At 44.2% G+C, this 57499-nt stretch carries 60 protein-coding genes (2 of these 60 only partly in view); 41 read left to right on the top strand and 19 right to left on the bottom strand.

From position 1 onward, the window contains the following. The 6 genes in view from AB9H30_RS09200 to AB9H30_RS09175 are tightly spaced (at most 18 nt apart) and all read left to right on the top strand, a layout consistent with a single transcriptional unit that may run on beyond the window. Positions 1-1378 carry the 3' portion of a chemotaxis protein CheA gene (locus tag AB9H30_RS09200; RefSeq protein WP_371194369.1) on the top strand. It extends 590 nt beyond the left edge of the window, so 1378 of the gene's 1968 nt are visible here — the last part of the coding sequence; the start codon falls outside the window, past its left edge; its stop codon occupies positions 1376-1378. Beyond that, the gene (locus AB9H30_RS09195; RefSeq protein WP_371194368.1) at positions 1368-1874 is read left to right on the top strand and encodes a chemotaxis protein CheW; all 507 of its coding nucleotides are present in this window, start codon (positions 1368-1370) and stop codon (positions 1872-1874) included. The genes AB9H30_RS09200 and AB9H30_RS09195 overlap by 11 nt, the downstream gene beginning before the upstream one ends. Position 1875: 1 nt before the next feature. Next, complete coding sequence (locus tag AB9H30_RS09190) at positions 1876-4992, top strand: methyl-accepting chemotaxis protein (protein WP_371194367.1); 3117 nt, start codon at positions 1876-1878, stop codon at positions 4990-4992. Positions 4993-4995: 3 nt separating this feature from the next. Next, the gene (locus AB9H30_RS09185; RefSeq protein ID WP_371194366.1) at positions 4996-5829 is read left to right on the top strand and encodes a CheR family methyltransferase; all 834 of its coding nucleotides are present in this window, start codon (positions 4996-4998) and stop codon (positions 5827-5829) included. After that, entirely contained in the window at positions 5826-6431 is a 606-nt protein-coding gene (cheD, locus tag AB9H30_RS09180) for a chemoreceptor glutamine deamidase CheD (RefSeq protein ID WP_371194365.1), read from the top strand. Before AB9H30_RS09185 ends, cheD begins: the two co-directional genes overlap by 4 nt. An 18-nt stretch (positions 6432-6449) precedes the next feature. Further along, positions 6450-7499, top strand: coding sequence for a chemotaxis response regulator protein-glutamate methylesterase (locus AB9H30_RS09175; RefSeq protein ID WP_371194364.1), 1050 nt, complete (start codon positions 6450-6452; stop codon positions 7497-7499). A 133-nt stretch (positions 7500-7632) separates the two neighbouring features. Here the strand turns inward: AB9H30_RS09175 and AB9H30_RS09170 are convergent, their stop codons facing one another. Then, positions 7633-9282, bottom strand: coding sequence for a diguanylate cyclase (locus AB9H30_RS09170; protein ID WP_371194363.1), 1650 nt, complete (start codon positions 9280-9282; stop codon positions 7633-7635). A gap of 475 nt (positions 9283-9757) precedes the next feature. Here AB9H30_RS09170 and aroQ point away from each other — a divergent pair, with 475 nt between their 5' ends. The 10 genes from aroQ to purD all read left to right on the top strand — a co-directional run bounded on the left by aroQ (position 9758) and on the right by purD (position 18314). Continuing rightward, on the top strand, positions 9758-10183 hold the full coding sequence (gene aroQ, locus AB9H30_RS09165; RefSeq protein WP_371194362.1) for a type II 3-dehydroquinate dehydratase: 426 nt from the start codon (positions 9758-9760) through the stop codon (positions 10181-10183). 39 nt (positions 10184-10222) lie between these two features. Next, positions 10223-10675: an acetyl-CoA carboxylase biotin carboxyl carrier protein gene (accB, locus tag AB9H30_RS09160; protein WP_371194361.1), complete on the top strand. Its 453-nt coding sequence runs from the start codon at positions 10223-10225 to the stop codon at positions 10673-10675. A 15-nt stretch (positions 10676-10690) separates the two neighbouring features. Beyond that, the gene (accC, locus tag AB9H30_RS09155; protein ID WP_371194360.1) at positions 10691-12040 is read left to right on the top strand and encodes an acetyl-CoA carboxylase biotin carboxylase subunit; all 1350 of its coding nucleotides are present in this window, start codon (positions 10691-10693) and stop codon (positions 12038-12040) included. Between the two features lie 329 nt (positions 12041-12369). After that, entirely contained in the window at positions 12370-12681 is a 312-nt protein-coding gene (locus tag AB9H30_RS09150) for a hypothetical protein (RefSeq protein ID WP_371194359.1), read from the top strand. An 11-nt stretch (positions 12682-12692) separates the two neighbouring features. After that, positions 12693-12872 carry a DUF6435 family protein gene (locus AB9H30_RS09145; RefSeq protein WP_371194358.1) on the top strand — a complete coding sequence of 60 codons (180 nt, stop codon included), beginning with the start codon at positions 12693-12695 and terminating at the stop codon, positions 12870-12872. Position 12873: 1 nt separating this feature from the next. Then, positions 12874-13758, top strand: a complete 885-nt coding sequence (gene prmA, locus AB9H30_RS09140; protein WP_371194357.1) for a 50S ribosomal protein L11 methyltransferase — start codon at positions 12874-12876, stop codon at positions 13756-13758. Between the two features lie 129 nt (positions 13759-13887). Beyond that, positions 13888-14883 carry a tRNA dihydrouridine synthase DusB gene (gene dusB, locus AB9H30_RS09135; protein ID WP_371194458.1) on the top strand — a complete coding sequence of 332 codons (996 nt, stop codon included), beginning with the start codon at positions 13888-13890 and terminating at the stop codon, positions 14881-14883. Positions 14884-14916: 33 nt separating this feature from the next. Continuing rightward, a complete protein-coding gene (fis, locus tag AB9H30_RS09130; RefSeq protein ID WP_371194355.1) occupies positions 14917-15210 on the top strand; it encodes a DNA-binding transcriptional regulator Fis in 294 nt (97 codons plus the stop codon). Positions 15211-15398: 188 nt separating this feature from the next. Next, positions 15399-17003: a bifunctional phosphoribosylaminoimidazolecarboxamide formyltransferase/IMP cyclohydrolase gene (gene purH / locus AB9H30_RS09125; RefSeq protein ID WP_371194354.1), complete on the top strand. Its 1605-nt coding sequence runs from the start codon at positions 15399-15401 to the stop codon at positions 17001-17003. A 21-nt stretch (positions 17004-17024) separates the two neighbouring features. After that, positions 17025-18314: a phosphoribosylamine--glycine ligase gene (gene purD, locus AB9H30_RS09120; protein ID WP_371194353.1), complete on the top strand. Its 1290-nt coding sequence runs from the start codon at positions 17025-17027 to the stop codon at positions 18312-18314. Here the strand turns inward: purD and AB9H30_RS09115 are convergent. Further along, positions 18311-18832, bottom strand: coding sequence for a hypothetical protein (locus AB9H30_RS09115; RefSeq protein ID WP_371194352.1), 522 nt, complete (start codon positions 18830-18832; stop codon positions 18311-18313). The two genes, purD and AB9H30_RS09115, sit on opposite strands and share 4 nt — an antisense overlap. Before the next feature lie 826 nt (positions 18833-19658). Between AB9H30_RS09115 and AB9H30_RS09110 the strand changes: the two genes are divergently transcribed. The 3 genes from AB9H30_RS09110 to envZ all read left to right on the top strand — a co-directional run bounded on the left by AB9H30_RS09110 (position 19659) and on the right by envZ (position 22701). Next, the gene (locus AB9H30_RS09110; protein WP_371194351.1) at positions 19659-20561 is read left to right on the top strand and encodes a phosphoribulokinase; all 903 of its coding nucleotides are present in this window, start codon (positions 19659-19661) and stop codon (positions 20559-20561) included. A gap of 92 nt (positions 20562-20653) precedes the next feature. After that, positions 20654-21376, top strand: a complete 723-nt coding sequence (gene ompR, locus AB9H30_RS09105) for a two-component system response regulator OmpR (RefSeq protein WP_371194350.1) — start codon at positions 20654-20656, stop codon at positions 21374-21376. An 11-nt stretch (positions 21377-21387) separates the two neighbouring features. Continuing rightward, entirely contained in the window at positions 21388-22701 is a 1314-nt protein-coding gene (gene envZ, locus AB9H30_RS09100) for a two-component system sensor histidine kinase EnvZ (protein ID WP_371194349.1), read from the top strand. A 156-nt stretch (positions 22702-22857) separates the two neighbouring features. Here envZ and hslO read toward each other — a convergent pair whose 3' ends face one another. Continuing rightward, positions 22858-23760, bottom strand: coding sequence for an Hsp33 family molecular chaperone HslO (gene hslO / locus AB9H30_RS09095; RefSeq protein WP_371194348.1), 903 nt, complete (start codon positions 23758-23760; stop codon positions 22858-22860). A gap of 14 nt (positions 23761-23774) precedes the next feature. After that, a complete protein-coding gene (hslR, locus tag AB9H30_RS09090) occupies positions 23775-24212 on the bottom strand; it encodes a ribosome-associated heat shock protein Hsp15 (RefSeq protein WP_371194347.1) in 438 nt (145 codons plus the stop codon). Between the two features lie 141 nt (positions 24213-24353). Between hslR and gspC the strand changes: the two genes are divergently transcribed. The 12 genes from gspC to AB9H30_RS09030 all read left to right on the top strand — a co-directional run bounded on the left by gspC (position 24354) and on the right by AB9H30_RS09030 (position 35958). Beyond that, complete coding sequence (gspC, locus tag AB9H30_RS09085) at positions 24354-25313, top strand: type II secretion system protein GspC (protein WP_371194346.1); 960 nt, start codon at positions 24354-24356, stop codon at positions 25311-25313. A 59-nt stretch (positions 25314-25372) separates the two neighbouring features. Further along, positions 25373-27382: a type II secretion system secretin GspD gene (gspD, locus tag AB9H30_RS09080; RefSeq protein ID WP_371194457.1), complete on the top strand. Its 2010-nt coding sequence runs from the start codon at positions 25373-25375 to the stop codon at positions 27380-27382. Positions 27383-27471: 89 nt separating this feature from the next. Continuing rightward, positions 27472-28980 carry a type II secretion system ATPase GspE gene (gene gspE, locus AB9H30_RS09075; RefSeq protein WP_371194456.1) on the top strand — a complete coding sequence of 503 codons (1509 nt, stop codon included), beginning with the start codon at positions 27472-27474 and terminating at the stop codon, positions 28978-28980. Next, positions 28980-30197, top strand: coding sequence for a type II secretion system inner membrane protein GspF (gene gspF, locus AB9H30_RS09070; protein ID WP_371194345.1), 1218 nt, complete (start codon positions 28980-28982; stop codon positions 30195-30197). The genes gspE and gspF overlap by 1 nt, the downstream gene beginning before the upstream one ends. Before the next feature lie 14 nt (positions 30198-30211). Beyond that, positions 30212-30667, top strand: coding sequence for a type II secretion system major pseudopilin GspG (gene gspG, locus AB9H30_RS09065; RefSeq protein ID WP_371194344.1), 456 nt, complete (start codon positions 30212-30214; stop codon positions 30665-30667). Positions 30668-30737: 70 nt separating this feature from the next. Next, positions 30738-31349, top strand: coding sequence for a type II secretion system minor pseudopilin GspH (gene gspH / locus AB9H30_RS09060; protein ID WP_371194343.1), 612 nt, complete (start codon positions 30738-30740; stop codon positions 31347-31349). After that, entirely contained in the window at positions 31346-31750 is a 405-nt protein-coding gene (gene gspI, locus AB9H30_RS09055) for a type II secretion system minor pseudopilin GspI (protein WP_371194342.1), read from the top strand. The genes gspH and gspI overlap by 4 nt, the downstream gene beginning before the upstream one ends. Positions 31751-31758: 8 nt before the next feature. After that, complete coding sequence (gspJ, locus tag AB9H30_RS09050; RefSeq protein WP_371194341.1) at positions 31759-32397, top strand: type II secretion system minor pseudopilin GspJ; 639 nt, start codon at positions 31759-31761, stop codon at positions 32395-32397. Further along, complete coding sequence (gene gspK / locus AB9H30_RS09045) at positions 32394-33476, top strand: type II secretion system minor pseudopilin GspK (protein ID WP_371194340.1); 1083 nt, start codon at positions 32394-32396, stop codon at positions 33474-33476. The genes gspJ and gspK overlap by 4 nt, the downstream gene beginning before the upstream one ends. A 3-nt stretch (positions 33477-33479) precedes the next feature. Beyond that, positions 33480-34670 (top strand): type II secretion system protein GspL, encoded by a 1191-nt coding sequence (gene gspL, locus AB9H30_RS09040; RefSeq protein ID WP_371194339.1) that lies wholly within the window; start codon positions 33480-33482, stop codon positions 34668-34670. 42 nt (positions 34671-34712) lie between these two features. After that, a complete protein-coding gene (gspM, locus tag AB9H30_RS09035) occupies positions 34713-35189 on the top strand; it encodes a type II secretion system protein GspM (protein WP_371194338.1) in 477 nt (158 codons plus the stop codon). A 1-nt stretch (position 35190) separates the two neighbouring features. Next, positions 35191-35958, top strand: a complete 768-nt coding sequence (locus AB9H30_RS09030; RefSeq protein WP_371194337.1) for a type II secretion system protein N — start codon at positions 35191-35193, stop codon at positions 35956-35958. Here AB9H30_RS09030 and yjjX read toward each other — a convergent pair. After that, on the bottom strand, positions 35953-36486 hold the full coding sequence (gene yjjX, locus AB9H30_RS09025; RefSeq protein ID WP_371194336.1) for an inosine/xanthosine triphosphatase: 534 nt from the start codon (positions 36484-36486) through the stop codon (positions 35953-35955). The two genes, AB9H30_RS09030 and yjjX, sit on opposite strands and share 6 nt — an antisense overlap. A 57-nt stretch (positions 36487-36543) precedes the next feature. Continuing rightward, positions 36544-37239: a GMP/IMP nucleotidase gene (yrfG, locus tag AB9H30_RS09020; RefSeq protein WP_371194335.1), complete on the bottom strand. Its 696-nt coding sequence runs from the start codon at positions 37237-37239 to the stop codon at positions 36544-36546. 61 nt (positions 37240-37300) lie between these two features. Between yrfG and nudE the strand changes: the two genes are divergently transcribed. The 3 genes from nudE (at position 37301) to AB9H30_RS09005 (ending at position 38975) form a co-directional block, all read left to right on the top strand. Next, positions 37301-37864 (top strand): ADP compounds hydrolase NudE, encoded by a 564-nt coding sequence (gene nudE / locus AB9H30_RS09015; RefSeq protein ID WP_371194334.1) that lies wholly within the window; start codon positions 37301-37303, stop codon positions 37862-37864. Beyond that, positions 37861-38682 carry a 3'(2'),5'-bisphosphate nucleotidase CysQ gene (cysQ, locus tag AB9H30_RS09010; protein ID WP_371194333.1) on the top strand — a complete coding sequence of 274 codons (822 nt, stop codon included), beginning with the start codon at positions 37861-37863 and terminating at the stop codon, positions 38680-38682. Before nudE ends, cysQ begins: the two co-directional genes overlap by 4 nt. Before the next feature lie 110 nt (positions 38683-38792). After that, on the top strand, positions 38793-38975 hold the full coding sequence (locus tag AB9H30_RS09005; RefSeq protein WP_371194332.1) for a YceI family protein: 183 nt from the start codon (positions 38793-38795) through the stop codon (positions 38973-38975). Between the two features lie 85 nt (positions 38976-39060). Here the strand turns inward: AB9H30_RS09005 and AB9H30_RS09000 are convergent, their stop codons facing one another. Genes AB9H30_RS09000 through AB9H30_RS08985 form a run of 4 tightly spaced genes read right to left on the bottom strand, consistent with a single transcriptional unit; the run spans position 39061 to position 42792 of the window. Beyond that, the gene (locus AB9H30_RS09000) at positions 39061-39282 is read right to left on the bottom strand and encodes a YheU family protein (RefSeq protein WP_371194331.1); all 222 of its coding nucleotides are present in this window, start codon (positions 39280-39282) and stop codon (positions 39061-39063) included. Beyond that, positions 39279-40274 carry a hydrolase gene (locus AB9H30_RS08995; RefSeq protein WP_371194330.1) on the bottom strand — a complete coding sequence of 332 codons (996 nt, stop codon included), beginning with the start codon at positions 40272-40274 and terminating at the stop codon, positions 39279-39281. Before AB9H30_RS08995 ends, AB9H30_RS09000 begins: the two co-directional genes overlap by 4 nt. Positions 40275-40310: 36 nt before the next feature. Further along, complete coding sequence (locus AB9H30_RS08990) at positions 40311-40820, bottom strand: TIGR02444 family protein (RefSeq protein WP_371194329.1); 510 nt, start codon at positions 40818-40820, stop codon at positions 40311-40313. Beyond that, positions 40813-42792: an ATP-binding cassette domain-containing protein gene (locus AB9H30_RS08985; RefSeq protein ID WP_371194328.1), complete on the bottom strand. Its 1980-nt coding sequence runs from the start codon at positions 42790-42792 to the stop codon at positions 40813-40815. The genes AB9H30_RS08990 and AB9H30_RS08985 overlap by 8 nt, the downstream gene beginning before the upstream one ends. A gap of 107 nt (positions 42793-42899) precedes the next feature. On the opposite strand from AB9H30_RS08985, the gene AB9H30_RS08980 reads away from it, so the two are divergent. Continuing rightward, positions 42900-43103, top strand: coding sequence for a YheV family putative zinc ribbon protein (locus AB9H30_RS08980; protein ID WP_371194327.1), 204 nt, complete (start codon positions 42900-42902; stop codon positions 43101-43103). A 143-nt stretch (positions 43104-43246) separates the two neighbouring features. Here AB9H30_RS08980 and AB9H30_RS08975 read toward each other — a convergent pair whose 3' ends face one another. Both AB9H30_RS08975 and AB9H30_RS08970 read right to left on the bottom strand, forming a co-directional pair. Further along, positions 43247-43471, bottom strand: coding sequence for a SlyX family protein (locus AB9H30_RS08975; RefSeq protein WP_371194326.1), 225 nt, complete (start codon positions 43469-43471; stop codon positions 43247-43249). Between the two features lie 2 nt (positions 43472-43473). Further along, on the bottom strand, positions 43474-44448 hold the full coding sequence (locus AB9H30_RS08970) for a WD40 repeat domain-containing protein (RefSeq protein WP_371194325.1): 975 nt from the start codon (positions 44446-44448) through the stop codon (positions 43474-43476). 106 nt (positions 44449-44554) lie between these two features. Between AB9H30_RS08970 and fkpA the strand changes: the two genes are divergently transcribed. Next, positions 44555-45304 (top strand): FKBP-type peptidyl-prolyl cis-trans isomerase, encoded by a 750-nt coding sequence (gene fkpA / locus AB9H30_RS08965; protein ID WP_371194324.1) that lies wholly within the window; start codon positions 44555-44557, stop codon positions 45302-45304. A gap of 72 nt (positions 45305-45376) precedes the next feature. Here the strand turns inward: fkpA and AB9H30_RS08960 are convergent, their stop codons facing one another. Further along, positions 45377-45625, bottom strand: a complete 249-nt coding sequence (locus tag AB9H30_RS08960) for a hypothetical protein (RefSeq protein WP_371194323.1) — start codon at positions 45623-45625, stop codon at positions 45377-45379. 109 nt (positions 45626-45734) lie between these two features. Between AB9H30_RS08960 and greB the strand changes: the two genes are divergently transcribed. Both greB and AB9H30_RS08950 read left to right on the top strand, forming a co-directional pair. Next, complete coding sequence (gene greB, locus AB9H30_RS08955; RefSeq protein ID WP_371194322.1) at positions 45735-46208, top strand: transcription elongation factor GreB; 474 nt, start codon at positions 45735-45737, stop codon at positions 46206-46208. Between the two features lie 126 nt (positions 46209-46334). After that, a complete protein-coding gene (locus tag AB9H30_RS08950; RefSeq protein WP_371194321.1) occupies positions 46335-48656 on the top strand; it encodes a Tex family protein in 2322 nt (773 codons plus the stop codon). Between the two features lie 28 nt (positions 48657-48684). On the opposite strand, the gene AB9H30_RS08945 is transcribed toward AB9H30_RS08950, so the two are convergent. Both AB9H30_RS08945 and AB9H30_RS08940 read right to left on the bottom strand, forming a co-directional pair. Continuing rightward, positions 48685-49404 carry a putative metalloprotease CJM1_0395 family protein gene (locus tag AB9H30_RS08945; RefSeq protein ID WP_371194320.1) on the bottom strand — a complete coding sequence of 240 codons (720 nt, stop codon included), beginning with the start codon at positions 49402-49404 and terminating at the stop codon, positions 48685-48687. A 17-nt stretch (positions 49405-49421) separates the two neighbouring features. Next, a complete protein-coding gene (locus AB9H30_RS08940) occupies positions 49422-49652 on the bottom strand; it encodes a hypothetical protein (protein WP_371194319.1) in 231 nt (76 codons plus the stop codon). Positions 49653-49856: 204 nt separating this feature from the next. Between AB9H30_RS08940 and AB9H30_RS08935 the strand changes: the two genes are divergently transcribed. Next, positions 49857-50570: a ComF family protein gene (locus AB9H30_RS08935; protein WP_371194318.1), complete on the top strand. Its 714-nt coding sequence runs from the start codon at positions 49857-49859 to the stop codon at positions 50568-50570. On the opposite strand, the gene AB9H30_RS08930 is transcribed toward AB9H30_RS08935, so the two are convergent. Then, positions 50567-53209 (bottom strand): M14 family metallopeptidase, encoded by a 2643-nt coding sequence (locus AB9H30_RS08930; RefSeq protein WP_371194317.1) that lies wholly within the window; start codon positions 53207-53209, stop codon positions 50567-50569. The genes AB9H30_RS08935 and AB9H30_RS08930 overlap by 4 nt on opposite strands. 184 nt (positions 53210-53393) lie before the next feature. Here AB9H30_RS08930 and nfuA point away from each other — a divergent pair, with 184 nt between their 5' ends. Then, on the top strand, positions 53394-53972 hold the full coding sequence (gene nfuA, locus AB9H30_RS08925; RefSeq protein WP_371194316.1) for a Fe-S biogenesis protein NfuA: 579 nt from the start codon (positions 53394-53396) through the stop codon (positions 53970-53972). A gap of 125 nt (positions 53973-54097) precedes the next feature. Here the strand turns inward: nfuA and AB9H30_RS08920 are convergent, their stop codons facing one another. After that, complete coding sequence (locus tag AB9H30_RS08920) at positions 54098-55474, bottom strand: MATE family efflux transporter (RefSeq protein ID WP_371194315.1); 1377 nt, start codon at positions 55472-55474, stop codon at positions 54098-54100. A 31-nt stretch (positions 55475-55505) separates the two neighbouring features. Between AB9H30_RS08920 and AB9H30_RS08915 the strand changes: the two genes are divergently transcribed. Continuing rightward, a complete protein-coding gene (locus tag AB9H30_RS08915; protein ID WP_371194314.1) occupies positions 55506-56576 on the top strand; it encodes a polysaccharide deacetylase family protein in 1071 nt (356 codons plus the stop codon). Between the two features lie 38 nt (positions 56577-56614). Here the strand turns inward: AB9H30_RS08915 and AB9H30_RS08910 are convergent, their stop codons facing one another. Then, positions 56615-57214 (bottom strand): GNAT family N-acetyltransferase, encoded by a 600-nt coding sequence (locus AB9H30_RS08910; protein WP_371194313.1) that lies wholly within the window; start codon positions 57212-57214, stop codon positions 56615-56617. An 11-nt stretch (positions 57215-57225) separates the two neighbouring features. After that, positions 57226-57499 carry the end of an SCO family protein gene (locus tag AB9H30_RS08905; protein ID WP_371194312.1) on the bottom strand. Its footprint extends 392 nt past the window's final position, so the window shows 274 of its 666 coding nt (coding positions 393-666); its start codon lies beyond the right edge, outside the window; it ends in the stop codon at positions 57226-57228.

Below are 57499 nucleotides of genomic sequence, written 5' to 3'. Positions count from 1 at the left end.
GACATCTCCAGATACTATTGACGGCTTTGGCTTCTTTGATGACCAACCAAGTGCAGATAAAGTAGCGCAATCCGCTTCCGATGCAAACGCAAAAAGCACAGCAGAAACACCGGCTAAGGTTAGCACTATAGGCGCTAAAACCGCCTTGAAAAAAGCCACTCCAAACAAAACCAAGAGTGAGGGTAAGGAATCTAGTTCGATTCGTGTAGACACCCTGAAAATTGATTCTTTGGTTAACCTAGTGGGTGAATTAGTGATCACTCAATCGATGATAAAAATCGTCGGCAAAGAGGTGCAAGGCGAAACCGAAGAGAAACTTGAGGGCGCGATCGGCGAACTATCTCGGAACATTCGAGAAATACAAGAAGCCGTCATGTCAATGCGTATGTTGCCTATGTCGTTTGCCTTCAATCGCTTTCCACGCGTCGTCAGAGACCTTGCAGATAAGCTGGGTAAAGACGTCAACCTAGTCATTGAAGGTGGTGCCACAGAAATCGACAAGGGTATGATCGAAAAGTTAGTAGACCCACTCACTCACCTTATTCGCAACAGTGTCGACCACGGTATCGAAATGCCCGACAAGCGCAGCGCAGCCGGTAAAACGCCAAACGGCACCGTGATTTTAAGCGCAGAGCAGCGCGGCGGCAGCATCATCATTAGCATCACCGATGATGGAGCCGGTCTTAATCGTGACAAAATTTTAGAAAAAGCCATTGCCAACGGACTCGATGTATCACCAGACATATCCGATACCAAAGTCTGGAGCCTCATTTTTGAACCCGGATTTTCGACTGCTGATGCGGTTACTGACGTATCTGGTCGCGGCGTAGGTATGGATGTGGTGCGCAGAAACATCGAATCTATCGGCGGCTCAGTCGAAATTGAAAGTCATCAAGGCGTAGGTTCGGTTTTCAAAATCCGACTACCACTGACCTTGGCGATTGTTGACGGTATGTGTGTATCGGTGGGCAATCAAACATACGTGATCCCCCTAACCAACATCATTGAATCGATGCAGCCTAAACAAGAACAGCTTAAAACGCTCGCCAATGACCAAGTACTCTGGGTGCGCGGAGAATATTGGCCATTGGTACAGATGCACCAGTTGATGGGAATTGAAGGTGCAAAAGAACAATTAACTGATGGCATTGTGGTACTCGTAGAAACCAGCCGCAAACGCTTCGGCATTTTAGTCGACGATTTAGAGGGCCAACAGCAAGTCGTAATTAAAAGCTTAGAACAACATTACAAGCGAGTGCCCGGTGTTGCGGGCGCAACCATAATGGGCGACGGAAGCGTTGCCATGATTTTAGATATTGAATCCATTGCATCTGGGGTAAGTACCCCTAGCAAACAGGAGGTGCCAATTGCCAGCTAATGCACAAGTAATAGAAACGAACGTGAATGAAGAACAACAAGAGTTTTTAACTTTTGTGTTGGGTGATGAAAACTATGCACTGGACATCATGACGGTAAAAGAAATACGCGGTTACGAGAACGTCACCAAGATTGCCAATGCCCCAGACTATATTAAAGGCGTACTCAATTTGCGCGGCGACATTGTGCCGATTATTGATTTACGCATTAAGTTTCAAGTCGGGAAGGTGACCTACGATGAGTTCACCATTGTGATCATGCTCATGATTGGTGACAGAGTGGTCGGTATTGTGGTTGACGAAGTTAGCGACGTAATTAAAGTTAACGAAAATGACATTAAACCACCGCCTGAGTTTGGCATCGCCTTTGACAGCGCCTACCTGCATGGCTTAACCACCATCAGTGATCAAATGATTATTTTAGTAAATATCCAGAAGCTGATCTCAAGCGATGAGTTAGGCCTTTATGACAAAAACATTACTGCGGAGAGTAAGTAACATGAAAATTTTAACTTGGTTCGATAATATAAAATTACCCGTAAAAATGGGTATTATCGCCATACTCGCCGTTGCTGGGCTAGGTCTGCCGACCTATTACTATAGCCAGTTGTCATTTGACACGCAGTCGTCTTCTGAAATCGAACTTAAAGGCATTGCTCCTGTAAGTGCCGTAGTTAAATTAAAAAAAGCCGTAGCAGAGCATCGCGGGATTTCTGCAGCATTGTTTGGTGGAGATACAAGCGTTTCTGCATCGTTAAGCGCTAAGGCAAACGAAATTGACCAAGCTATGCGAAATGTTCGCTCAGCGCTCACTGCAGCTACAGATAGCAGCGGTATTTTGCAAAGCCTAACAGGGGTAGAGCAAGATTGGGCAAATGTAAAATCTAGCGTTTCGTCTCGACAGCTCAGCGCACTCGACTCCTTTGCAATCCATTCAGCGCTGATGTCTGACGCCGATCTTTTGATATCTGAACTATCCAAACACTTTTTACTAAGTTATGACCCAGCAGCGGCCAGTTACCACTTAATAATCGCCAATTTTCAAAACCTTCCACGTTTGGCCGACAACCTCGGCAAAATTAGAGGTGCTGGCGCCGGTATACTGTCGGGAGATGCTATAACAGAAAGCCAAAAAAGCAGCATTAGGGCCTATTTAAATAATATTCAGTCACCGCTGACTGACTTTGAATATAACATGCTGTCAGCATCAGAAGCTGATCCACGTTTTCAAAGTGCTTATCAAAAGGCAACCACACTAAAAGGTAAAGTGGAAGAGTTAGAACGCTTAACCGATCAACAAATCATATCTCGCACAGACTCAGCCTATTCTGGAACCGAATATTTTAATCAGTATTCAGCCGTTATTAACGAGCTATATGGCCTGTTTGACCAAAACGTTCTCTCCTTAACTACCGTTATTGAAGAGCGCACCGAAAGCATCGCCGACGAGCGGCTCACAACCCTAACGATTATTGTTAGCCTACTAGCACTTAGTTTAACGACAGGCGCTATTATCGTTCGTTCGGTAGTTAGTTCTGCTCGCACCTTGATATCTGCTTTTAAACATATATCCGAGGGCGACTATAAGGTTGAGCTGAATCAGTCACGCAAAGATGAAATGGGCGTGCTTGAGCAAGAACTCACTGTCCTAGCTCAGCAACTGGAAGGTGCTGCTTTAGTAGCCGTTGAAGCCAGTAAAGTGAAGCAAGCGCTCGACAGCAGCACCATGGCATTTATGATGTCTGATTCTGATCGCACTATCGTGTATATGAATGAAGCATCTCGCAAACTGTTAAAAGACTGCGAAGCTGAAATACGCCGGGATTTACCTCAATTTAATGCTGATAAGTTAATTGGCAGCAGTATCGACAGCTTCCATAAAAAACCGGCGCATCAGCACGCCGTCTTAGATAAATTAAAGACTGTGCATGAGGCCAAACTCGACTTAGGCGATTACTCATTCAAACTAATGATTAATCCTATTCGTGACGAAAATGGCAAAGACCTAGGTAACAGCGTGGAATGGCATGATATGACCGCCATTTACGAGGAAGAACGACGCGTTGCCCGCATATTGGAATCATTAGACTGCTGCAGCACCAGCGTGATGATAGCCGATGCCGATCATAACATTATTTATATGAACCGTTCAGTATCGACAATGCTCAAAGAAGCAGAGTCTGACTTACGCAAAGTCATGCCACACTTTTCTGCCGACGACATTGTGGGCGGCAGTATGGATCGCTTCCACAAAGACCCGAATCATCAAAGGAGTATGTTAGAGCGTTTAAAAGACAAGCACCCTAGTGAAATTACCGTAGGACGCCGCAGCTTCCGTTTAACCGCGAGTCCAATTTTAGGCAAAACCGGAGAGCGCATTGGCACAGTTGTCGAATGGTTAGATCGCACGAAAGAAATTAAAGCTGAAAAAGAAGTGTCTGCATTAGTTGAGGCAAGTTTACAAGGAGACTTTACGCAACGCGTAGATGAGAGTGATAAAGAGGGCTTCTTGTTAACCATGACAGAGGGCCTAAATCAATTGATGAAAACCACTGAAAGTGGTCTCAATGAAGTCAGCAATGTGCTACTCGCCATTTCTGAAGGCGATTTAACTAAGCGTATTGAGACCCAGTATCAAGGCACTTTTGAAGATCTTAAAAACTACTGTAATACCACCTCTGAAAACCTGGTCAGTGTGATAAGCCAAATTAGAGGGGCCAGTGACACAATTAGCAACGCTTCATCAGAAATTGCGCAAGGCAACGCCGACTTATCGACGCGCACCGAGCAGCAGGCTTCTAGTTTAGAAGAAACCGCTTCTAGCATGGAAGAGTTAACCAGCACGGTACGCCTCAACGCTGAGAATGCCAGTCAAGCGAATAGTTTGGCCTCGCAAGCATCAGCGGTTGCGGGTAACGGCGGCAAATTAATCGGTGAAGTGGTGACCACTATGGCGTCTATCAATGAGTCAGCCCAGAAAATTGCCGATATCATTGGTGTGATTGATGGCATTGCATTCCAAACTAATATCTTGGCATTGAATGCCGCGGTTGAAGCAGCAAGAGCCGGAGAGCAAGGCAGAGGCTTTGCAGTAGTTGCTTCAGAAGTTCGCACTCTTGCCCAACGTAGCGCGAACGCTGCAAAGGATATCAAAGACCTCATTTCTGACTCCGTGACCAAAGTGGCAAGCGGCAATGAGCTAGTCAATCAGTCGGGTAACACTATGCAAGAAATAGTAGTTGCCATACAACGCGTAAACGACATTATGTCTGAAATTGCGGCAGCCTCAGCTGAACAAGCAAGCGGTATTGACGAAGTCAGTAAAGCGGTCACGCAAATGGATGAAATGACGCAGCAAAATGCCGCGTTAGTTGAAGAAGCCGCCGCCGCCGCTGAGAGCATGCGTTCGCAGGCCTCTGATTTGAATCAGCGCGTAGGCACCTTTAAGTTGAGCAATTCGGATGTGCAAACCAAAGTCCCTCAAAGACAGCCAGACTTGCTGTCTAAACAGTTTGACGAATTACCATCTGTAAGCGCAGCAGCGAAGCCTGCAAAACCTATTAAATCAGCAGCTCCGGTCACCACTAACGATGACGATGAATGGGAAAGCTTTTAGTCGATGACAACGTCGACCCGAGAAGCAGGGGAGTTTGGGTATCAGCGCGCCGATTTTGATATTGTGCGCGCTAAACTCAAGCAATTAGCTGGGATTAACTTAGCTGACAGCAAAGATTCGATGGTGTATAGCCGTTTGTCCCGACGGATTCGTGCCTTAAACTTGAGAGACTTTGCGTCTTATCTGCGTTATTTGGATGCGAATGCTGCGGAGCAGGAAGAATTCATTAATGCTTTGACCACTAATCTCACGTCGTTTTTTCGTGAGCGTCATCACTTTGAGCATCTGCGAAACTATATTCGCCAAAATAGACGTCCATTAAAAATTTGGTGTGCGGCTTCGTCAACGGGAGAAGAGCCCTACTCTATTGCGATGACAGCAGTGGAGGCGTTTGGCGCCTTTGATATACCTGTTAGCATAACCGCCTCTGATATCGACAGTAAAGTACTCACAACTGCCAGTGCAGGTGTTTATAAAATAGAACAACTCGACGGTATGCAAAGCGACTTTAAAAAGCGGTTTTTTCATCGAGGTAAAGGCAGCAATAATGGTAGCGTCAGAGTCGTTCCAGAACTGCGCAAACTATTAAGTTTTCAGAAGGTAAACTTGATGGATAGTAAATGGGCATTGCCAAAGGATTTTGACATTGTTTTTTGCCGCAACGTTATGATTTACTTTGACAAAACAACACAGCTTCAGATTCTTGAAAAGATACTGGGGCATATGGACAACAATGGTTTGTATTACGCTGGTCATTCAGAAAATTTTTCACATGTAAGTTCGCTTCTGAAACCACTGGGCCAAACCGTTTATCAACCTAGAGTAGCCGACAGATGAGCGCCTATTTTACTGAGCATTTAGCCTCTAATCGGTATTTTGATAAGCACTTTAATACCGACGCGGTAAAGATTTTACCCGGTGAATATTTTGCAACCGACGGCAACTCAATGATTGTCACCGTGTTGGGCTCTTGCGTATCCGTTTGTTTGCGCGACCCTATCACTCGTATATCGGGCATGAATCACTTTTTGCTACCGGCTAACAAAGACACTATCAACTTTAACTCGGAGTCTGCACGATATGGCGTTTACGCTATGGAAGTTTTAGTCAATCACTTAATCAAACTTGGCGCCTCCAAGGGGCGTATGGAAGCCAAAGTGTTTGGCGGCGGTAACGTTCTAAAACAGCTGAGACAAAACAGCGTTGGTGAACAAAATGTGGCTTTTGTTGAAAATTACCTCGCAACCGAGAATTTCAAAGTGGTTGCTAAAGATTTACTAGGCGAGTTTCCACGCAAACTTTATTTTTTCCCGCTCACCGGCGAAGTCAAAGTCCGTAAACTCAAGTCCTTACACAATACCACCATCGTTGACCGGGAGAGTGAATACCGAGTCAAGGTCAATCAAACACCAGCTTCTGGTGATATTGATTTCTTTTAGCCCTGTTGGAGATAGTGCATGGCAATACGAGTATTAGTGGTCGATGACTCTGCACTCATTCGCAGTTTACTCAGTGAGATTATTCGCCAAGACCCCGATCTTGAATTAGTGGGGGCAGCGCCTGATGCCTTTGTTGCCAAAGAGATGGTAATGAAGTTTAATCCTGATGTGATCACCCTTGACATCGAAATGCCGAAAGTTGATGGTTTGACCTTTTTAGACCGCTTGATGAAAGCTCGGCCAACACCTGTGTTAATGATTTCAACGCTAACCGAAAAGGGAGCAGAAGCGACCATCCGCTCTCTCGAAATTGGCGCAATTGATTTTATTGCAAAACCGAAGCTTAATGTCGCCCACGGTATTGCTCAATATCAGCACGAAATCGTCCAAAAAATAAAAATAGCCGCCGCGTCAAAGCCTCGCGCAAGAACGCCCTCAGTCGCCAAAAGCGCAGCGATCCCAATCAGCTATCGCGGCACTGAAACTATTGTTGGTATCGGTGCATCTACTGGCGGCACAGAAGCCATAAGGCATGTGCTAGAGCGTCTTTCACCGGCTTTCCCGGCAACGGTTATCACGCAACATATGCCGCCGAATTTTACACGCTCTTTTGCACAAAGACTGGATGGATTATGTAAAATCAATGTACATGAAGCAAAAGATGGTGAGCGGCTTTTACCAGGCAACGCCTACATCGCGCCAGGAGATAGACATCTTGAAGTGGTGCGCCATGGCGCAGACTACCGGATTCGCTTGATAGATGGCCCTTTAGTCAGCGGACATAAGCCTTCTGTAGACGTTATGTTTGCATCGTTGGCGAAAGTTGCTGGGAATAACACTATAGCTACCGTACTGACTGGTATGGGTAAGGACGGTGCGAAAGGTTTGTTGGCGCTTAGTCAAGCTGGTGCAATAACTATGGCGCAAGATGAAGACAGCTGTGTGGTATATGGCATGCCCAAAGCCGCTGTTGAAATAGGCGCAACGACAAATGTCGTTTCTTTGGATAATATGAGTATGACGCTTACAAAAGCCGTTGAACAAAAAGGCACTGGGATGCGTCTGTAGTTTGTAGGATAGACATTGCAGGTTGTTGGTAATTGCAAATGTGTTTGTGTAGCTATGCTCACTTTACTCACCAATCCACACATAGTGGAGCGCGGCTTAGCAAGCTTTTATAGACTAACTCGCCGCGCCGCTGCTATTTTTCATCCATCTTAACTTGATTTCGGCCCGCCTCTTTTGCCAGATACAATAGTCTGTCAGCTTCGCTAATGGCCTTTGGCAGGGATTTATGGTCTTCTAGCGACACCAAGCCGCCTGAAAACGTAATGGCTATATCTGGGTTGTCCTGTACAAAACGCATTTGCGAGCACTTTTCCCGAATAAGGTTTATTTTATGTATCGCCTGCTCTGCGTCACAGTCGACAAAGAGGATAATAAACTCTTCCCCACCATAGCGCCCTACGTAATCAGTCTCGCGAACGGAGGACTTCAACAATTGACCTAGACCGTTTAGCACCATATCGCCTGCTGAGTGACCATAGTTATCATTTACGTCTTTAAAGAAGTCCACATCAACCATCGCTAGCGCACAATGGTTTGCATGGCGTTTATTTAAGCGCAGTTGATGGTTAGCCGCTTCGACTATTTGGCCATGATTTAATACCCCGGTAAGCGGGTCTTTAGAAACAAAAGATTTTATAAATGCAGAACGCTCTAAGCGCGCCAAAACCTGTTCAAGTACCAGAGGCGCGGGCGTTACTTTGGCAATCAGGTCATCTCCGCCGTGAGCAAGCACTTTTAATTTGGTATCTAACTGCTCATCTGCGGTTAAAAATACAATCGGTGCAAAGTCGAACTTCGCATCTTGACGAATCATCTCAGCAACCTCCAGGCCGTTTACACTAGGCATTACTCGGTCCAGCAAAAATAAATCCGGTTGCAAATACTCTAAAGCAGCAATTAAGCGTTCAGCCGTGTTGAAAAAATGAAAATCGACATGAACTTGCGAAAAAACCGCTTGATAAAACTCTCCCATCGACTCTTGATCGTCAAGCAACACAATCTGATAGGCATTGTTGATATTACGTTTTAGTGCTCGACTTATTTTTTCAACCAATACATAAGGATTGAGGGGCTTTACTGCGTAATCACTTACTCCTGCTCTAACCGCCTGTAAACGCGTTTCGAAATTGAACAGACTGCTGCAAGTAATTACTTTGATACCCCGCAGACTAAGCTGTCTCGCAAAATCAAACACTTCGCTTTGCGTCGTTTTAGGCATGCAAATGTCGAGCAACACTAAATCCGGCTCGCCATCCGTTAAAGCCATTTCAAACTCATTGATTGACTCAAACAAAGTTGTTTCATATGCAAACTGTTCCAGCATTAAACGCATTGCACCGCCAACGGACGGCTCATCATCAATGATCGCCACTTTGATTGCCTTATGAACATTCGCGGCCATTGGTTTGGAACTTTTTGGAAGATACTCATCTAATGAGTTCGCTTCACTTAAGAAGGGATCTGGACTAATTTGATTGGAACGAATTAATTGGTTCATTAACCAATCCATATCTGCAGACGTTTTTGCAATTGTATTTTTCCCTTCTAACCCATTGTCGCAACTGCGCTGCATAGTTTGCAGTATCTGGTGCAAGGCATTTAGATCTAAACTGTCGTATTCTTTCGAGGTCTGATCCAACTGCTGTTGAAATGTCGCTAGCTCAGATTTAGTTTTGCTCACGCGCGCTTTTGACCAAGCGCGTACAAGCACCTTTAGGTCTGCTTTGTATTGTTGTTGAACAGCTTCTGGGATATTGCCGTCGCGTGCGTTGAGTTCAGTCATTTTGTATTGTTAAATCTTGCCATGCTTTGATATCGGCAGTGTTGTCAATAGACTTGAATGTTAGTGCATTAGCAGTACTTTTAGAGAGTATTGTAGAGGGAGTTTTAGCCTAAAAGGCATGTTTCTTAGTCAACCAATACATATAAACGCGAAACCAAGATTAGGCTCTTCGCGGTAAATTAAGCAATTGATTACGTACTGATATGCTAAGTATTATTGGTCAAATGGAAAAAATAAACAGACCCTAAATTAAAAATAGTGAATATCAATCGCTCATCTACTCGACTATTTTCGTAAACTTCGCTGATTAGACCAGTAATTTGCTGAAAACATACAACAAAGTATGGTATTTTCACAAAACTTTCGAAATTAAATGAATTGTTAGCGTTGTGTTGAAGAAAAAATAGTCCACAAAGATATTTACTTCAAAAGATGCACAATACCAACTCGTTCATAGCAAATAAGCGCATTTTAAATGAATTTATTGTTAATAAATGGTCCAAACCTAAACTTATTAGGCACGCGTGAGCCTGAAGTATATGGCTCACAATCGCTTGCAGATATAGAAGGGACCTTAGTTACTTATGCCGGTGTTCGTGATGCGCATTTGACATGTTTTCAATCGAATGCAGAGCATGAGCTTATAGACTGTGTGCATCGACATATGGGAAAGGTAGACGGGATCGTTATTAATCCCGGCGCATATACGCATACCAGTATTGCGCTTCGCGATGCATTCTTGGGCACTAACATTCCATTCATAGAGGTGCATCTATCGAATGTCTATCGGCGCGAGAGCTTTCGGCACACTTCCTACTTATCAGACATCGCGCAGGGCGTTATTGTTGGCCTAGGGACGATAGGCTATCAATTTGCACTTGATGCATTTTTAAAAAAATAATACATATACCGCACAACTAACAAAGAATAGGGCGACAACATGGATATTAGAAAAATTAAGAAGCTTATCGAATTGGTTGAAGAATCAGGGATAGCAGAATTAGAAATTACGGAAGGTGAAGAGTCGGTTCGTATTCATCGCGGCGCTACTGCGCAATCTGTTCAATATATGCCTCAGCAACAAATGCATGCTGCTCCTATGCAGGCTGCTCCTGCGGCTGCACCCGCTCCAGCGGCTGTCGAAGCACCAGCCATTTCTGGGCATGTGGTTACGTCGCCAATGGTTGGTACTTTCTATCGTTCCTCTTCTCCTGAGTCAAAAGCCTTTGTAGAAGTTGGCCAAACGGTTAAAAAAGGTGATGTATTGTGCATTGTTGAAGCCATGAAAATGATGAACCAAATCGAAGCAGAAGTTGAAGGCGTGGTGAGAGAGATCTTAGTCGGTAATCAAGAAGCCATTGAATTTGACCAGCCGTTATTTGTTATTGAATAAAAAAAGGGCATTGTTATGTTAGATAAAGTGCTTATCGCCAATCGCGGCGAAATTGCCCTGAGAATACTGCGCGCTTGTAAAGAGCTTGGTATTAAGACAGTGGCAGCGCATTCTACCGCTGACCGAAACCTTAAACACGTTTTGTTAGCCGATGAATCAATTTGTATTGGTAAGGCACCCGCGTCTGAGAGTTACTTAAACATACCGCGCATCATTGCAGCGGCTGAAGTGACTAACTCAATTGCGATACATCCTGGCTATGGTTTCTTATCTGAAAACGCAGATTTTGCAGAAGCAGTGGAAAAAAGCGGATTTGTGTTTATCGGTCCTACCGCAGCGACGATTAATTTAATGGGTGACAAAGTGTCAGCCATCGCCGCTATGCGAAAAGCGGGCGTGCCATGTGTCCCTGGATCAGATGGACCGCTCGGCGATGATATGGAAAAAAATCGGACCATTGCCAAACGCATCGGATACCCGATGATCGTCAAAGCAGCAGGCGGTGGCGGTGGTCGAGGTATGCGCGTTGTGCGCAGTGAAGATGAACTCGAAAATGCAATTAGCGCGACCAAACAAGAAGCTGGTGCGGCCTTTAACAATGACGTAGTTTACATGGAAAAATTCCTTGAAAATCCCCGTCATGTTGAAATTCAAGTATTGGCCGACGGACAAGGTAACGCGATTCATTTAGGTGAGCGAGACTGCTCTATGCAGCGTCGTCATCAAAAAGTCGTCGAAGAAGCACCTGCGCCAGGTATTTCTCAGCAAATGCGTGACAAAATCGGTGAGCGATGCCGCCGCGCGTGCATAGAAATTAATTACCGCGGCGCCGGCACCTTTGAGTTCCTGTATGAAAACGGCGAATTTTATTTCATTGAAATGAACACGCGAATTCAGGTGGAACATCCGGTTACGGAAATGGTGACCGGGGTAGACTTAATCAAAGAGCAATTGCGCATTGCAGCTGGCCAACCATTATCGATTTCACAAGAGCAAGTTAGGGTGCATGGCCACGCCATTGAATGTCGTATCAATGCCGAGGATCCAAACACCTTTATACCTAGTCCAGGCAAAATTAATATGTTTCATGCACCCGGTGGCCTAGGCGTGCGTTGGGAATCCCATATTTATTCTGGCTACACGGTTCCGCCCTACTACGATTCGATGATTGGTAAGCTAATTACTTACGGTGATAGCCGCGAAGAAGCGATTACAAGAATGCGTCATGCGCTCAATGAACTGGTGGTAGACGGTATTAAAACCAATATCCCATTGCAGCAACGTATTTTGCAGGACGAAAACTTCTTCAATGGTGGCACCAACATCCACTACCTAGAAAAAAAGCTAGAAAACGAAAAGACTTAACCCTCCTCTTTTTGTATTTTCACCCACCCAAAAAAACCAGCCCAGCGCTGGTTTTTTTTGAGGTTTTTTTGAGGACACCCAAACTTTTTCCTATAGCAGGTTTTTCTGAGGACACCCAAACTCCTGTCTCTAGCTATTTTGAGTGTTTTGAGGAGTGTTTTGAGGACACCCAAAAGTTTACACTCGCGGCTCAACTTTAAATTTTCAAATAAAATCTAAATGTAGGACAGAATAGATATAAAATCTATTAACCTAACTAGCTTGAGTGGATAGTGATGATTGATGTGAATGACTGCGATTTTATACAACTTTTTTTACTAAGATACGCTTTGGATAAGCCCAATGATATCGTGAACTTAGAACGCGATATCCTAGACTTGCAATACTTTCCGGAGCGACTACAGGATAGCTACCTTGCTGAGTGGAAAGCCTACATTAAACCAGAGCTGATTGCATTGCAGCGCCGCGACGAGCATCATAACTTAGCAAACATTATGGTAAACTTGGAACAAGGTGACAATCCTCACTTTAATCGTTTGTACGATGTAATAAAAACCGCAGATAAGGTGAACAATTCCGACGCTGTGACAGTAATGACTACTCCATTCAAATCCTTTGTTAATCAATTACTGAAAATATAAGAGGCTCCATTATGTTCGGGATATTTAAATCAGATCCAAGCAAAAAACTAAGAAAGACTTACGACATTAAACTCGAACAAGCCATGCTTGCGCAACGCAAAGGCGACATAAAAACATACTCTATGCTCACTGCTGAAGCAGAAGCATTATGGGCGCAAATTGAAGCACTAAAAAAAGAACAAGAGAAATAAGGTGCCTTGGCAACAAATAAAAATAAATGTAAAAGCCGCTGATGCCGAGGCAATAGGTGATTTACTAAGTGAACTTGAAGCTCAAGCAGTAAGCTTTATTGATGCAAAAGACACACCTGTTTACGAGCCAAAGCCAGGTGAAGTTTTATTATGGCCTGATACACAAGTTATTGGCCTATATGATGCGGATTTTGATTTGTCGGAGGTTATTGCAACGCTGTCATCATTGCCGTTGTTCAAAACCACGTTCAACTACGCATTAGACCAGCTCGAAGACAAAGAATGGGAACGCGAGTGGATGGTGAACTTTCATCCCATGCAGTTTGGAAAACGTCTGTGGATATGTCCTAGCTGGAGAGATGCGCCTGATCCACTGGCAATCAACGTCAAATTGGACCCAGGCTTGGCGTTTGGCACGGGCACCCATCCCACTACATCCCTTTGCCTGCGTTGGCTAGATTCACAACAACTCGAAAATAAAGACATCGTTGATTTTGGTTGCGGCAGCGGAATACTGGCAGTGGCCGCTTTGAAATTAGGCGCTAAAAACGTTATTGGTATTGATATCGATCCTCAGGCGCTACTGGCGAGTAAGCAAAATGCACAAAACAACGAGGTAGACAGCAAGCTCAAATTATATCTACCCGAACATCAACCAAAAGCATCGGTAGACCTTGTATTAGCAAATATACTAGCGGCTCCCCTAAAAGCACTTCACAGAGTTATAACAGATTATTGTAAGACAGGCGGCAACCTGGTTATGTCAGGCATCTTAGTCTCTCAAGTTAGCGAAGTAGTTAGTAAGTACCAAGCCGACTTTGACTTTGAAGAAGTAGTTTGTGAAGGCGAATGGGTCAGACTGGTCGGACGTCGCATCAGCTCTTGAAAGTAAAATAGTCAAGCAGTTTTTTGTCTAATTTGTTTAAAAAATAACCTTTTCAAGTGCGTCAAAAAAAAGTAGTATACGCCGCCCTAAAGAAGGGTCGTCAAAAGCGGTACATTAAACATGCGTCAATTGCAGATAGGTCCACACAGATTATCGAACAATTTGATACTTGCGCCAATGGCCGGTATTACTGACCGCCCCTTTCGGGAACTGTGCAGAAAAATGGGAGCCGGCTTAGCAGTATCAGAGATGCTGTCGAGTAATCCTAGAGTATGGCAAACCGAGAAATCGATGAACCGCATGAACCACGAGGGCGAGTCTGGTATTCGTTCCGTGCAAATTGCGGGAAGCGAACCAGAGCTTATGGCTCAAGCGGCTCAGCTTAATGTGCAAAATGGTGCACAAATTATCGATATCAACATGGGATGCCCAGCGAAAAAGGTCAATAAAAAATTGGCTGGTTCAGCATTGTTGCAAGACCCTGCTTTAGTCGCCCGCATATTGAATGCGGTGGTTAATGCAGTAGAAGTGCCCGTTACGTTGAAAATTCGTACGGGTTGGGATGTTGACAATAAAAACGGCATTGAAATTGCGCAGATTGCGCAAAGCAGTGGTGTTCAGTCACTAGCCGTTCATGGTCGTACACGTAGTTGTATGTTTAAAGGTCGGATTGAATACGACACAATAAAAGCCATTAAACAGTCTGTCGATATTCCTGTGATTGCTAACGGGGATATTACTAACGAGTATGAGGCACAGCAAGTTCTGGCTTACACTCAGGCTGATGGGATCATGATTGGTAGAGCAGCACAGGGCAATCCTTGGATTTTTAAGCAAATTCAATATTTCTTAGAAACCGGCGAAACCTTAGCGAAGCCCAGTGTGACAGAACAGAGCGAAGTGCTATTGACGCACATGCAGGGTCTTTATGATCTCTACGGAGAGTTTTCAGGCGTCAGGATAGCGCGTAAGCATGTGGGTTGGTATGTCACTGCCCATGACGAAACAAGGGGGTTTCGTCGGACGTTTAATGCGATAGAGGATGCCAATGAGCAGCTATCTGTATTAACCGATTATTTTTCATCGTTGCATGAACGGTCACAAGACCTGACTCATGTTGCCTAGCGTTAAGCATTAAATAAGAGAGCAGTAGAAAATATGTTTGATCAAAATCTAACATCAGCGTTTACCACCACCGTAACTACACCATCACAATCTCAGGCACAAAAGCCCTTGCGCTCATCTGTAAAGCAAGCGGTTAATAAGTATCTGAAAGAACTAAATAACCAAGACATAGATAATTTATATGAATTGGTGTTAGCCGAAATTGAAGCTCCTTTGTTAGAAGAAGTCATGACCTATACTCGTGGTAACCAAACTCGAGCAGCAAATCTTATGGGTATTAACCGCGGTACGCTTCGCAAAAAGTTAAAGCAATATGGCTTAGGCTGATATCTTGATATTTGAGTACAAAAAGAGCGCATTATTGCGCTCTTTTTTGTTATCATGCCTCCCCAAGCGGGGACACCCAAACTAACGAATTCTGAATGTAAGCGGATGGGCCTTTGTGGCATCCACAAACTCATACAACTGATTCGGGGACACCCAAACTTTTTACCCAATTAGCTACAGAGAAAGTCATGCACCAACACACCTCTATTCAACGCGCATTATTAAGCGTTTCTGATAAAACTGGTATCGTAGAATTCGCTCAAACTCTGGCTAACAGCGGCGTTGAAATATTATCCACTGGCGGCACAGCAAGCCTTCTTAGACAAGCAGGTTTGCAAGTCAAAGACGTAAGCGAACATACGGGTCATCCAGAAATAATGGATGGCAGAGTGAAAACTTTGCATCCAAAAGTGCACGGTGGCATTTTAGGTCGACGAGATATTGATGCGCGAATTATGGAAAAACATGAGATCGCACCGATTGACTTAGTTGTAGTCAATCTTTACCCCTTCGCGGCTACGGTTGCTAGAGATGATTGTACCTTAGAAGATGCAATTGAAAATATCGATATTGGTGGCCCAACAATGGTGCGAGCAGCGGCTAAAAACCATAAAGATGTGTTGATAATTGTAGATCCAAATGACTATCAGGCAGTCGCTGCTGAATTAGCTGATAATGAAAACTCTGTTTCGTATAAGCGCCGATTTGATTTTGCAGTAAAAGCCTTTGAGCACACAGCCCAGTATGAGGGAATGATTGCAGATTATTTGGGCAAACAGCTTAGTAATGTGGAACACAATTGCGATGAGGCATGTGAATTAAAGCATAGTTTGTTCCCACGCACACTTAATCTGCAAATGAAGAAAAAACAAGAACTCCGATATGGTGAGAATAGCCACCAGAGTGCTGCTTTCTATGTTGAGCATGACATTCAAGAAGCTTCAGTTGCTAGTGCTATTCAGATACAAGGTAAGGAATTGTCTTTTAATAATATTGCAGATACTGATGCTGCCCTTGAATGCGTCAAAGAATTTGAAGAGCCCGCATGCGTAATTGTAAAGCACGCAAACCCCTGTGGCGTCGCCATCAGTGACTCAATTGGCGATGCCTATGAGCTAGCCTATAGAACGGATCCAACGTCGGCTTTTGGCGGCATTATTGCATTTAATCGTGAACTTGATGCGCAAACGGCTGAAAAAATTGTTTCTCGACAGTTTGTTGAAGTCATTATCGCTCCAAAGATAAGCGATGCCGCAAAAGATGTAGTAGCGCAAAAGCAAAACGTCCGACTTTTAGAATGCGGCGATTGGCAAGGTCAACTTACCGAAGGTCATGATTTTAAGCGCGTGAACGGCGGGATGCTGGTGCAAGAGCGAGATTTTGGCATGATTGACGAAGCTGATCTAAAAGTTGTTTCGAAGAGGACACCCAACGCTTCTGAACTGAAAGACTTGTTGTTCACCTGGAAAGTCGCTAAATACGTCAAATCAAACGCTATTGTTTACAGCAAAGCCGGGCAAACAATTGGCGTGGGTGCCGGACAAATGAGTCGTGTTTACTCCGCAAAGGTCGCCGGAATTAAAGCTGCTGACGAAAACTTGCAAGTGGAGGGATGCGTAATGGCATCAGACGCTTTTTTCCCATTCAGGGATGGCATAGACGCTGCAGCAAGCGCAGGAATTACTGCAATTATTCAGCCCGGCGGTTCGATGCGTGATGAAGAGGTTATCGCCGCTGCGGATGAAAATGATATTGCGATGGTATTCACTGGCATGCGCCATTTCAAACACTAGTTCTTGAGGACACCCAATAAGATGAAAGTACTCGTTATCGGAAGTGGCGGCAGAGAGCATGCCCTAGCACATAAAGCTTCGCTATCACCTCAAGTGACTCAGGTTTTTGTTGCACCTGGCAATGCTGGAACGCAAATGGAACCCCTTTTAACAAACATAGAAATTTCCAGCGATGACAATTCAGGCTTGTTAGAATTTGCTCTAAATGAAAAAATAGATTTAACAATTGTCGGACCTGAGACTCCCTTGGTAGCTGGTATTGTGGATTTATTTGAAGCAAATAACTTGATGGCGTTCGGTCCATCTCAAAAAGCTGCGCAACTTGAAGGATCCAAGGCATTTACAAAAGATTTTTTGAAAAAACATCATATTCCAAGCGGTGAATATTGCACGTTTGAGGACACCCAAAACGCTATTTCCTACATCAAGCAGAAAGGTGCCCCAATTGTTGTAAAAGCAGATGGTCTCGCAGCAGGCAAAGGTGTGATTGTCGCATTCGATGAGCAAACTGCAATTGATGCAGTAGAAGATATGCTTTCGGGTAATAAATTTGGAAATGCTGGCAGTAGAGTTGTAATAGAAGAATTTCTCGAAGGTGAAGAGGCCAGTTTTATTGTTATGGTAGATGGCAAAAACATTTTACCATTTGCAACCAGCCAAGATCATAAACGAGCATTTGACGGAGACAAAGGCCCTAACACCGGTGGCATGGGTGCGTACTCCCCCGCTCCAGTAGTTACCTCTGATGTCCACGAAAGGGTGATGGAGGAAATTATCAAACCTACTGTCATAGGAATGGCAAAAGACGGCGCGCCTTTTAAAGGCTTCTTGTATGCTGGTTTAATGATAAACGACGATGGACACCCAAAAGTTATTGAATACAACTGCCGATTTGGTGACCCAGAAACCCAGCCGATAATGATGAGATTGAAGTCAGATCTAGTTAGTTTGTGTGTCCTCGCCTGCGAAGGTAAATTAAACGAGGCAACTATAGAATTTGATCCCAGAGCAGCAGTGGGTGTTGTCTTGGCCGCTGGTGGATACCCTTATGGATATGGTAAAGGCAAGGTAATCTCAGGGTTGGATGCAGTGCCAGAGTCGTTAGGCAAGGTTTTTCATGCTGGAACATCTTTTGATAAAGGTAATGTTGTTACTTCAGGCGGAAGAGTATTATGTGCAACTGCCTTAGGTAACTCAGTATCAGAAGCACAAAAAAGAGCCTATGAAATTGCTTCAATAATAAGCTGGGATGAAATGTTTTATAGAAAAGACATTGCCTATCGAGCCGTAGCTCGTGAGCAAACTAGCTAGTTAAGTAATTTGGGTGAAATAATACTATTTCGGACTAATTTCCTATATTCATCAATTTTAGTCTGGCTACCTGCAGCATAACCAAATGATTTTTCAAAATGCGTTGAATGTACGACCCATGTTTGATTAAGTCGCAGAGAACCCATTTTAATAATTTGACTACTCTGGGAATTATTTTGCTTAACAATAACGACCAATTGTTTGACATAGTCAGACAAGCGCAGCGTGCACAAAAACGTTTTTTCAAGGCTCACACGCTTTCGGTTGAAAGGCGTTAATTTGTCTCCTTTTGCTACATCTGCAGATTTTAATCTTCGACGAATGCTCGTGTATTTTGATCCTTGCAGGTCTCTGGCAATACCGGCCCTAATTGGATTCAAATCAACGTAAGACATGCAAGCTAAAACTGCTTTTTCGGTTAGTAAGGCTTGCGACTTGAAACGGCCTTCCCAAAAACGGCCTGTACAGTCATCTTCTTTATTGGCCTTTCTGGCTATATATTGATTGAGCAAGCTCATAAACCAACTAATGCTGGCTAACCGCGATCTAATTATTCTTATCCTATTGGCAACATATCTCAACTCAAACTCAGTCAATTCATTGCAAACATTGGGGTCAAGAAACTTCATGCATGCTTCATCTAGCTTTCGAACTCGCCCCCACCGCTGCAAAATCTGAAGATCACTGGCTGTCACGTTGTCTGTTTGGTCAACATATAGCACTAAATGAGTATGGTTATGCATTACTGCATAAGCATAGACATCAATCGAGAAAACCTCTGCCAATAGGAGCAGCCTATTTTCCACCCACGCTCTACGGTGCTCGTAGTTTCGTCCTGTAAAGCGGTCTTTCCCGCATAAGTATGAACGCCTTACGCAGCGAGATACACAATGGTAATACTGCGTTTGTTGTAGATTGATAATTTTATTTCTTGGATAAGTCATATTTCATAAAGTAGCGAATTCTAATTGCTGAGGTAACTGTATTTGGGTATTGTTTTGATAATATGACAAACCCGCGGCCAAAATACCTTGACCACTTCATACCAGTTACAATAGCGCTGAAAAAACATCTAGCCTTTATTGAGCGTTTTGGGGCCCTTTTTTATTTGAGAGTATTCTTTTGCACTGCTGAATTGATAATCATGAATAAAGGTTTCCTCAGCTCATTCTATTTGGATGTCCTCTCTCCGATCTTTGAGTGTCCTCTCGTTACTCCTCCCCTTAATTTAAAGTTGTCTATAACCACGAAATTCCTATAATCCCATTCTCAAAAACAAAAAAGACCTTGACCCTGCTTATGCACTTGCATATAAATGAGTAACCCTCAACAATTTGATTGGTTATGTCAGTAAAACACCCCATTATCGCAATTACCGGTAGTTCAGGCGCCGGGACTACGACCACCACGAACGCCATTCGTCATATATTTCGGAACCTCGAGATTAATGCAGCTACGGTTGGCGGAGATAGTTTTCATCGCTTTACTCGGCCAGAAATGGAAGTTGAGATTCGCAAAGCGCAAGAACAAGGCAAACACATTAGCTACTTTGGTCCTAAAGCAAATGACTTTGAGCTATTAGAAGCACTCTTTAAACAGTATGGTGAAGCGGGCAATGGGCAGTTTCGCCAGTATTTACACACATTTGATGAAGCCGTGCCATTTAATCAAATGCCCGGTACGTTTACACCGTGGCAAGATCTATCTGAAAATACTGACTTACTATTTTATGAAGGCTTGCATGGCGGAGTCAGGACAGAAGAAACTGATGTAGCATCCTATGTTGACTTACTCGTCGGCATGGTACCTATTGTCAACTTAGAGTGGATTCAAAAAATTGTACGCGACACTACCGATCGCGGACATAGCCGTGATGCTGTAATGAGCAGTATCGTAAGAAGCCTCGATGATTACTTTCACTACATCACACCGCAGTTTTCCCGTACCCATATTAATTTTCAGCGAGTGCCTACTGTAGATACTTCAAACCCTTTTAGTGCTCGTGAAATACCATCGCAGGATGAAAGCTTCGTGGTTGTGAGGTTTCGCAGAGAAATGAAAAATGTAAACTTCACTTATCTTCTACAAATGATTGATGGTGCGTTCATGTCACGTGTAAATACCATCGTAGTGCCTGGCGGTAAAATGGGCTTAGCAATGGAGTTAATCCTCACGCCTTTGATTGAGGAATTGATTGATAAAAAACGACGAGCTGGCTATCAAGTCGATTGGGTGGCTCAACAATAGGTTACATGTTGTAACAATATGAAACAGATGCTTTGTTGGCTGTGTCTCTTTGATCATGTATATTTTTGTAAGCAGATAAACACGGACGCTCTATGAGACAAGAAACGACAAAAATTTTGGTTGTTGATGATGATATGCGACTTCGTGCATTACTCGAACGCTATTTAGTAGAGCAAGGTTATCAAGTCAGAAGCGCTGGAAATTCCGAACAAATGGATCGCTTGCTCGAGCGAGAAAATTTTCATCTGATGGTTTTAGATTTGATGCTTCCAGATGAAGATGGTCTCTCTATTTGCAGGCGTCTGCGTCAACAAAAAAATGAAATTCCCATCATCATGCTTACAGCAAAAGGCGATGAAGTTGACCGTATAATTGGTCTCGAAATGGGTGCCGATGATTATTTACCAAAACCATTCAACCCCAGAGAACTATTGGCTAGAGCTAAAGCTGTACTGAGACGAAAAACAAATGAAGCACCCGGTGCACCATCTCAAGCCCAGCAACTTGTATCATTTGGCTCATTCAAGCTAAACCTTGCTACTCGTGAAATGACAGCAGACGGCAAAGCTATGCCTCTCACCAGTGGTGAATTTGCTGTATTAAAATCGCTTGTCACCCACCCCAGAGAGCCGTTATCAAGAGACAAGCTGATGAATTTAGCCCGAGGTCGTGATTATAGTGCCATGGAGCGTAGCATTGATGTTCAAGTTTCACGTTTGCGACGAATGCTAGAGGTCGATCCAACTAATCCTCGTTATATTCAAACAGTTTGGGGGCTGGGTTATGTGTTTGTGCCCGATGGTGAAAATGCATAAAGCCAACCACAATGACGTTTTTTCCTAAAAGCACATTTTCACAAACGGTAATCTTGATTGGCTTGCTGTTATTAGTGAATCAAGTTGTTTCTTATGTGTCCATTGCTCACTACTTTATAAGTCCTAGCTATACCCAAATCAACACTTTGGTTGCAAACCAAGTTTCAACTCTATTCTTGAGCGAGGTCGATACACTTTCTGCAAGCGAAAAACGTCAGTTACAAGATCTAACCGGCATTACATTCCACAATCAAACAAGCGCAATGCATGCGGGTTTGAGTAACGCAACTTACTATGATTTTATGGCAAAAAGTGTGAGTGAGCAATTGGGTGCCGAAACTGAAATTAGGATAAAAACGGGAAAAGATTATATTGTTTGGATAAGGCCACAAAAATATCCAAATATTTGGCTGTCAATCCCTTTAGTGGGCATCGGAGAGGACGAGTTATCGCCTCTAACAATGTATTTTATTGTGATTGGTGGATTGAGTGTCCTTGGTGGATGGTTATTCGTACGGCGTTTAAATAGACCCCTGCAAGCTCTTCAGCAAGCGGCTAAACAGGTTGGTCGAGGGCAATATCCCGAACCACTTCCCTTAAAAGGAAGTACAGAAATCATTTCGGTTATCAGTGCTTTCAATAGAATGTCTTTAAATATCAGGCAGCTTGAGAGCGATCGCGTGTTGATGACTGCTGGCATCTCCCACGACTTGCGCACGCCTTTAACTCGCATTAGGTTGGCAAGTGAAATGCTTCCCGAAGAGCAAGATTGGGTAAAGCAAGGGATTGAGCATGACATCGAAGACATGAACGAAATCATCAATCAGTTCATAGATTACGCTCGGCAAGACCAGCAAGAAAGCTTTGAAATGAAAGATATTAATGAGCTTATCAAAGAATTGGTTCTAGCAAGACGAATTGAAGACACCCATCAAATATCACTTAAACTTCAAGAATTACCATTCTTAAAATTACGAATTGTTGGGATAAAAAGAGTACTTGAAAACTTAATCGAAAATGCTTTTAGATATGGCAGTCAAAACATTGAGATTATGACTCAATATAAAATCAAAGAAGAGTGCGTATTTTGTGGCGTGCGGGATTTCGGACAAGGAATCGAGGACACCCAAATCTCAAAACTCTTCAATCCATTCGCCCAAGGAGATAGAGCAAGAGGCAGTCAAGGCTCAGGTCTAGGGCTGGCAATAACAAAACGAATAATAGAGAGCCATGGCGGAGAAATGCTCTTTTACAATCATCCTGATGGTGGTTTAGTTGCTGGGTTTAACCTTAGACTTCACTATAAACCAACAAAGAAAAAGTGACTTTTTTAAAATCAGTTTGCAAGGAGGACACCCAAACACTTGTATCCCTCTTTACCTGTACCACCAGATATTTGGGTGTCCTCAAGATCCTTTTTGGGTGTCCTCAAGATCCTTTTTAATCAAGATATCCTTCAAACATTCTCAAATTACCTCATTCTAATGTTTGAGTGTCCCCGCTTTCACATCAAATGTACTAAAATTGTCAGCATGAATATTCTCAATATCAATTGCATCGAATGCGTATTCTTGATGACAAAATTGGCAGTTCATTTTTAAGCTTCCATCTTCTTTTATAATATTAAGCAATTCAACTTTGGACACATTTTGAAGAGCATGCGCACTGCGTGCCTTTGAACAGTCACATTCAAACTTAACCGATTGAGGTTCGAACAATCGAATGTCCTCTTCATGAAATAAGCGATGTATTAGCACCTCAGGCGGCAAGCCTAAAAGCTCTTCCGACTTTGTCGTATTGGCCAGCATCGATAAGTGCTCAAAATCCTTGTTTTCACTTACCTGATAAGTCTCACTGGTCTCAGGTACAATTTGCAAAAGCATACCGGCCGCGCTGCCTTTTTCAGAAATTTCGGTCGCCAAATAGACCTTGGTTAGCAATTGCTCAGATTGAAGAAAGTAGTTTTCCAAACACTCCGCCAAGCTATCTTTGTCAAGCGCAACCACTCCTTGGTAACGCTCCTTGTCTTCAGGCGCCAAGGTAATTGCCAATACTCCTTTTGTGAATAGTTCGCTAAAAGTCGTTGGTAAATCAGTGATACTTTCATCCCACCTTGCCACACCGCGAAGCTTCTGGTCATGTGTACCATTGATCACCGCGTATTTCACTATACCGTCACTGTGGATTTGAAGGGCTACCTCGCCCTTAAACTTCAAGGTTGCGGTTAACAAACTAGCGGCCGTCATTAACTCACCAAGCAGGCGAGCAATAGGCTCTGGATATTTGTAGGAGTCGAGCACAGCTTGATAACTCTCCTCTAGCTGCACAATCTCGCCTCTCAACGCACGGTTTTCAAATAGAAACCGAGTTAGCTTGTCACTCATAAATGTTTTACCTTTTATTGAAGCTTGAATTTAATGATTTGTCTGCGTTGTTTTTTATCAGGTCTGCTATCGGGCCGAGGGCTATGAAATACGCTTAGTTTGCGCGCTTCCGCATTGCGTAAGCGAAGCTCAATACTATCTTTAGTTTCCACATACATTAATTGCGCAAGACTTGCCGATTGGCGCTTATCTATAACTTGAGCCACGATAACCGTTTTTACATCAAAACCTACAGGGACTTTCACAGTCGCGCCTAAATCAACCGCTCGGCTTGGCTTTGTGCGCTGATTATTATAGGTGATTTTACCCGCTTGAATCATCTCTCTAGCGATAGCGCGTGTTTTCGAAAACCGAGCAGCCCAAATCCATTTATCAAAGCGCACGGCGTCGGCGCTATCTGCCTCAGATTTTGGGTGTCCTCGCTTTTGTTGCTTGAGATTGGGTTTTTGCATAGTTTTGTGCACTTTTTCTCTAATTAGTTGTCAATATACTGTTAAATTTTTATCACATCGGTCGATGGCTATTGTTCATCGGGTCCACACTAGATATGATTAGGGACTTAATGGGCTGTATCAATCATTAACCGAGACGCAATGACAATTGAAAAGCTAAATTTCGCGCCACTTTCACGATTCTATCAGGAAAATGATAAAAAAATCATTTTGGCTGTAGTTGTTTTGCTTGCCTTATATTTAATCGCCTTTGCAGCAAAGCTCACTTGGCAACTGATGCCAACGCCAGAATCAAACGGTGTTTCCAATGCCTCCGCGCAAGCCCTAAGCGTAGATGTGAGGCCAACAGATAACAAAACCAACCTCAATAAATTACTTGCGCTAAATTTATTCGGCGATGCGGCGGCAAAACCTCAAGAAGTCGTCCAGCAAGATGTCACCGATGCTCCAGAAACTAAACTGAACATTTCATTATCTGGCGTCGTAGCTAGCTCGGACCCAAACGTCGGTGCCGCGGTTATCGAATATAGGAATAGTCAGAGTACTTACGGCATTGGTGACAAAATCGAAGGTACACAAGTCACACTCGACGAAATATACAGCGACCGCGTGATCATAAAAAATAGGGTCACGCGAGAAACATTGATGCTAGACGGCGTAGACTTTGAGGAGGCTAATCGCCTTCGCGAACAGAACGAACCCATCACGGCTCAAAACGCGAGTGCTCAAGCGAAGGTTCAAGGTCCAAATAGACAAAGCCGCAGCTCTGCAGCACCTCAGCCAACTGTAGATGTGGTTAGTATTCAGCGAAGACTTAAAGAAGAGCCCGCAAGTTTTGCTGACTTTATTCGTTTAACGCCGCACATGCGCGATGGTACACCTATCGGATTTCGGGTCTCACCTGGCAAAGATCCAACCTTATTTAGAGAGGTTGGATTGCAAGATGGTGATATAGTGATTGAAATGAATGGTTATGATTTATCAGACACGTCCCAAGCACTCGAAGCAGCGGCTCTGATAAATGAAGCGCAAAGTTTAGATTTTGAAGTCTTGAGAAACGACCAAGTCGTCTCATTAAATTTAGATATTCCAAGGGATTAGATAATGAAGGTAGTATGGTTATGAGAGTATTTATGCGCATGAAAAAATGCCAGAAGCTAATGCTGTGCATCAGCATGGTTGTAAGCTTCGTGCTAGGTAGCGTTGCTTATGCCGCAGAATATCAGCCTAACTTTAAAGACACAGAAATCACTGAATTTATCAATATCGTCGGTAAAAACCTAAAACGAACAATCATCGTTGATCCAAATGTGCGTGGCAAAATTAGTGTTCGCAGCTACGATTTGCTCAATGAGGAGCAGTACTACCAATTCTTTTTAAACGTATTGCAAGTTTATGATTTTGCAGTGGTTGAAATGCCAAACGGCATTTTAAAGGTCGTTCGTTCAAAAGATGCAAAATCATCCAACATTCCTGTTGTAGAAGGCACGCCATTTAACGGTGATGAAATGATCACGCGAGTCATGCCGGTTTACAATGTGCCCGTGCGAGAGCTTGCGCCAATTCTTCGTCAATTGAATGACCAGCAAGGCGGCGGCAACGTCGTCAGCCACGACCCTTCCAATGTGATGATGCTCACCGGCAGAGCAGCAGTGGTAAATCGCTTAGTTGAAATCATTGAGCGCGTAGACCGAGCAGGCGATGAAGAAGTCGAAGTTATCAAACTTAAATATGCCTCAGCATCAGAAATGGTTCGCATCATAGATAGTATAAATAATACAGCGGGCAACCAAGCGGCCGGAGGTAAATCGACACCTCGCGTAGTAGCAGATGATCGCACCAACAGCATTATTGTCAGTGGTGATATAAAAGCCCGCCAGCGCCTCATCAACCTAATACGACGTATGGATGAAGAGCTTGAAAGTAGCGGTAACACTCGTGTTATATTCTTAAATTATGCAAAAGCTGAAGACCTAGTTAAAGTGCTACAAGGTGTCAGTGCATCGATTCAATCAGAGGGTCAGCCCACTGCTCAACAGGCTCGCAGAAGCACGTCGAACAACCGCGATGTCAGTATCGATTTTCATCAAGATAGCAACTCTTTAGTAATCACAGCAGAACCCGACATGATGCGCTCACTCGAAGACGTTATTCGCCAATTAGACGTGCGCCGAGCTCAGGTGCAGGTTGAGGCAATTATTGTTGAAGTGTTTGAAGGTGATGGCGTAACCCTTGGTGTGCAATGGGTATCTGAAGACGGCGGCGGAACTCAATTCAGCAATGGCGTCATTCCAGTAGGTACTTTGGGTGTTGCATTGCGAGAAGCCGAGGACCGCACCGTTACAAGGACCACCACCTCGGCTAATGGTGTTCCAGTTCAGACTAATGAAACTATCGAAGGCAATCTGACACCTCTTGCACAATTATTAGGTGGTGCAAATGGTTTGATTGCAGGTGTCATTGAAAATGGCTGGGGTGCCGTTGTGCAAGCAGTCAGCAACGACACCAATTCGAATATTTTAGCGACACCTCATTTAACCACTTTAGATAACGAAGAAGCTTTTTTTATCGTCGGTCAAGAAGTGCCTATTATTACCGGAGCGAGCACCGGTGCAAATAACTCCAACCCATTTCAAACGGTTGATCGTCAAGAAGTAGGTATAAAGCTAAAAGTTACGCCGCAAATTAATGAAGGTGATGCCGTTCAGCTAACCATCGAGCAAGAAGTATCTAGCGTTAGTGGTGCAACCGCTGTGGATATCTCGATTAATAAACGTGAAATCAAAACCACGGTTATCGTAGACGATGGTGGCACCATAGTGCTAGGCGGCTTAATTGATGAAGACGTCCAAGAAAGCGTTTCAAAAGTCCCCTTACTGGGAGACATTCCGTTTCTCGGCCACCTATTTAAAACAACCACAACGAGCAAGCGCAAGCGCAACTTGATGGTATTTTTAAGGCCAACCATCGTTCGAGATGGCGTCACCATGAACGAAATCAGCCATCGTAAATATAATTTTATCAGAGCTCAGCAACTCAATCGTCAATCTCAAGGTATCCCACTTATGCCCAATACCGAGGGGCCAAGCATCCCCGCATGGGACGATAAACTCACACTGCCGCCTTCATTCGAACAATATTTGCTCGAAAAAGATCAATTGGAAAATTGAGCATGCAAGAAGATAAGCATCTGCAAAATGGAGACCTAGACAGAGCACCATTATTGGATAGTGCAAGTGATGATTTGCAGCAAGCAGAGATGGCTGCAAACTCCGAGCTTATGCCGGATGAAGATGAAGTTATCGGTTTGCAGGTGCCCTTTGGTTTTGCGAAACGCCACAAAGTGCTACTCGGATTAGACTCTGAACCAGTGACTTTAATTTACACCGAGCAAACTAGCCTTAAAAGTATCGCAGAAGTGCGCAGATTTGTTGGCGGCCCGCTGCAAATGCAAATTCGAGCCGAAGATCGTTTTGAACAGATTCTAACCGATTCCTTCCAACGTAATTCTTCTGAAGCTAAGCAATTAATGGAAGACCTAGGCAATGAAAGTGATTTATTTGCCTTAGCCGAGGACCTGCCCGATACCGAAGATCTGCTAGACAATGAAGACGATGCGCCCATTATTAAATTGATCAACGCCATGCTCGGTGAGGCAATTAAAGAAGGCGCATCCGATATTCATATCGAAACTTTCGAAAATCAACTTGTAGTGCGTTTTAGAGTAGACGGCGTGCTGCGCGAAATATTGCGTCCTAACCGCAAAATGTCCTCGATGCTGGTATCACGTATCAAGGTTATGTCCAAAATGGATATTGCCGAGAAACGAGTACCTCAAGATGGGCGTATCAGCCTGCGCATAGGTGGTCGTGCAGTAGATGTGCGTGTATCAACCATGCCCTCGAGTCATGGCGAGCGAGTCGTATTGCGATTATTAGATAAAAATAACGCACGTTTAAATCTTGAGGATTTGGGCATGACGCTAGCAAACAGAAAGCACTTTTCAAGCTTAATCCGCAAACCCCACGGTATTATGCTGGTCACAGGCCCCACAGGGTCTGGGAAAAGTACTACCCTGTATGCGGGACTGAGTGAAATTAATTCAAAGGACCGTAATATTCTGACCGTGGAAGACCCGATTGAGTTTGACTTAGAGGGCATTGGCCAAACACAAGTCAATCCGAAAGTGGATATGACCTTTGCAAGAGGTCTACGCGCGATTTTACGTCAGGATCCCGATGTAGTGATGGTCGGCGAAATACGGGATGTAGAAACCGCGCAAATAGCGGTTCAGGCCAGTTTAACCGGTCATTTAGTATTATCGACTCTACATACGAATACTGCTGCAGGCGCCATTACCCGCTTAGAAGACATGGGTATCGAACCGTTTTTACTATCGTCTAGTCTGCTCTCAGTGCTCTCTCAACGCTTGGTGCGCACCCTTTGCCCTGAATGCAAAGTAGCGCATAAACCCAGTGCTAGTGAACGCGAAGTACTTGGCCTCGATGAACAAACCGACGCCATTATTTATAATCCCAAAGGATGCGTGCAGTGCAATTATTCCGGCTACAGAGGCCGAACCGGTATCCACGAGCAACTAATTGTTGATGAAACAGTGCGCGAGATGATGCACGATGGTCGTGGTGAGCAGGCCATCGAAAAGTATATTCGCAAAACCACGCCATCGATTCGCCAAGATGGCTGCGATAAAGTACTCAAAGGCGTAACCTCGCTCGAGGAAGTCTTGCGAGTGACTAGAGAAGAATAATGCCAGCGTTTGCATATAAAGCGCTGGATGCGCGCGGTAAAAATAAATCTGGCGTACTAGAGGGCGATACCGCTAGACAAATACGCCAGCAGCTTCGAGAAAAATCTCTTATCCCGGTCGAAGTCGAGCAAGTAGCCGAACAGAAAGTTAGCGATCGCAAAATATCGTTTTTTGCTCCTAAAATATCCAGTAGCGATCTAGCACTTCTAACCCGCCAGTTGGCTACGCTAATTGAAGCTGCCTTACCTATTGAAGAAGCACTTTTAGCGGTAGCAGAGCAATCTGAAAAACCTCGTCATAAAAATATGATGATGGCAGTTCGCAGTAAGGTAGTAGAAGGGCATTCTCTTGCTAAGGCCCTTGGCGATTTTCCGCGAATCTTTGACACGCTTTACCGGGCTATGGTTGCCGCCGGTGAGCGCTCAGGATATCTAGACACGGTGCTCAGTCGCCTAGCAGACTACACAGAGAAACGACAGCAAACCGCAAGCCAAATTAGTCAGGCCTTGATCTATCCAATTGTTATGATGGTAGTTGCGCTGTGTGTAGTAATCATGTTGCTGACCGTCGTTGTGCCAAGCATCGTTGAGCAATTTGACAACATGGGTCAAGAGCTCCCTCTGATGACGCGGATTTTAATTAATATTAGCGATGCCTTGCAAGACTACGGCATCTTTGCCGCTATCGTACTAGGCATCGTTATACTGCTAATTCATCGGATGTTGCAGGCACCCCGTATGGAGCTGATGTGGCATAAACGGCTGTTGTTTTTGCCTGTTATTGGCAAGTTAGTCAGGGGAACTAATACCGCCAGATTTGCTCAAACTCTTAGCATACTGTCGGCAAGTGCCGTTCCATTACTAGAATCCATGCGCATAGCGGGTAATGTGCTGGAAAACAAACATTTAAAAAACTTGGTAAAGGAAGCCGCAGAAAAAGTCAAAGAAGGTAGCAGTTTACGGGCCGCACTCGAAAGTACTAAGGTGTTTCCACCTATGATGATGCACATGATTGCATCAGGAGAGCGCTCCGGTGAATTGCAAAATATGTTGGCACGAGCAGCAGACAACCAAGAGCGCGAATTGGCTTCTACTATCAATATCGCGTTGAAAATATTTGAACCGGCTCTCATCGTTACGATGGCAGCCATTGTACTCTTTATCGTCATGGCGATATTAATGCCAATCTTGGCGTTAAACAATTTAGTTGGCTCTTAATAAGGATTATAACAATGACATCTCAAGGTCTCTTTCCCCAAAGTCGAAATGCTATTCGAGGCTTCACGCTAATAGAAGTCATGATTGTTATTTTCATCATCGGCATGATTGCTGCACTGGTTATTCCAAATGTAGGCGGAAGTAAGTCCACCGCTGAGCTGAAGAAAGCCGCCATAGACATTCAAAATCTCGAAAATGCATTGCAGATGTATAAATTAAATGCCAATCGTTTTCCTACCACTGAACAGGGCTTAGAAGCATTAGTGACTATGCCGACTATCGAACCTATTCCAAGAAATTACCCAGAGGGCGGAATTATTAACCGCTTACCACAAGACCCGTGGGGCTTTGATTATATATTGCTGAGCCCAGGTGAAATAAAGCCAGTAGAAATTTATTCTATTGGCCCTGATGGTGTCGATGGCACTGATGATGATATCGGAAGTTGGAATATTAACGAGTACCTATAGTTGAATGAATGCGCAAATCAGGCATCTTTCACTTAGCTTAGCTCTTATCTCTCTTTACGCGTAGGTTGGCATGCACATATCTCGCAAGCACCAAGGTTTTACACTGCTAGAACTCATTCTGGTAATAGCGGTAATTGGGCTAATTGTATCGGTAGTAAGCTATAACGTGATCGGTAAAGACCCAGCAGATGACGTTGAGCAAGAGACTCGCAAACTACAGGTCTTGTTTGATATGGCAAGCGATTACGCGGTTCTCAATCAAAAACAGCTTGGGCTAAGAGTAGATCTTGAAAAGGTGACTTATGAGTTTGTTGCGCTAAATGATGAGCAGCGATGGCGCCCAATAGAAACTCAGCCTATCTTTGCGATGCATGAATTGCCTGAGTTCGTTTCATTGGAGCTGATTCTTGAGGACTTACCCTGGCAAAACGAAGATAGCCTATTTGATACTAAAGTGTTTGACGAATCTTTAAGTGTAAGCGACGAAGGCGTTGAAATTGGGAATGAAGAGGATATTGAGCCACCGCCTCCGCAAATTTTATTGCTCTCTAGCGGCGAGATTACCCCTTTTGAAATACGCCTGATTTATGATGAACCCTTTGGTCAAACCATACCATTTTTCTTTACGCTGCAAGGCGAAGACGTGCCGCCTCTGCTTCGCTTGGACAAAGAAGAGCTATGACGCAATTCAATATGAGGACACCCAAACTTTTCACCCGCCAAATAGGCTTCACCCTCTTAGAAGTTCTCATTGCCGTCGCCATTTTTGCTCTGGCTGGCGGTGCTGTTGTAAAAGGCGCAGCTGAGCATTTAAACGCCGTTAGCATGCTAAAAAATCTAACCTTTGCTACTTATGTCGCTAACAATCAGCTAACTGAAACGAGTATTCGTGCAAATACAACTTGGCCCCCCAAAAATAACCTTAAAGGTGATACCGAAATGGCTCAGCAGCAATGGTTTTGGGAGCAGACAGTACTAAAGACGCTCGATGACGATTTGTTAGAAGTGACCGTAACTGTCTATAAAAACGCTGATTTTACTGGCTCGATTACCAGCGTGACAACCTTTATGGCGCGAGAGTAGGTCTGCTGATGGCTGTTTTTTTTAAACAAAAAAGTTTGGGTGTCCTCGTAAGGGGATTCACCTTGATTGAGTTGATAATCGCGGTCGCGATTTTTTCGTTAATTGCTTTGGCGGCGAATCAGGTGCTCGGAACCGTTACGTCTAGTAGCGGTGTGTCAGATCGCGAGCTCAGTAATCTGCAAAATTTACAGCGGGCGATGTTGGTAATAGAGCGTGATTTTCAACAAATTGCTGACCGAGTGCCTAGGATCCAAGGACAAGAAAACCAGCTCATCATAAACGGTGGTGAATTTGAGTTTGAGAGCGATGCATATGGCATATCTATTGTCCGCAGCGGATGGCATAACCCGCAGCTGGTTTTGCCCCGCAGCTCACTTCAAAATGTGATCTATAGAATGCAAGATGAACAATTGCAACGCCTACACACCAACTATGTTGATTCGGTGATCGGCACCGAACCGAAAGTGCGCGTGTTACTTGAGGATATTGAAGACTTCACAATCGAAGTACTCAGAGAAGTAAATATCGGTGACGATTTTGAATGGTCGGAAACAATTGAAAGCACTGAACTCCCTAAAGCCATCCAAATTACTATCGTATCAAAGCACTACGGCCAGCTTCGTCGTGTATTTCAGGTAAGTTTGTGAACGCTGTAGCCGATAGCAAGCAGAAAGGCGTTGCACTCGTGGTGGTGCTGCTAATCGTCGCACTGATCAGTATTTTAGCGACGCAGATGATTAGCCGATTACAGCTGAATGTAGTGCGCGCACAAAATATTAAAGACAATAATCAGGCCTATTGGTACGCCCTAGGTGCAGAAGAGTTTGCACGCAAATCCTTAAGTGCTTTAGTCAGCTTGAGCCCCGACAACATAAACTTAAGTCAACCTTGGGCGCAAACCTTTGAATATCCAGTAGAAGGCGGCGGCATAAAAGCAGAACTGGTTGATATGCAGTCCTGCTTTAACTTAAATGCAATTAATTCTCAGGCAAACTCAAGCAACCAAAACCCTGATGAAACCGACAGCGAAGATGAAAGTGAAAACGAAGAAGAGCAGAGTAATACCGAGCTAAAACCTAGCAACCCAAATGGGCAAACCCAAAATGGCCGGCTACCAAGCCAACAGGCTTTTCATAACTTAATGGATATCATCGTTGACGATTCTTTTGTGGTAGACACGGTGACCGATTCTCTTATCGATTGGATAGACGAAGACGACAAGTCCTCTGATTTTGGCGCCGAAGACGTAGACTACGAATCCCTTGCCATTCCTTACTTAGCGGCAAATAACACAATGTCGAGTACAAGTGAGCTACGGCTCATTAACGGCGTACAAAACGGCTCAAGCGGGCAATGGCTAAACGACTTATTGCCATTAGTGTGCGTTCTGCCTGAAACTTCCTTGCGCTTGAACGTCAACACGATTACCAACGAACAAGCTGCGGTGCTAGCCGCACTGCTTGGCGACACATTAGACAACGCGCAGAGCATTATCTCAAACCGACCGGAAGAAGGCTTTAGTAAAATTGAAGATTTTCGAACCTTACCGGCGGTTACTGCGCTTAATTTGCCTGCCAATAACATTGAGTGGTTTGCTATAGATACAAAATACTTTAAGCTTACCACTACAACACAGTACAATGATGCGCAGTTTAGGTTGACCACGTTGTTTTACGTTGGCGGTGGCTCAGTAACAGTGGTAAGACGTGAATTTGGAGGTTTTTAAGTAGTGCAACGATTAATTCTCAGGTTTGGCTGTGATTTAGAGTCTAGCGTACAGTGGCTGGTATATAGTGAGCCTGCACAAGAAATAATCGCCTCGGGTGAACTTGCAAATGCCATGGAACTTTCTTCACTCAAAGAAAGGGCCGACAGCGCAGACGTGATTGCGTTAGTACCTAGTTCAGAAATATTGTTAACTTGTGTAAATCTACCACCAAATGCAAATCGAAAAGTCATCAGCGCTATCCCATTTATGCTTGAAGAAGATGTTTGCGGAGATATCAACCAACATTTTGTGGCCCTAGGCCAGCGCATTGGTGATGAGCAACAGGTTGCAGTTGTTTCCAAAGAAAAACTGAAGATGTGGCAACATGCCCTAAGTGATGCTGGCATTTTTTGTCAAACTATCGTTCCCGATGTATTAGCTTTACCGAGTAAAGAAGATGCTGTTAGCTTGGTACAATTTGGTCGGCAGCTAGTCGCTCGCTTTGATTTAACTCACGGCCTTGAGGGCGAAATTGATTGGCTACTCGAACTAATTAAAGAAAAAACCGTAAGCGAAGACTTAGCCATAGAATGCTTCAGCGAAATAGACGGCCTCAGCGCGGATAGTCACGGGAGTATTCGCTTTGACTATACTGACTTACCGTTATTATTAATGCTCAAGAACATTGATGCGAAGACCTTGAATTTGTGTCAAGGTCCATACAGTATAAAACGAGCTGGCAATCCACATTGGCAAAAATGGAGGCTTGCCGCCGCACTGGGCGCTATCGCCCTTACGGTAAACCTGGTGTCGACTAGCATTGAACTCAATCAAATAAAAAGTCAGCGTGCAGAGTTTGCGTTACAAATTAACAACTCAATCGCACAGGGCTTTCCAAATATTGGGCAGTTTCGTCAAGCTCGCCTAGCCGTGCAAAATGAGATGAAGCGACTCGAGCAGGCGGGTGGTGGTTTAAGTATGCTGGCAATTTTGTCACAGCTTAGCGATGCATTTGCCAACTCAGGCGTAACGCCGCAGACCTTGCGCTATGACGCTACTCGAACAGAACTTAGAATGCAGTCTGTTGCTAATAACTTTGAATCATTAGAAAGATTTAGACGCGATATACAGGCTTTGGGCTTTGAAGTAGATCAAGGCGCAATTAATAATCAAGGTGACCAAGTGGTTGGTGTTGTAATTGTTAAAGGCTAATGTCGCAAATGTCAGTAAACAACGTGGACAATGAGAAACTAAATGCAGGCACTTAAACAGTGGTTTTTACAGCTCTCCGAACGCGAGCGGATTTTGGTCGTTGCGGCAAGCGCCGTGTCTATAGTTGTTTTGTTTTACTATTTAGTTTGGTCACCCTTGCATCAGGCAGTAGACACGCAAAGTGCTGCTCTTGAAAACGACCGTAAACTATTAGTATGGGTACAAGAGCAATCAAGTCGCGCTCAAATGCTACAAAGCACCGGGCAGCAGAGCAGTTTTAGCGGCTCACTTACCCAGTTAGTCAATCAGACCACCCGCGAAGCTAATATCCTAGTATCGCGTTTGCAGCCGCAAGGCGAAGAACTACAGGTGTGGATTGACCAAGTACCTTTTAATTCACTTATGCGCTGGCTTGCCGATTTAGAGCAACGCGGAGTAGTGATACTGCAATCAGATTTTAGCGAAACCAACGAAGATGGTTTCGTGCAAGTCAGGCGTTTACAGTTAGGCAAGCGTTAAGATGATCTTACAAGTCAAAGTATGGCAATGGATTGTATTATGTGTTTTTGCATATCTGCTGTTTTTAATTGCGTATATTCCTGCATCATATGTCGCCGACTTTGTGCAAAAGCAAAGCCAGGGGCAAGTGCGCCTCAGCAATGTGACCGGCACACTTTTTGAGGGCAATGCATCTATCATTGAAGCGAACGGTTTTCAGGTCAATAATCTTGATTGGAGATTAAATCCGTGGGCACTTTTGATTCTGCGTGCCAATATTGATGTCAATGGCGGAGCCATTCGCAACTCAGAACAAATTTACTTAAAAGGCAAAGCAAGCTTAAGTCTTTTTTCTCCTGAAAGTTTCACACTCACAGATAGCCAAATTTTTGTGCCCGCAAAATCAGTATTGTCACAATTCACACTGCCAGTCACCGTTACCGCATCAGGTCGATTCAGGGTAGACTTAGAAAGCCTTGAGATGTCACCCACTTGCATATCATTAATGGGCAGAGGAGCTTGGCTAAATGCGCGTGTCGATACCCCTACGCAACCTGTAGAGCTTGGCAACTTTGAAGCTAGTTTAAGCTGCGATAATGGTACGCTGAATGTGCAAGTACTGCCCGATAACACGCTCAACCTAGACGCAAAAATTAGCGTCAATCAAGACGGTAAATATGCCGCAAACGGACAGTTTAGACCAGACGCAGAATTACCACCTGTAATTAGACAGGCTGCTGACAGCATTTTTCCTAAAAATCCTCAGGGATTCTATATCCTACGTTTATAAGGATACAGAGCCATATACGTCTGGATTCGCAAAATAGCTGAGAGCCAAAACGGTCGCGCTCGTGTATATAGATAGCCGCGTTTCTAAACCCGCCGTTAACTGACCAATCGCCCCGCCCTTTTGCTTAATATTATGGGTATTAAAGAGTTTGTCCATGGCATCCCCCAATTCCATCGAATCGAGTAGATTTTGATAAATAGATAGGGGTAACGGCAATGTCGCAGTTTGCCCAAAAATCACTTCACTGCCATTAGAGATGCAAATTACCGCAAAGGTTTTTGGCCCATCTTCAAATACATCCACACCGCCTTCATAAGCGATATAGTAATCCGCTTCGACATCCACACAATTTAAAACACGATTATGCGCACCCTCGCGAGTTTGCTCATAACTCATAGGTTGGTCGGGTACGCCTGAGGGCACATCCAGTGCAATAATATCAATGGACTCATGCGCAAATACACTAGCAAAAGCGGTTTGAGCGGCCTCGATTTTGACCGGGTTTTTTGAAGCAATGGCTATTTTCATGTTTTCACTTCTATTAATATCGGTTCATAATTAAAAAATTACTGCATAACACCTGATTCAGCCCTGACTGTGTGGCTGAAAATTATCATCAATAATTGACTGAATAATATCGTGATAGTTATTGGTGTGGGGATGTCCCGTGATGTCATTTTCAGGTGCTTGGCTGTCAGGGTTAGTAATCCCGAGGGTGTAGGCGATACCAAACTCCTTTGCCGCATCTAATATTCGCTGACTATCGTCCACGAACAAAGTATGCGCTGGATCAAAATCCAAATGCGCTTGCAGCTGTTGCCAAAGCGATTGTGATTCTTTAGTAACGCCAAACTGATGGGTCGAGATAAGCGTATCAATGTGGCTAGCAAGCTCGGTCTCTTCTAGCTTTAAAGATAAACTGTCAGGATGAGCATTGGTCACCAGCACCACTTTGCGCTCGCTCTTTTTCAAGGCATCTAAAAACGGGATACTGTCATCGCGCATACGAATAAGGTGCATCAGTTCACGTTTGGCCGACATAATATCCAAATCTAGCTTCTCGGCCCAATAATCTAAGCAGTACCACTGTATTTCGCCATACACTTCAGCATAAGCTTCTTGCATATGGGCATGGCAGTCCTCCAGAGATTTACCGGTGCGTTCAGCCAATTTTTTAGGAATGTGCTCTACCCAAAATTGCGTATCAAAATGCAAATCCAAGAGTGTGCCATCCATATCCAGTAAAACAGTGTCTATCTTATGCCAGGGTAACCGTGCCAATCTTTGTTCCTTATGCTAATGTTAAGCTTCCTAAGGTGTTAGTGTATCTTGTGTTGGTTGAATGAGTAAAATTAATCCGAACAAAACCTTGCCCACCATACATAAAACCGAAACGATTGCAAAAAGTCGGTTTTTTAAAATTGAGCAAGTTGACTTAGAATTCAGTAATGGTGCAACCCGTGAGTTTGAGCGCATGGGCGGCAGTGGCCGTGGCGCTGTGATGATCATTCCTTTAATTGACAGCGAGACGATGCTGCTAATAAGAGAATATGCGGCGGGCACCCATTCCTATCAGTTAGGGTTTCCAAAAGGCTTAATTGATCCTGGCGAAACACCTGCCCAAGCAGCAAATCGAGAGTTACAGGAAGAGGTTGGTTATCGGGCAGAAAAAATAGAGCACCTTCGCAAGGTCATGATGGCTCCTACTTTTTTTAACGCCAGCATGAACATCATGATTGCACAAAATTTGACTCCTGCTCGGCTCGAAGGTGATGAGCCCGAGCCACTTGAAGTTGTCCCATGGCCAATTGGCGCAGTCGATGAACTCCTAGATAGAGAAGACTTTGGTGAAGCCAGAAGCGTCGCTGCACTGCTATTGCTGCAGCGTTGGAGAAATAAATTATGATGTCAAAATCTATCGACGAGCTACTAGAAATTGCAAAAAATGTGGCCGTTGAAGCAGGCATAGAAGTGCTCGACATCTATGATAAAGGCACTTTTGAAACCTACGAAAAAGAAGATGAATCACCGGTTACCAGCGCTGATTACAAAGCTAACGAAATTATCACCGAAGCACTCGCAAAGCTGACCCCAAATATTCCAGTGATGTCGGAAGAAACCACTATCCCGCCTTTGGATGAGCGCCAAGCATGGACGCGCTACTGGTTAATCGACCCGATTGATGGCACCCAAGAGTTCGTGGCGCGAAGCGGTGACTTTACGATAAACATTGCGTTAATTGAGGATCATAAACCCGTTATCGGCGTGATTTATTGGCCCTGCGGTGAATCGCTTTATTTTGCCAGCGAAGGCCACGGTGCTTATAAACGCGCGCAAGTCGAGACCAAAGCAATATCGGTAAGAAAATTCGGAGTACCTAGCGAAGATGTAGTGATGATAGCCATTTCTCGTCGTCAGTCTCGTGAACACGTATTTGAACGGTTGTCAGACAAACGTAAATACCAAACTCTGCCCACCGGCAGTTGCTCATTAAAGGCCTGCTTTATTGCCGAAGGCAAAGCCGATGTATTTATGCGCTTAGGCGTAACGGGCGAGTGGGACACCGGAGCATCACAGTGCATCATCAATGAAGCAGGCGGAAAAATCATGGCCGCAACCTTCGACGAGCTTACCTACAACAAGCGAGAAGAGGTAACCAATCCCGATTTTATCGTCTTAGGTGATCAACGAGTCGATTGGCACAGTATCATTAGATATAAATAATCGTCATGTACTACATTCAATAGATAACTGTCTATGCATAGATATATGAGCGGCGTAGAAAAGGCGCTTTTCATCGCCATAATATTTATTGCTTCGGGCGTATGCAAAGCATGTTGTTTAATGTCTCTGACTTTGCTCGCGCGACATTTGAAGTAAATGTCGATGCCTCGCTATTGAATTTAACCCTCGGTCAGAGCGCTGTGGCCTCCATAGGCGGCAATTTAACGATTAGTGGCATGACCATTCCAGTGTGCTTCGATGTGCGCGTTACCGGCCTAAAGGGCGGTCAGTAAAAAAGAGCATATTAATGTTAAGCTCTTTTTTATGCTTTTGTTGATTAGCAAAAGACCCAATAACTTACCTTCCCTGAAGCTGACTCTACCCCTTCGTAAAACCATCTCGAGACACAATCGTTACCGTTTCGTGCTCTTCTGAATACTCAATAAACGCTTCAGCGTTGATCAACTGCATTTTTACATGTGCTACCTTCTCTTCTAGGGAGTACTCGACTTCACCGTAGTCTGTGCCTTCCCTAAGCACAAATGATTCTATGATGCTGTATAAGGTATCTGCCGATAACTGTTGATAGTCGATGATCATAAACACTCCTGAAAAAATGCGCTAATGCGCTCTGGCAACCATAGTTTTGGTGCCAAGGGTTGTCCGTACATAAAACCTACATGGCCACCGTGTTGACTGATTTCATAAGCCGTACTCAGCGATAGCTGCGATGTAGACGGAATCACTCTTTCATCCATAAACGGATCGTCTTTAGCATGCAATATAAGGGTCGGTAGACGAATATTTTGCAGGAACGGCATTGCACTGGCTTTTGTATAATAGTCGTCTGCGTCTTTAAAACCATGCAGTTTAGCGGTGACGTGCTCATCAAATAGTCTGAAAGACTTCAAATTACCAAGCTCTTTTGCCGTTACGTGCAGATGCGGCCGCATATCAATTGCAGTCATTTTCTCTTGTAAATTTTGGCGCATACTTTTTAATAGATGCGACTGATATCGTTTCGCAAAGCCTTTATTAATAGCTTCTGCTGAGGCGGCTAATTGAATAGGCGCAGACACACTAACTGCCGCTTTGAAGCCCAAGCCATCGCTTTCACCTAAAAGCTTAAGCAGCATATTGCCGCCCAAAGAAAAACCAGCCGCTAGCAATTGTGCTTCAGGGAATGTTTGTCTTATCCATTTTACGCAATGCTGAGCATCTGTGGTTTCGCCAGAGTGGTAGGCACGAGGTCGACGATTGATGACGCCGCTACAGCCTCGAAAATGCATCACAATACTAGCGATATTTTGCTTCAAAAGCATCTCAGCTAAGTGCTGGATATAGTGGCTGTTCTGCGAGCCTTCGAGGCCATGAAACAACACTGCTATAGTTTTCGGCGCTTGCTTCGAACCGGGCAATAGCAAGCCCAAATCTAAAAAATCACCATCGGGTGTATCGATGCGTACTGACTCAAACGGGATCTTCGGTGTCCGCAGAAAAAACTTCGGGTAGATAGTTTGGATGTGTGAATTTCTCGCCCACAAAGGGGCTTCAAATTGGGCCTTTGACACCTTTCCAAATTGAGTGCTCAAAGCAATACTCATATTCCTTTCACCGCATATTTTCGCCTACACATATTGCGAGAGACTTGCACAGGCTTTGAGGCACTCTTGTGACACCGTTCGATGATCAAGTTTTTTCCCCTGCATGGCCCTAGTATCGGTTAATTTTCGAAGGCATAAGGCAGCGAGCTGGTCAGATAGCTGCTCGCGCGTACGCACGTAATGAAAAAACAATGTGTTCGCAAAGGTAACAATCTCTGCCTGCTGAGATTTTTCTAGTGCTAGCTCTTCCTCAAGCGCCTTTTTATAGAGAGTTAAATCAACCGTTTTTATACCTCGCCTTTTCGCTCTATGACGCCATAACCGTTTATCGGAGGCCTCAATGGCCTCTTCTATTCGTTGAATATCATCAAAATTATACATGCGCTCATGCTGACTTAAATACATCATCGAAAGCACGATATTCACATTAATTTGCAAGCCATCTTGAAGCGCTAAGCAAGCGCTTTTCACCTCGTCATATTTATACACACTTAATGAATAATCCCAAAGGGCATCTTTGTCGATACTAAACATTGCTTGCCCCTTGAAGCTGCATATCGAAATCCTTTTTAGCCGCCTCTAACGATTCCTGAGCATCTAGCCACTGCATTTCGGCATCATCTAAATCCGAGTTCACCTGGCCTTGTTGTTGAATCAATACAGTCAATCGCGCTTTGTTTTTCGATTCATACAAAGTGCTATCACCCATACTGTCCTCTATTTGTGCTTTTTGCGCATTAAGGCTGGCCATGCTTTGCTCAAGTTTCTTGATGGCGTCGGTAAAAGGTTTGGCCTTTTGCCTAAATTGCGCTTCGAGGCGTTTGATTTCTTTGCGATCTAAGGTGGTCTTAAGATCATGCTCTTGAGCAGAGTTTGGGTGTCCTCGTTTGGATAGAGCGGAGTTTATGGTTGGCTGATTTTTTATGTTGGACGCTTTGCTAGCGTTTAGCATCCATTTGCGATAATCCTCTAAGTCGCCGTCAAAAGTGCTTACTCTGCCGTCATCAACTAAATAAAAGTCATCGCAAACCGAAGTGAGTAAATACCGATCATGCGAAACCAATACGATTGCACCTTCAAAACTCTGTAGTGCAAAATTAAGCGCGCCGCGCATTTCTATATCTAAATGGTTAGTAGGCTCATCAAGTAAAAGTAAGTTTGGCTTTTGAAACACTAAAATGGCCAACACCAAGCGTGCTTTTTCACCTCCTGACATCGGCTCAACCTTGGCCATGGCCTCATCTCCATGAAAACCAAAACCGCCTAAATAATCTCTAACGCCTTGCTCAGTTAGCTTCATATCCATGTGCTGAATGTGCGCAAAAGGCGTGCTTTGCATATCTAAAGCGTCTACCTGATGCTGCGCAAAGTAACCGATGTGCAAACCAGCTGAGCAAAGATACTCCCCCGAAAGCGCCGTAAGCTTGCCCGACATCAATTTAATGAGCGTAGACTTACCCGCTCCATTTTTACCTAACAACCCAATACGGCTGCCTGGCACAAGATTAAGATGCACTTTGTTTAAAATCACGGTGCTGTTGTAACCTACCTGCACATTTTCCATTTTAATCAGTGGATTAGGCAGTTTATCCGGTATTCTAAATTCAAATGAAAAGCCACTGCTTTGCTGAATAGGCAATACTTCTTCCATTTTTTCCAATTGTTTTACCCGACTTTGTGCCTGCTTAGCCTTGCTCGCTTTGGCCTTAAAACGGGTAATAAATGACATTAAGTGTTCACGTTTTTTCTGCTGCTTTTCATGCTCACTGGCGGCCAGTTTTATACGCAGCGCTTTTTGTTTCTCATAGCTTGAATAACCACCGGTGTAAGACAGCAAAGTTTGATTTTCGAAGCTGACAATCTGATTCGCACAGTTATCGATAAAGGCTTTGTCATGCGAAATCAGCAGTAGCGTGCCCGAATATGACTCTAGCCAATTCTCGAGCCATATCACCGCGTCCAAATCTAAATGGTTGGTGGGCTCATCGAGCAGCAGTAAGTCAGAAGGACACAGCAATGCACGGGCAAGATTCAAGCGCATCTGCCAACCCCCCGAAAAGGCAGATAGGGGCTGACTGAGTTTGTCTTCAGTAAATCCTAAGCCTGCTAGTATAGTTGCAGCTCTTGCCTCCACATCATATGCCCCAGCATGCTCGAGCTTGCCATGCACGATGGCGATTTGGTTACCGTCACCACTTTGCTCTGCTTGGTTTAACTCGATTTTTAGGGCCTGCAATTGGCTGTCGCCAGCAATTACGTACTCCAAGGCATTGCTGCCAAAGTCGTCGATGGTTTGCGCAACGGAAATAATACGCCAGTCTTTAGGGAGCATATAGTCGCCCGCATCGGGTGCAAGCTTGCCCAGCAGCATCGCAAACAAGCTAGATTTACCGCAGCCATTGCGACCAATTATCGCTACTTTTTGGCCAGCAAAGATGTCCAGCGAAACGTTTTCAATTAGCGGTTTAACACCGCGATGTAAAGATAATGCCTGAAGCTTGATCATAAACACATGTTGTACAAAATTTGGTGGCAAGAATAGCAAACAACTGCGCATTGATCATTAATGAACAGTTAAGTGTATAATCAAACAAATGCTTTAATTGAAATATTATGACTAAACGACTGAAAAAACGCTTTATCGCCGGAGCGACCTGCCCATCTTGCAAGCAACAAGACACGCTAATGCTGTATTTCGAGAACAACGTGGAAAAGCTAGCATGCGTTAAATGTGATTATGCCGAGACGCAAACCAACGACAGCGTGAAAGCGGCGAGTAAAACCGATACCGGAGTGATTGGTGTTTTTAAACCATAAGATTTTTCGTTTATTAAAAGCGTAGACACTCAATTTGGGCTTAAGTCATGGAAGGTTCAATTAGCTGCTGAGCAACTTCTATGAGCAACAACTATATACTTCAAATAAACCACCTTGGCATCAAATCTATAACTAAATTAGCCTTAATAATGTGGCGGCAGTTCTACCCCGTCGTTAATGCTGCTTTCTTGGCTTTGCAGGCTTTTTAATTTATCGACAATGTTGTCGCTTAGTTTTTCTAATTCTCGCAGTTGTCGCTGCTGCGAAGTTACAATCTTATTCAGTTGCTCTATCGTATCTTCTTGATAAGCAAGTTTTACTTGAAGCACTTCTATCTCTTGTTGCATTGTTAAAATGTCGGTATCCATAGTTAGTCGATGTCCCAAAATGCCAAATTGCCACTGCTCGCTATTGAAGAGGGCTGCCCATTAATAAAGCCAACCGCATAAACTACCGCCGATTGTGGCGCCGGGCCATCGCTGGGCGCTACTCGCCATTGCTTAAGGCCCTTACCAGTTTTTACATCCCACATCATCAGCCTTTTCGATGGCGATCCTGTTAGTAAGTACTTGCCATCATCTGAGAAGTCAGCGCTAGTAAAGATGATTTGCCGTTCAATAAATTGCAATTGACTGACCGCTTGGCCGGTTTGAACGTCCCAGATTTGCGCATCGTTTTGACCATCGGCGGTAAATGCGTATCGAGCCTGTTGATCAAGCTTCACTTTAGTGACTCGGTTAGGGTGCTGAAACACGTGTATGACTTGACCTGTTTCAGTACTCCATAAATACGCAAAATAGTCATTCCCGCCCGTTAACGCAAACTTCCCGTTAGCTGAGAGGTCAATGGAGTTAACTTTATTATCGCCATGTGCCAGAAACTCCAACCTGCGCTCTGTATCAGGTTCAAAAAACATTACCGTACCACTTGCCCGGGCCACCAATACACCCCTTGCATTATTGCTGATTGCCACATCCTGAATAGTTGATTCGTCGATGCGCCAAAAGCCTAGAGGGTCACCCGTAGAAACGCTCCATATGGCAAAAGCTTCACTGTCTGAAGTCACCACATATTCATCATTTGGTGAAAATCGCACGTTATCGACTAAATTACGAGCATCGCCTTGATGCTGCCAAGTGTAACGAGTTTGCTTTTGTGCAATCTCATATACCTCAATAGCTCCACTAACTTGCGAGACAACGGCGTATTTGCCATTAGCGCTAATATCAGCCGCATAAACACCGGATTCAGACAAGTTTATTCTGTTGCTAGGGCTTGACTCTGGTACACTGCACCCCAACAAAAGAGAGAGGGTAGCGGTTATTACCATTATGTGTCTTTTCATTATGTAATCTTTTATAAGGTGTTTACTTTTGATACAAGGCATTTAACATATAGCCCAGTATATCCCATTCCGGCATTTACAATCCAACGATCTAGTGGAGATGAATATGAAAAAGGCTTATTTAGCCACAGCAGTTTTATCAGCGGTTCTGCTAACCGCGTGCGGCAGTGACGAAGCAAAAGAAGACGCCTCAGCGTCTACTGAATCTGCAATCGTATTAGAAAACGAAGCGCAAAAACAGTCATATGCGCTTGGTGCAAGCATGGGGATGTTTGTTACGAATCGCTTTGAAACTCAAGAGGGTTTAAACATAGCGACCGACTTGGCGGCTCTGCGCGCTGGATTTGAAGACGGATTGAAAAACAATCAACAGATGACTATGGAAGATATTCAGTTTCATACTCAAGCGTCCGATACAGCGCTTCGAGCAGCACAAACTCTTAAAGCTGAACAAGATGCAGCCGCGGCTATTGAAGCAGGTAAAGCGTTCTTGGCTGAAAATGCGCTAAAAGAAGGCGTAACGGTGACTGAATCAGGGCTTCAATATGAAGTAGTTAAGGGCGCTGAAGGAGCAAGTCCAGCAGTAACTGATACTGTAACGGTTCACTATCGTGGCACGCTAATTGACGGTACAGAGTTTGATTCTTCGTATTCTCGTGGTGAGCCAACGTCGTTCCCGCTTAATCGCGTTATCAGCGGTTGGACAGAAGGGCTACAGCTTATGCCATTGGGTTCCACTTATCGCTTTTACATTCCATCGGAGCTAGCATATGGTCAGCGTGGACAAGGGGCGATTCCAGCGAATTCAACACTAATATTCGACGTTGAACTATTGGAAATTAAATCTGCAGAGTAAATTGTCCTAGACGGCAGAAGTGTCGTCTTTGGATAAATCAAAAACAGCGCTTAATAAAGCGCTGTTTTTTTATTATTTCGAAGTTAAATTCGGTAGATTGGGACGCTGTGAGCGAAGCAACAGCCGACCGATAAAGAAAAAACCGATACTCAAAAGCACTGCTACCGGAAACCATTTATCGTAGTTGCTTGTTGCGACTGCTAGGGCCGTGAGTGAAAATGTAAGCACACTAACGATAATACAGTTAATTGCTAAAAACATTATTGCTAAACTCAACACTGATTGTTTCGGCTTATTTGTCTGATTGTTTGTAACAGTCATAGGTGCCTCCTGAGGCTGCATGCTAGTATACAACAATTTAAGGATACATAAAAATAGACTTTAATCGTACTCTTAAGTTCACTTTTTTGTTTATTTTTTAAGCTTATATATGTCTACACCGCTTATAACACCAATCGGCTATGCCAAATTAAAACAAGAACTCGACCATTTATGGCGCGTAGAGCGCCCCGATACCACAAAAAAAGTGACTTGGGCAGCAAGTTTGGGCGATCGTAGTGAAAACGCTGACTACCAATACAATAAAAAGCGTTTAAGAGAAATCGATAGACGAGTTCGGTATTTACGTAAAGCTTTGGAACGCTTAAAAGTGGTTGAGTATCACAAAAGCCAAGAAGGAAGAGTGTTTTTTGGTGCCTTTGTTGAAATAGAAAATGAAACTGGTGACCGAAAAGCCTTTCAAATAGTTGGCTATGATGAAATTTTCGGCCGCAAGGATGTAATATCAGTAGATTCCCCGATGGCGAGGGCGCTGATCAAAAAAGAAGTCGGTGACGAGATCGAAGTAGTCACACAAAGCGGCCGCTATACTTGGTTTGTTGAATCGATACGCTACATTGCATAGTATCTGCGCTAAATATCGTATGGCATCGGTCATAAATGGTCGCACACCGCTTTTATGACAGCTATAATCTCGCCTACTTTGCTTCTCTCCCTAGTTTAAGAAACATTTAAGAGACATTACCTATTCATGATTAATCAGATTATTGCCAAAGAAATTGGTGCGCAAGATTCACAAGTAGCAGCGGCTATTAAACTACTCGACGACGGTGCTACCGTTCCATTCATAGCGCGCTATCGCAAAGAGGCGACTGAGGGCTTAGACGATGCACAATTGCGCACGCTTGAACAGCGTTTAGGTTATTTACGCGAACTAGAAGACCGCCGCGGCGTGATAATTAAGTCTATTTCTGAGCAGGGTAAACTAGACGATACACTGCGCGAGAAAATCGCTTCAGCAGACAGTAAAACCGAATTAGAAGATTTATATCTGCCTTTTAAACCGCGTCGCCGTACTAAAGGACAAATAGCGATTGAAGCCGGCCTTGAGCCCTTAGCTAAACAATTACTCAATGACGCCAATGCCGATATCGATGCTTTAGCAAGCGCTTATATTGATGCCGAAAATGGCATTATCGATGGTAAAGCTGCCTTAGACGGCGCTAAATTCATCTTAATGGAGTTGTTTGCTGAAAATGCTGACGTACTGACGCTGCTGCGCAAACGCCTGACAGTTTTGGCTAACGTTAACAGTTCGGTTATTGACGGCATGGCTGATAAAGGGCAAAAGTTCAGTGACTATTTTTCTTATTCTGAAAAATACTCGAGCGTGCCATCCCATCGTGCTTTAGCGATGTTTCGTGGGCGCAACGAAGGGGTATTGTCAGTATCTCTGGATCCCGCTCCTGAGCAAGAGGGTCTGGCTAAAACCCAAGAATATGAGCAGTTAATTTGCCAAGCATTAGGCCTTAACTTAGGAGCCTCCGCGCGCGACAAATGGCTCGCCACGGTTGTGCAGTGGACATGGAAAATTAAACTCAGTTTGCATCTTGAAACTGAGCTATTTAGCCGCTTGCGCGAAAAATCTGAGCTGGAAGCAATACACGTATTTGCATCAAACTTAAAAGATCTTTTAATGGCGGCGCCGGCTGGACCCAAAGTCACCATGGGCTTGGATCCTGGTTTACGAACCGGTGTAAAGGTTGCCATTGTTGACGCCACCGGTAAAGTCTTAGCTACCACAACCATCTTTCCGCACGCCCCGCAAAACCAGTGGGATAAATCAAAACGCACACTGGCGACCCTAAGCAAACAGCACAAAGTAGATTTGATCAGCATTGGCAACGGCACAGGCTCTCGTGAAACCGATAAGCTGGTAATGGAAACCATTCAGGCCGAGCCTGAGCTTGGTCTACAAAAAATTATTATTAGCGAAGCCGGTGCTTCTGTATATTCAGCTTCCGAATTGGCCTCAGCAGAACTGCCAGAGCTAGATGTGTCGCTTCGAGGAGCGGTCTCAATTGCTCGTCGTTTACAAGATCCGCTGGCCGAATTAGTAAAAATTGAGCCAAAAGCGATTGGCGTAGGTCAGTATCAACATGACGTTAATCAAAGCCAGCTTGCGCTTTCACTGGATAATGTCATTAAAGATTGCGTAAACGCCGTGGGTGTTGACTTAAACACAGCGTCTCCAGCGCTCTTGGCTAATGTGTCGGGTTTAAACAAAACCTTGGCCAACAATATCGTACAGTTTAGAGATACACACGGTCGATTTGAAAACCGCAAGCGCCTGATGGAAGTCGAGCGCCTTGGACCAAAAGCCTACGAGCAGGCTGCTGGCTTTTTACGGGTCATGGGCGGTGATAACCCCCTGGACGGCAGTTCTGTGCACCCAGAGGCCTATCAAATTGTCGATACTATAGTGCAAAAATCAGGTATTGCAGTAAACGATATGATTGGCAACCACGGTGTTTTACAAAGCCTTAACCCAAATGATTTTGTAACTGAGTCTTTTGGTTTGCCTACCATTCGCGATATTGTCAGCGAGCTCGAAAAACCGGGTCGCGACCCGAGGCCTGAATTCAAAACCGCCACTTTCAAGGAAGGCGTGTCGACTATGGCCGATTTAGAAATTGGCATGATCTTAGAAGGCGTGATCAGTAATGTAGCGAACTTTGGCGCTTTTGTAGATATTGGCGTGCATCAAGATGGACTCGTACACATATCGGCTTTAACCAATAGCTTTATTAAAGATCCAAGAGATGTGGTTAAGACCGGTGATGTCGTTACGGTGAAAGTTATGGAAGTAGATGCAAAACGCAAGCGCATCGGCTTGACTATGCGTTTGGATGACGACATCACCATAGCGCCAAAGCCGCCAGAAAGAAGTAAAGCGCGCCATGAGCACACAGCCAAAAATAAGCAGCGCTCGGCGAAAACAAAACCGCAAAGTAGCACCAACGCAATGATGGGAAATGCATTTGCCGAAGCCTTTGCGAAAGCGAAGAAATAGAGCATAGCTAAACGATATCGAAGGGCGATTAAGCTTGTGCTGAGAACGCTTTTGCAACCGGTGTATCACCCGATTTATAGAGCTGTAAGGCTTGGTGCGCTAAGCCTTGAGCGGGCTCTTTTGCAGCGGTATGAGTGCTTAGTGATGAATTAGACTCATCATTAGCAACCGATTGCTTTGCTACTTGAGCTCTAGCTGCTTGTTCTTTTTGTGAGGCCTCAGCAGCTACTTTATAATCTTGTGCAGAGGGCTCTGCAGGGGCTAATGCTGCGGCTCTCACGACCTGCATTTTTGAAACCGTGTCTTGCGGATCTTTTTCTTCACTCACATCAATAGACACTTCTCCGCCCACAGCATAGCGATTGCCATCAGGGCCGGTTTCAAAATCATAGCTAGGTGCACCCGCATATTGCCCGCCAACAGCCGCATGAGCTTGCTCATGAATACGCACCTCTTGATCGCGCTCTTTTAACTCTTGAATTTTTTCTTCATCGGCCTTTTCTTGCGCTTCGAGCACTTTATCATCTGACTTTTGTTGCTTCGCCATATCACCCAACGCATCATAAGTGGAAGGCTTTTCAACACGCTCACCAATCGTCGCCCTATCAACCGAGCCTTGAACGAGGACACCCAAACTTTTTGCATCGCTCTGTGCGCTCCGCGAAACATCAGCGCCAGGCACACCTATAGTCTCATGCACTAAAGCCGGTTGCGCATAACCACTAATGTTTGTGCTATTAATCATCATAAACGTAGTTGTTACCCCTACACAAAAATATCGATAATGGTGCCAATCATGCCGTCAGCGCGCTTTATCACTTGTGCCGAGGCTTGTGCTTGGAGTGTCGACTGCTGCAGCTCCACTGCAGAGCGGTTAAAATCTATGTTTATATTTTTTCCATGGGCCATATTATTCGCGGCTTGCTGCATTTGCTTTGATGCATCTTGATAGCCTTGTAGGCCACTCTGCATAGTGCTATTTAATGCTATCGACATAAGATGAAGACCATGTGGGAACACTCAAAATATACTTTCTTGCATAGCTTATCGGCTGACCATGGGCATTCTTTAGTGGATTTTTACGATTCTAGAGAAAATAAATATGCAGAGGAATTTCTGATCCTATGTCCAGCGGACATGATTGCCTCTATTGTTTTATGCTGTCAACCAGTCAGTTAGATGTTTTTTAAAATGGTAAATTTGGCACGAATACGAAATTGTATAGAAATCCTGCAAGAATATTTACAGCAACATAAGCATTGTTATTTGTGCAGGCAGGCAAGTAAAGATTTGGTATGCGAGGCTTGCGTTAAAGACACATTGCTTACGCACCTTCCTGTGCCCGGATTTGACATACTGATGCAGCCGAAATTGGCTGAGCATCTAGTTACGCCTTACTATCATCACTTTTATGCTTTGGGGGAATATGCAGGCATACTTAAAATACTAATCAACCGCTTAAAGTTTGGCAATAATCCACTAGCAGCAGAAGTATTAGCGCAGTTTTTTATGAGCGTAATATATCCACGGATATCACAACTAGACGACTTGCCAGAACTTTTAGTGCCCATTCCACTTTCTATGTGGCGCTATGTGGGTAGGGAATACAATCAAGCAAGACTGCTAGCGCAATCCGTTAGCAAGCTAAGCAACATTCCCGTTGCAGAGTGCTTGATACGCAGCCGCCATACTAGCGCACAAAGCCAACTTGATCGTGAGGCGAGACTGGCGAATATTGACAACGCATTTGCTATCAATCAGCCAATTCAAAGCAATCATATTGCCTTAATTGATGATGTGGTAACGACAGGCGCTACGGTAAATAGCGCCTGTCGCACAATCGTTAAGCACTATCCTGATATGCGCATTTCGATTTGGTCGATGGCCGTTACCCCATCAAAAAAAACAAGCTAGAGTAAAGGAGACATATAGATGGCATTCGCCATCAGTTTATTGGTGCCATCCCAATATCCACGAAAGTGAATATTATCGACAAAACCAATAACAGCACCTTCCGACATTGGTTTAACCACCACCGCTGCAGTTTTGCTTACCAATGACTCCATTTCGTCTGAAGCGTAGCCTGCTGTTAAAGGCTTCTCTACATAATTAGCGATCTCAACAAAAGGGTCATCAGCTGTTTTTAACACTAGGTTACTGGTTTTAAACATTGGCAAGGTATCGCGTTCATAGCCAAAAAACAAAGGGTGACTAAGGTCAATATTTGCCGTAAAAACAGCGCCGGCGATACGCTTTTTGGAAGCTAAGTCTTGACGGTCTTTATATTGTAAACCTTTCACTGGAAAACTTTGTTCGACGGCTTCACTAGACAACACTTCATTGTCGATCCAGCCCTGCTTTGCAAACCAGCTAACTGCCGATTTTTGACCAATCAAAACACCACCTGCCTTCACCCAAGCTTCGATGGCGTCTGTGGTCTTTTTATCAACCGCGTTATATCGACCTGAAGAAAATACAATATGACTGTATCGGTCAAGTTTCAGAGTGTCTAAATTATGCAAGTCGACCAGTGTTGCCGGCAAGCCAACTCGAGTGTCCAAATAGTGCCAGATTTCACCCATGTCGTATTGCGAAGTACCCACTCCACCAACCATTAATACGTTAGGCGTAAGCACAGGAGCAAACTGCCGGCTGCCCAAATCGATGCCTGTTGGCGTTAAACCTGAGGTGATACTGTGAACTTTCACATCAAATTGCTGCTGGGCTTTTTCCAGCATAGTAATTAAACCGTCTGGCTGGGCTAGGCCAACTGGCACCATGACTGTGCCTGGCGCAAAGCTGTGCACCGACTCTGACGATGAATTATTGCCGATAAGCTTTGCGCTAAAGCCATCACCTGCAACACGAGCCTGTACGCCTTTTTCTAGCAAATCTTGGAGCATAGCCGGTGCATTTGCGCTATGCCATTCAAAAGCAAAGGCGTACGCTTGACTGCTTATTTTCGAAGCTTCTCCTCGCAGACTTTCAACGTTCCAAGCTTCATCGGTGGTTTTTATTTTTCGACGCTCTGACTGTTTTACAGCGTAATAGTCTAGGTTAAAAGCTAAACCAATATTCCAATTTGATACATCGTAAAACGTATTATCCACAAAGCGTTTGCGCTCACTAAACAGAGAGCGGATCAAGCGGTATTGCGGCTGATCTAAAGCGATGTAAACACTATTGCCCTTGGTAAATTCTGTATCATTAAGCTGGGCATCATCAGACAAGACCCTAAATCTAATTTGATGCGCATCTAAAATTGATAACATTCTGTCAAAACGAGTGAGATCCTTTGTGGCTCGAATGACAAAACCGTGTAAATCATCGTCGTCAATCAGCTTTTGAGTATCGTTGTAGAACTGTTTTTGATAAGCCGCGATAGCCGCTTTATTAGCTAAAGCGCCGGCAAATGTAGAAAGCGAGGTTGTCACTTGGTTTTGGATGGTTCGTGGGAATTCAACTAGGCCATTAATGGATTCTTGGGCATGCCCGCGGCTACTTGCTTGTTCGAACAAAATACCAATACTGCCATGAGCATCTGGGTAAGTTGAACCTTTACCATAGTAAAAATCATCAAACGATTCTTCAGTAAAATAGAGTTCTTTGTTTGCATCTAGTGCCTGCGCATGAAATTGCCCAAGAGCATTGGTCAGGGTCACATTGGTTTCAGGTGTCCAAGGGTTTTTACGCGAAGGAATACCCGGCTGAAAGAAAAACGTACTGTCGGTTCCCATCTCATGAAAGTCAGTCAGAATATGTGGACGCCACTGATGAAACTGATGAATACGGGCCTTTGACTCTGGGTGAGTCAACAACAACCAATCGCGATTCAAATCAAACCAGTAGTGATTAGTGCGACCTGAAGGCCAATGCTCTCGATGCTCTCGATGCATGGGGTCAGTTACCAAATTATATCCTTTATGCATATTTGCCCATTGCGCAAAACGAGACAAACCATCTGGATTTAAAGACGGGTCTAACAGCACGACATTTTCAGATAGGAGCTTTTCAACTTCTGGGCTTTGTGATGCAGCAAGGTGATACGCCACCAACAGCGAAGCGTTGCTTCCTGAAGGCTCATTGCCATGTACGCTGTAGCCCATGTAAATAACCAAGGGATCTTCTGATCCAGCTGCCTCGCCTTTAGCCAAACGATCTATATGTGCTTGGCGTATTTGTTCAATATTGGCTTTGTTGCTCGGCGAAGTAATCGTCATTAGCACTAAAGGACGTTGCTCATGGGTGTATCCGGTGACCTCAATACTGACTCGGTCAGATGCTTCATCCAGCGCGCGCATGTAATTAATAAGCTGATCGTGGCGCACATGCCAAGTCCCTACAGGATAACCAAGCACATCGGCTGGTTTAGGAATATTAACATCGTAATTTTGCCCTTCAGGTAGATAAGACAAATCACTTTCTACAGCCATTGCAATTTGGCTACCCAAAACAGCGATTACTGAGCTGATGAGTAAGGCGCATGTGGCAAGGGCACTTAGATGGCGAGAAATACCCAAATATTTTGGAAACTGATTGCGGTGTTTAAACATGCTTCACTCTTTTTAGTTATGGTTTGATTACAGGCAAATTGTGACCTAAATCACCCTGAAAGTATAATTTAACCTATGCAGAGTGCAAAAATTTTACGATAAAGTTAAAAAAGCGCTAATACTTGAGTGTTTTACTCAGGTAATATTTGATATCATTGCGCCTATCACAGTTACGGAGGTAAACATGGTTAGTATTTCAGAACCGGCACAAGAACATTTTAGCAAATTGCTATCGCAACAAACCGAAGGCACAAACATTCGCGTTTTTGTAGTCAGCCCAGGCACATCAAAAGCTGAGTGCGGTGTTTCTTATTGCCCACCAGAAGCCGTTGAGACAACCGACATACGCTTGAATTTTAATGGCTTTGATGCTGTGATTGATGCTGAAAGTGCTCCGTACTTAGAAGAAGCTGAAATTGACTTTGTTACCGACCAGATGGGTTCGCAGTTAACCTTAAAGGCACCTAACGCAAAAGCGAAAAAAATTGCCGACGACGCTCCAATCATCGACCGAATCAATTATTTTATTGAATCTGAAATCAACCCACAGTTAGCCAGTCACGGCGGTAATGTCATGCTGGTGGAAATTACCGAAGACGGCAATGCGATACTGCAGTTTGGCGGCGGTTGTAACGGTTGCTCGATGGTAGACGTTACGCTAAAAGACGGTATTGAAAAACAGCTCTTAGAACAATTTGCGGGTGAAATTAAGGGCGTAAAAGATGCGACAGAACACGAAGCCGGTGAGCACTCTTATTACTAAGTAGTAAAACATGCCGCTTATGGCGAAGATAACATCGAGGCTACCGTTTGAAAGGTAGCCTTTTTCATATACATTCTTTGCTAGCACCCATTTATTGTATTCATAATAAAGCCGTTTTAAACGGGCTACCGCCGAAGTACAACTGTATAAAAATGGACACCCAAACCCAAGCCTCTAGCGGCTAAAAACCCGAGTAGGGCCATCCACAAAGCTTGATTGCCATATTCTGAGAGGAAAAAATAGCTGGGTAAAAATACTATTAAGGTACTAACCAACATATTATTGCGCATGGTTTTACCCTGCGTTAAACCAACATATACACCATCGAATAAAAAGCACCAGTGAGCCACAATTGGCAGCAACAGAATAAGCCACACATAATTCATCGTAGCGTCTATTAGCACTTGTTGATTGGTTAATAGGCTCAATATCGACTCAACAAATAGCCAAAATATTAGCGTATAAAACAGTGCGGTGATACTCGACCAAATAATACCCAGTAAAACTTGATGACGAAGACTGTGCTGCTGGGCAAGGCGCTTTTGAACATCCTCTAACAGTAATGCTTGTTTTGCATCTGCCAAACTGCGTTCGCTGTCGTTTTTACCTTTTACCTCGCCAACTAGTGCCTCAACGGCATTGGCAATGCCGTCGAGACCTAAGGCAATTAAAGCGAAAAACTGCATTAACACGGCATTGATTGCTGCCGCTTGGGTACCAAATTGAGCGCCTTTTAGAGTTACAAATGCTAGGGTAAATTGCAGCGCTAAGTTACGAACTAGCATATCTGAGTTTAGTGACAATAGGGGCGCTAATGCATGTAAATAGAACCAAGACTTCACAGCTGTCAGGCGCAAGTAGTGACGGTTTATCCAATATAGTGCCAGCAAGGTCATGCTGTACTCGGCAACTAATGTCCCGGCTGCCACACCTTCTACCCCCATATCGAACAGATATACGAAGCTGTAGCTTGCTACAATATTGATGAAGTTGACTGCAACTTGGAGAGCTAAAATTAGTCGACTTTTTTGCTGACCAATTAACCATCCGATGATCGCAAGATTGACCAAGGCTGCCGGCGCCCCCCAGACTCTCACATAAAAATATTGTTGGGTGCTTTGAACCACCTCTGGCTCGACTTGAGCAAACCATAAGCCAGCATTTAAAAAGGGCGCCTGCAGCAGTAATATCAATAACCCTAGCACCAAGGCTAGAGCACAGCCCTGTATCAAGGTTCTCGTTCGATCTAAGATGTCTTTTGCGCGGCTTTGTGCGCTTAAGCCAGTCATCGACATTTTGACAAAACCGCAAACCCAGTAGAGCTGAGTTAGGATCAGAGAACCGATAGCCGCGCCTGCCAAAAAGTGTAGTCCATCCATGCGTCCTAAAATTGCAGTATCAACTAAACCTAACAACGGTGTCGTGATGTTTGCTAAAATAAGCGGCACAGCTATGCTGAGTAGTTGAATATGGCCCCGACGGTCTTGCAGCACGTTTTGCATTTAGCGGGGCATAACCTTGTTGGAGATAAATGTGAAAAATGTAGTCATGCTGGTCTGTTTTGCTCTTGTTTGGCTTAGCAAGCCACATTATGCCCTTGCACAGAAACAACTGCCACCTCAGGTAGTGATTTTGCAATATCACCATGTCGCCAATAATACCCCGGCTGCAACTTCTGTTACGCCAGAAACGTTTAGACAACATATGCAGTATCTAAGCGAACATCATCAGGTCGTGCGCTTAAAAGACGCGATAGCGGCGATTCAAAACAATCGTCCGCTGCCAGAAAACGCAATCAGCATTACCTTTGATGACGGCTATGAAAATATACTTACAAACGCTCATCCTATATTGATGGAGTTCGGCTTTGCCTATACGGTTTTTATCAATCCTTCTAGCATTAACACGCTGGGTGATCAAATGACATGGCAACAAGTCAAACAAATGCAGCCATTGGCTGATTTTGCTAACCATACTCTTGACCATCTACATCTTTTACAGCGCCTTTCAAACGAAAATGAAAATCAGTGGTTAAGCAGGGTGATGGCGAACATTGAAGACGCTGAGCAACAACTTTTGGAGCAGCTCGGCTATAGCTATAAATGGCTGGCTTATCCTTACGGTGAGTTTAATACTCAGTTACAAAAAGCACTAAGCGAGGCAGGTTATATCGCATTTGGACAGCAGTCTGGCGCGGTAGCTAAGCATAGTCAGTTCAACGCCTTGCCTCGTTTCCCTGCTGCTGGCAGATATGCCAACATTGACACTCTAAAAGTTAAGATGTCCTCTATTGCTATGCCGGTTATTAGTCACAGTCCAAGCGGTCATCAGCGCAGTCCGGGCGACGTAATGACGGATTTTTCACTATCCCTCGATGGAAACAATACTGACCTAAACCAGCAACAACTTGCTTGTTTTTTTAAAGGTGAACGAATTGTTCCAAATGTTAGCAACAATATAATGCAGATCGAGCTTGAGCACACATTCACCCCAGGACGCGTCAGGATAAACTGCACCGCGCCCAGTAAAAGTAGAAAGGGCCGCTTTTATTGGCATTCCGTAGCGTTTTTTACGCCCACTGAAAAAGGCATATTTTTAGATTAAATTGGTTTTTAAAGAAAGCTATCTGTTCAGGATAGAGCCTAAAGGATGTATCGCTGCATACGCAAAAAGCACTGACCTGTGGGCTCAAACTCTTGAGAGTGCTTGGGCATAAAATCCCACTTTTGGTAAAATCTAATGGCGCTTTGATTACTCATGTCGACGTCTAGGACCAGTTTGCTCTTACCCATTGCTTTTGCCTGAGTAATTGCATGTGCCACTAATTTGCTAGCTACTTGTTTACCCTGCCATGCCTTATCAACTGCTAAATGCCCCACACAAAGCTCATCGGTCTGAGGCGCTAAAAACAGGGTAGCAAGGCGCTTGTTGATGCTAATGATATGGCTTAATTGGCTTGCACTTAAAAAGTCGCTTAGACTTTTAACCGTAGACTGCTGAAACGCCAGTGGCATCGAGTCATGCCACAAGCTCATACAGGCAATTACATCCTCGCCCTCAACGGCAACAAAGTGACGACTTGCACTATATTGACCATCTTCTTGCGCTGATGCTTGCAACAGGTAAGACAGCGCCTGTTGACGTGAACCAAAGATAAAGGGCAGTAGCTGTGTGGCTGAAAGCAATACTAAGGGCGCTAAGGCCTGAGCATCTTGCACTTTACCGGCCCTAATTTCTAACATTGTTGAGGTACTTAGCTTCCAGAAGAAAGCAAGATCGGCATATCTGCCAGTATATGATCTACGTCACTGATCGACATTTCGCCTGGCGTGTGTTCCGGTTTAAAGCGACCAACGATATTGCCCTGAGGGTTTATCACCACAACTGATGCGCTGTGATCGACTAGGTAGTTTGGGTTATCGGTGCTTTCAGATATTGCATACATCATCCCCATACTGCGCACTAAGGGAAACAACTGTGTGTGTGGTCCAGTGGTCGCCACGAAGTCTGGGTTAAAGTAGTTTACA

This window comes from Glaciecola sp. SC05 (assembly GCF_041380235.1).
Taxonomy (GTDB): Bacteria; Pseudomonadota; Gammaproteobacteria; order Enterobacterales; family Alteromonadaceae; genus Glaciecola.
This window is presented reverse-complemented; position numbering and strand designations above follow the sequence as displayed.

Coding starts and splice junctions, on each gene's coding strand:
- AB9H30_RS09190 (WP_371194367.1), top strand. CDS start 1,876: ATGAAAATTTTAACTTGGTTCGATAATATAAAATTACCCGTAAAAATG.
- AB9H30_RS09185 (WP_371194366.1), top strand. CDS start 4,996: ATGACAACGTCGACCCGAGAAGCAGGGGAGTTTGGGTATCAGCGCGCC.
- cheD (WP_371194365.1), top strand. CDS start 5,826: ATGAGCGCCTATTTTACTGAGCATTTAGCCTCTAATCGGTATTTTGAT.
- AB9H30_RS09175 (WP_371194364.1), top strand. CDS start 6,450: ATGGCAATACGAGTATTAGTGGTCGATGACTCTGCACTCATTCGCAGT.
- AB9H30_RS09170 (WP_371194363.1), bottom strand. CDS start 9,282: ATGACTGAACTCAACGCACGCGACGGCAATATCCCAGAAGCTGTTCAA.
- aroQ (WP_371194362.1), top strand. CDS start 9,758: ATGAATTTATTGTTAATAAATGGTCCAAACCTAAACTTATTAGGCACG.
- accB (WP_371194361.1), top strand. CDS start 10,223: ATGGATATTAGAAAAATTAAGAAGCTTATCGAATTGGTTGAAGAATCA.
- accC (WP_371194360.1), top strand. CDS start 10,691: ATGTTAGATAAAGTGCTTATCGCCAATCGCGGCGAAATTGCCCTGAGA.
- AB9H30_RS09145 (WP_371194358.1), top strand. CDS start 12,693: ATGTTCGGGATATTTAAATCAGATCCAAGCAAAAAACTAAGAAAGACT.
- fis (WP_371194355.1), top strand. CDS start 14,917: ATGTTTGATCAAAATCTAACATCAGCGTTTACCACCACCGTAACTACA.
- purH (WP_371194354.1), top strand. CDS start 15,399: ATGCACCAACACACCTCTATTCAACGCGCATTATTAAGCGTTTCTGAT.
- purD (WP_371194353.1), top strand. CDS start 17,025: ATGAAAGTACTCGTTATCGGAAGTGGCGGCAGAGAGCATGCCCTAGCA.
- AB9H30_RS09115 (WP_371194352.1), bottom strand. CDS start 18,832: ATGAGCTTGCTCAATCAATATATAGCCAGAAAGGCCAATAAAGAAGAT.
- AB9H30_RS09110 (WP_371194351.1), top strand. CDS start 19,659: ATGTCAGTAAAACACCCCATTATCGCAATTACCGGTAGTTCAGGCGCC.
- ompR (WP_371194350.1), top strand. CDS start 20,654: ATGAGACAAGAAACGACAAAAATTTTGGTTGTTGATGATGATATGCGA.
- envZ (WP_371194349.1), top strand. CDS start 21,388: ATGACGTTTTTTCCTAAAAGCACATTTTCACAAACGGTAATCTTGATT.
- hslO (WP_371194348.1), bottom strand. CDS start 23,760: ATGAGTGACAAGCTAACTCGGTTTCTATTTGAAAACCGTGCGTTGAGA.
- hslR (WP_371194347.1), bottom strand. CDS start 24,212: ATGCAAAAACCCAATCTCAAGCAACAAAAGCGAGGACACCCAAAATCT.
- gspC (WP_371194346.1), top strand. CDS start 24,354: ATGACAATTGAAAAGCTAAATTTCGCGCCACTTTCACGATTCTATCAG.
- gspD (WP_371194457.1), top strand. CDS start 25,373: ATGCTGTGCATCAGCATGGTTGTAAGCTTCGTGCTAGGTAGCGTTGCT.
- gspE (WP_371194456.1), top strand. CDS start 27,472: ATGGCTGCAAACTCCGAGCTTATGCCGGATGAAGATGAAGTTATCGGT.
- gspF (WP_371194345.1), top strand. CDS start 28,980: ATGCCAGCGTTTGCATATAAAGCGCTGGATGCGCGCGGTAAAAATAAA.
- gspG (WP_371194344.1), top strand. CDS start 30,212: ATGACATCTCAAGGTCTCTTTCCCCAAAGTCGAAATGCTATTCGAGGC.
- gspH (WP_371194343.1), top strand. CDS start 30,738: ATGCACATATCTCGCAAGCACCAAGGTTTTACACTGCTAGAACTCATT.
- gspI (WP_371194342.1), top strand. CDS start 31,346: ATGACGCAATTCAATATGAGGACACCCAAACTTTTCACCCGCCAAATA.
- gspJ (WP_371194341.1), top strand. CDS start 31,759: ATGGCTGTTTTTTTTAAACAAAAAAGTTTGGGTGTCCTCGTAAGGGGA.
- gspM (WP_371194338.1), top strand. CDS start 34,713: ATGCAGGCACTTAAACAGTGGTTTTTACAGCTCTCCGAACGCGAGCGG.
- AB9H30_RS09030 (WP_371194337.1), top strand. CDS start 35,191: ATGATCTTACAAGTCAAAGTATGGCAATGGATTGTATTATGTGTTTTT.
- yjjX (WP_371194336.1), bottom strand. CDS start 36,486: ATGAAAATAGCCATTGCTTCAAAAAACCCGGTCAAAATCGAGGCCGCT.
- nudE (WP_371194334.1), top strand. CDS start 37,301: ATGAGTAAAATTAATCCGAACAAAACCTTGCCCACCATACATAAAACC.
- cysQ (WP_371194333.1), top strand. CDS start 37,861: ATGATGTCAAAATCTATCGACGAGCTACTAGAAATTGCAAAAAATGTG.
- AB9H30_RS09005 (WP_371194332.1), top strand. CDS start 38,793: ATGTTGTTTAATGTCTCTGACTTTGCTCGCGCGACATTTGAAGTAAAT.
- AB9H30_RS09000 (WP_371194331.1), bottom strand. CDS start 39,282: ATGATCATCGACTATCAACAGTTATCGGCAGATACCTTATACAGCATC.
- AB9H30_RS08990 (WP_371194329.1), bottom strand. CDS start 40,820: ATGTTTAGTATCGACAAAGATGCCCTTTGGGATTATTCATTAAGTGTG.
- AB9H30_RS08985 (WP_371194328.1), bottom strand. CDS start 42,792: ATGATCAAGCTTCAGGCATTATCTTTACATCGCGGTGTTAAACCGCTA.
- AB9H30_RS08980 (WP_371194327.1), top strand. CDS start 42,900: ATGACTAAACGACTGAAAAAACGCTTTATCGCCGGAGCGACCTGCCCA.
- AB9H30_RS08975 (WP_371194326.1), bottom strand. CDS start 43,471: ATGGATACCGACATTTTAACAATGCAACAAGAGATAGAAGTGCTTCAA.
- AB9H30_RS08970 (WP_371194325.1), bottom strand. CDS start 44,448: ATGAAAAGACACATAATGGTAATAACCGCTACCCTCTCTCTTTTGTTG.
- fkpA (WP_371194324.1), top strand. CDS start 44,555: ATGAAAAAGGCTTATTTAGCCACAGCAGTTTTATCAGCGGTTCTGCTA.
- AB9H30_RS08960 (WP_371194323.1), bottom strand. CDS start 45,625: ATGACTGTTACAAACAATCAGACAAATAAGCCGAAACAATCAGTGTTG.
- greB (WP_371194322.1), top strand. CDS start 45,735: ATGTCTACACCGCTTATAACACCAATCGGCTATGCCAAATTAAAACAA.
- AB9H30_RS08950 (WP_371194321.1), top strand. CDS start 46,335: ATGATTAATCAGATTATTGCCAAAGAAATTGGTGCGCAAGATTCACAA.
- AB9H30_RS08945 (WP_371194320.1), bottom strand. CDS start 49,404: ATGATGATTAATAGCACAAACATTAGTGGTTATGCGCAACCGGCTTTA.
- AB9H30_RS08940 (WP_371194319.1), bottom strand. CDS start 49,652: ATGTCGATAGCATTAAATAGCACTATGCAGAGTGGCCTACAAGGCTAT.
- AB9H30_RS08930 (WP_371194317.1), bottom strand. CDS start 53,209: ATGTTTAAACACCGCAATCAGTTTCCAAAATATTTGGGTATTTCTCGC.
- nfuA (WP_371194316.1), top strand. CDS start 53,394: ATGGTTAGTATTTCAGAACCGGCACAAGAACATTTTAGCAAATTGCTA.
- AB9H30_RS08920 (WP_371194315.1), bottom strand. CDS start 55,474: ATGCAAAACGTGCTGCAAGACCGTCGGGGCCATATTCAACTACTCAGC.
- AB9H30_RS08910 (WP_371194313.1), bottom strand. CDS start 57,214: ATGTTAGAAATTAGGGCCGGTAAAGTGCAAGATGCTCAGGCCTTAGCG.